Raw genomic sequence first — 57,671 nt, 5'->3', positions numbered from 1 at the left:
TGTCGCTGCTGGACAGCGGCATCCGTTTTTCGGCGTGCACCACGCTCACGGAATGCGAGATCGCGGTGCTCAGCGCCGAGGCGCTGGATGAGATGATGGCCCACGACCCGCAACTGGCCGCCAGCCTGGTGGCCCTGCTGGCGCGCAAGCTGTCGCAGCGCCTGCGCGTGGTGAGCGCGCGTCTGAGTGAAAATCAACGCTGAACAGCCCGGCACAACAACACAAGGCTGACGACCAAGGGGGTATGGGATGGAACGGGATCAGGCGAGTAAATTCATCAACGATCTGCTCAAGCTGATGGTCAGCCGCGGGGGGAGCGACCTTTTCATCACGGCGGAGTTTCCGCCGGCGATCAAGGTCGACGGCAAGGTCACCAAGGTCTCTCCCCAGCCTCTGACACCCAACCACACGCTCACGCTGGCGCGCGCCATCATGAGCGACAAGCAGGTGGCCGACTTCGAGCGCACCAAGGAGTGCAACTTTGCCATCTCGCCTGCGGGCGTGGGCCGGTTCCGCGTGAACGCCTTCATACAGCAGGGCCGCGTGGGCATGGTGCTGCGGACGATTCCGCTCACGCTGCCCACCATCGACGGCCTGGGCGTTCCGCAGGTGCTCAAGGAAGTCACCATGACCAAGCGCGGACTGTGCATCCTGGTCGGCGCGACGGGCTCGGGCAAGTCCACCACGCTGGCCGCCATGCTGGACTGGCGCAACGAGAACTCCTTCGGCCACATCGTCACGGTGGAAGACCCGGTGGAATTCGTGCATCCGCACAAAAACTGCGTGATCACGCAGCGCGAGGTGGGCCTGGACACCGACAGCTGGGAGGCGGCCCTCAAGAACACGCTGCGCCAGGCGCCGGACGTGATCCTGATGGGCGAAATCCGCGACCGCGAGACCATGGAGCACGCCGTGGCGTTTGCCGAAACCGGCCACCTGTGCCTGGCCACGCTGCACGCCAACAGCGCCAACCAGGCACTGGACCGGATCATCAACTTCTTCCCCGAGGAGCGGCGCGCCCAGCTGCTGATGGATCTGTCGCTGAACCTCAAGGCACTGATCTCGCAGCGCCTGATTCCCAAGCAGGACGGCAAGGGGCGCGCGGCCGCCGTCGAGGTGATGCTGAACACGCCGCTGATCGCCGACCTCATCTTCAAGGGCGAGGTGGCCGAGATCAAGGAAATCATGAAGAAAAGCCGCAACCTGGGCATGCAGACCTTCGACCAGGCACTGTTCGACCTGTTCGAGGCCAACGTGATCAGCTATGAGGATGCCCTGCGCAACGCCGACTCGGTGAACGACCTGCGCCTGCAGATCAAGCTCAGCAGCCAGCGTGCCAAGACGACGGACCTGGCCTCGGGCACCGAGCATTTCGCCATCGTCTGATACCCACACACTCGCCCCACCCGGCCCGCCCCTGCGGGCCTCTCTTTTTGACGGAGCCCAACCCATGAGCAGCATCAATCCCCGCACCTACGATCCGGTCCCCGCACGCCGTGTGGCCTTCCTGGGCTTGGGCGTCATGGGCTACCCGATGGCGGGGCACTTGGCATCGGCGGGCCATACCGTGACGGTGTACAACCGTACCGCTACGAAATCAGAAGCATGGTGCGCTGAATTCAAGGGCGTTGCAACCGTAAAACATGCCAAGACGCCGCGCGAGGCCGCACAAGGCGCGGACATCGTGTTTTGCTGCGTGGGCAATGACGACGACCTGCGCTCCGTGGTGCTCGGGGCCGATGGCGCGTTCGCCGGCATGCAGCAGGGTGCGGTCTTCGTGGACCACACCACGGCATCCGCGGCGGTGGCGCGCGAACTCTATGGCGCCGCCCGCACGCTGGGCCTGCAGTTCATCGACGCGCCGGTCTCCGGCGGGCAGGCCGGCGCGCAAAACGGGCAACTGACCGTGATGTGCGGCGGCGACGCTGCAGCTTTCGATGCCGTACGCCCCACGGCGATGGCCTTCTCGCGCGCGTTCACCCGCATTGGCGACAGCGGCGCCGGCCAACTGGCCAAGATGGTCAACCAGATCTGCATTGCCGGCCTGGTGCAAGGTCTGTCCGAGGCGATCGCCTTCGGCCAGCACGCGGGCCTGGACATGCCGCTGGTGCTCGACGTGATCGGCAAGGGCGCTGCCCAGAGCTGGCAGATGGACAACCGCGGCAAGACCATGGTGGAGGGCCGTTTTGACTTCGGCTTTGCCGTGGACTGGATGCGCAAGGACCTGGGGCTGGTGCTCGACGAAGCCAAGCGCAACGGTGCGCGTCTGCCGGTCACGGCGCTGGTGGACCAGTTCTATGCCGACGTGCAGCGCGCCGGCGGCAACCGCTGGGACACGTCCAGCCTGATCACCCGCCTGGCGCCCAAAAAAGACTGAGGTCCCAGACGCACTGCCCGCGCAGGGCGGGCAGTGGTTCAATCACCTGTCACAAGGCGCGGATGGTGCCGACTTGGTCGGCGCGAGCAGCCCGTGCTCAGGGCTTGACTGGCTGCGCCGCCGCGGCGGGGTCCTGCGAGACGGGCGCGGGCTGCTGGGCCGCGCCACCGCGGATCAGCTCCTCTTCGGAGATCACCTCGAACACGCGCACGACCTTGCGTACGCCATCCACGCCGCGCGCGATCTCCGCGGAGCGCTTGGCTTCGCGCTGCGTGACACGGCCCATCAGGTACACCACTTCGCGCTCGGTGACGACCTTGAACGCATTGGCAGACAGGTCCTTGGCGTCCACGAGGCTCGCGCGTACCTTGGTCGAAATGAAGGCGTCGCGCGAGCGCTGCGTCAGCGAGGACGCGGGCATCACGCCCAGGTCGTTGACCACCGAGCGCACGTTGTCCACGCCTTGCGCGATCTGCTCCACCTTCTGGCCGTCGGCGGCCGTGGGCACTTCGCCCGTCAGCAGCACCTGGCGGTTGTAGCTGGTCACGTTCACGTGCACGCGGTCGCCCAGGGTCTCACGGATGCGGCTGGCGGTGCGCATCTCGATGCCTTCGTCCTCCACCTGGGTGCCGGTGGTGCGCCGGTCGGTCGCCATCAGGGTGCCGACCACGGCACCGCCGCCGATGACCAGCGGCGCGCAGCCGGCGAGGCTGCCGGCCAGGGCCGCGGCCGCGAGCGCGGCGCTAGAAATTCGCAGCAGGGGAAATGTCATAGAGGAATCTCCTGTTCTCCAAGTAACTGGGCGTCCACGCCGTCGCACAGGCAGTGCAGCACCAGCGCATGCACCTCGCGCACACGGGCGGCTCGGTCGTGCGGCACGCAGATCTGGACATCGGTCTCGTGCAGCAACGCGCCCAACGCCCCGCCATCGCGGCCACACAGGGCGACCACGGTCATATCCCGCTCATGGGCGGCCTGCACGGCCTGCAGCAGGGCTGGCTCGTTGCCGCCGATGGTGATGACCAGCAGCAGATCTCCTGCCTGCCCCAGGGCGCGCACCTGGCGCGCCAGCACGGCGCTGTCCGCTACGGCGCTGGTGCCGGTGGCCAGGGCATCGGGCAGCAGGGCCAGCGCCGCCAGTTCCGGCCGGTCGCGCTCGAAACCGGCCACGCAAAAGGCCGCGAACTGCAGGGCCTGCGCGGACGAAGGGCCGCTACCGCAGGCCAGCACCTTGGCGCCGTTGGTCACGCAGGCCCAGATGGCCTGCACGGCTGCGCTGATGGGATGGCTGAGCGCCTGGGCCGACTGGTATTTCAGGTCGGCGCTGTCGATGAAATGCTGTTGGATGCGTTGCTCAAGCATGGGCCGTGAATGATACCTGCGGGTATCGCGGCGCCTGTAGCAAACGGTAGGCCGCGCGCTACGCGGCGTCGAATGCGCCGCGCAGCCACTGCAGCCGGTCGCCCTCGATGAGCACCGCATCGAAGCGGCACGGCGGCGGTGCGGGCCAGCGCAGCAGGTAGTGCTGCGCAGCAAAGACGATGCGCCGCTGCTTGGCCACGCCGATGCTGCCGCCTGCGCCGCCGTAGCCGCTGGCGCAGCGGCTGCGCACCTCCACGAACACCAGCGTGCCGTCGCGCTCGCGCAGGATCAGGTCGATCTCTCCGCCGCCGCGCCCCGGCGTCCGATAATTGCGCTCCACCAGCGCCAGGCCCGCCGCCGTGAGATGGGCCAGCGCGCGGTCTTCCGCCGCCTGTCCCGCGGCGCGCGTGGTGCGCGCGGGCGCACTGCCATTCACCTTCTTGCCGAGGAATCCCATTGAGCGCCTCTTTTGCCTCTGCCTTGAGCGCCGCGCGCGATGCGGCGGCCGCGCAGCATTATCCGCACGGCGCCCTGTACGTGGTCGCCACGCCCATCGGCAACCTGGCCGACATCACACTGCGTGCGCTGCACGTGCTGCAACTGGCCGACACGCTGGCGTGCGAGGACACGCGCCACACCCAGTCGCTGCTGCGCGCCTACGGCATCGACAAGCCCTCCGACCGCCTGCTGGCGCTGCACCAGCACAACGAGGCGCAGGCCGCGCAGATGGTGGTGCAGCAACTGCAGGCCGGCCAGCGCGTGGCATACGTGAGCGACGCCGGCACGCCCGGGGTGAGTGATCCCGGCGCGCGCCTGGTGGCGGCCGTGCAGGCCGCGGGGCTGCGCTGCATTCCCTTGCCGGGCGCCAGCAGCGTGACGAGCGCGCTGAGCGTCGCGGGCGCGGTGGCCCCCACCGCCGACAGCGGCGGCTTCCTGTTCGCGGGCTTTTTGCCGCCCAAGGGCGCCGAACGCACGGCCGCGGTGCAGCGCCTGGCGGCCGAGCCGCGCTGCGTGGTACTGCTGGAGGCGCCGCACCGCATCGCTGCGCTGGCCGACACGCTGGCGGACCTGGGCGAGCGGCCGGTGACGCTCGCGCGCGAACTCACCAAACAGTTCGAGGAAGTCTCCACGCATCCCGCGCGGGAGCTGGCCGCCTGGCTGGCCGGCGCTCCCCAGCGGGTCAAGGGCGAGTTCGTGGTGCTGCTGCACCCGCTGGCGGCCACGCAGGGCGACGGCGCGGAGGCCGAGCGCGTGCTGCGCCTGCTGCTGGACGAGCTGCCGACCAAGACCGCGGTGAAACTGGCGGCCGACATCGCGCACGCCTCGCGCAACACGCTGTACGAGCGCGCGCTGCAGATCAAGCGGGACGCAGAGGCCGCGGGCGAACACGGCTGAATCGCGTCGGCGCCCCGGTGCCAGCAGCGCCAGCGCCCCATCCGACCGGCATGCGCCAAGGGCACGGCGCCGCTGCATGGTCGGCGCGGGCACGCCCTTCATTTCAAGCCCAATTGACCTCCAGCGCTTATCCATCAAGCGCAAGGTGCTATCAATTTGATAAAAGTACGCCAATGATGGCCAGGCCATCGCGGGCCATCGCGGGCCAGCGCCCGGGCCTACCGCCCCGCGCTGCGCGGCAGGCCGAACGCCAGCGCCCCCAGCGCGCCCTGCGCCAGGCCGTAGACGCCATAGACCACGCCCACGCCCACGGCGGCGGACGCGGCCACGCCGAAGGGGGCCAGCGCTGCTACGGCGGCCGCCTCGCGCGTGCCCCAGCCGCCCACGCTCACCGGCAGCGCCGCCATCAGGAACACGGGCGCGATCGCCCAGGCCCACACGCTGGCCGGCAGCGCCACGCCCAGTGCCAGCCCGCCCCCCGCCAGCGCTGCGGCCGACAGCAGTTGCACCGCCGCCGATGCCCCGGCCTGCCAGACCAGTTGACGCGGGAAGTCGGGGCGCGTTGCGGCTTCACGCAGCGGCGCGAGCCAGCCGCCCGCAAACCGGCGGCTGCGCAGCAGCGCAGGCAGGCACCACGGCAGCGCCAGCCACAGCAGCGTGCCCCCAAGCATCAGCGCGATGAAAAGCCCCCTTGGCAACCGCAGCCAGGGCGCCAGCACGTCGGCACAGGCGGCAGCGCCCAGGCCGCCGATGGCGCACAGCATCCACAGGCCGCTCAGCCGGTCCAGCACCACCGACCAACTGGAGGCCGCCGTGTCCTGACCGGCACCACGCAGTACCACGGCGCGGTACACGTCGCCCCCCACCACGGCCCCCGGCAGCAGCGCATTCAGGCCGATGGCCTGGAAGTACCAGCGGCAGGCATCGTGCGCGCTCGCGTTGGCACCCAGCCACCGCGCCAATGCCCGCCAGCGCAGCGCCGAGACGAGGTTGGAAGCGATGCCCGCCAGCAGCCCCGCCAGCAGCCACCCCGGCTGGGCCTGGCGCAGTTGGCTCCACACGCGGGCCGGATCGGCCAGCGCCACCACTGCGCCCAGCAGGGCCAGGCCCACCAGGCCGCGCAGCAGGGCCTTGAACGGACGTTTCACGCTATGTTATTAGTAGCTTCTTGCGCTTGCTGGTCGGGCGCCGCAGGCATATTTACTCTTGAATCCGGCACATATTCCTGCGCATGGAACTGCGGTGCCCCGCCGGCCTCGTGGTAGATGCGCATCAGCAGCTCGCCGATCAGGCCCGCCACCACCATCTGCACGCCCATCAGCACCAGCATGACGCCGGCAAGCAGCAGCGGCCGGCCGCCGATGTCCTCGCCCAGCACTTTCTGCAACAGCAGCCAGGCCAGGATCAGCACGCCCGGCGCAGCCAGCCACAGCCCCAGCCCGCCGAAGGCATGCAGCGGGCGCTGGCGGTAGCGCATGAAGAAGACGATGAGGATCAGGTCCAGGATGACGCGGAAGGTGCGGTCGATGCCGTACTTGGACACGCCGCGCGTGCGCGCATGGTGGCGCACCGGCACTTCCGTGATGCGCGCACCCGCCTCCTTGGCCAGCGACGGGATGAAGCGGTGCAGCTCGCCGTAGAGGCGGATCCGGTCGATGATGGGCCGGCGATAGGCCTTGAGCGCGCAGCCGTAGTCGTGCAGGTGCACGCCCGTGGCGCTGGAGATCAGCCGGTTGGCGATGCGCGAGGGCAGCTTGCGCGACAGCTCGGCGTCCTGCCGGTCCTTGCGCCAGCCGCTGACCATGTCCACGCTGGAGTCGTTCTCCAGGCGCTCCAGCAGCAGCGGAATGTCGCCGGGTTCGTTCTGCAGGTCGGCATCCAGCGTCACCATATAGCGGCCGCGCACGCGATCGAAACCCGCCTGCAGGGCGCTCGACTGGCCGTAGTTGCGTGCCAGGAACACCGGGCGCAACCAGGGGCGCGTGGCCGCCAGTTCACGCAGCGTGTCGGCGCTGCCGTCGCGCGAGCCGTCGTCCACCGCCAGCAGTTCGAAGCTGAGCGGCTGCGCGGACATCGCCTGCGCGATGCGCTCCACGAGGTCGGGCAGGTTCTCGACCTTGTTGTAGATCGGCACCACGATGGAGACGTCGGGCGCTGGAGTAGGGGCGGTGTTCATCAAGGAAACAGTTGTAGCGGGATAATGGCTGCGATTGTGCCTCGCGCGCCCCGCGCGTTCGCGCCCGCCGGACGCACACAGTGCGCTACTTTCCCCTTGCCCCATGACCGCCTCCACCGCGCCCTGCGCGCTTTCGTCCCGCCTTCCCTGGACCCACCCGCTGTTCTGGTTCGCGGCCATCTCGCTGGCGCACGTGGCCATGCGCCTGCTCGCTTCGCCCGCGCTGAAGTGGGATGAGGCCGAGCAGATTCTGTGGACCCAGGAGCTGGCACTGGGCTACGGCCCGCAGCCGCCGCTGTACACCTGGCTGCAGTGGGCGATGAACCAGGTGTTCGGCCCCAGCGTACTGGCGCTGTCGCTGCTCAAGCATGGGCTGCTGGCGCTGACGTATTCGCTCATGTACCTGGCCGGGCGGGAAGTGCTGGACGAGCGGGGGGCCTTCTGGGCGTCGGCGAGCATGGTGCTGATGCCCGCGCTGGGCTGGTATTCGGTCCGCGACCAGACCCATACCATCCTCGTCACGGCGATGGCCTGTGGCGCGTGGTGGCTGCTGCTGCGCATCGTGCGGCGCCCCCGGCCGCTGGACTTTGCCTTGCTGGGGCTGGTGTGCGGCTTCGGCATGCTGGGCAAGTACAGCTTCGCGCTGGTGGCGGGCGCCATGCTGCTGGCGGCGCTGTCGGTACCCGAGGCGCGCCGCGCGCTGCTGTCGCGCGGCTGCTGGTGGGCGCCCCTGGTGGGCCTGCTGGTCGTGCTGCCGCATGCGGCATGGCTGCTGTCACACCTCACCGAGGCGACGTCCGGCACCATCAGCAAGATGAACATCCAGCCTGAAAACGGGCTGGTCAAGGGCCTGCTGAGGCTGCTGGAGGGTGTGGTCCCCAGCACGCTGCTGCTGTGGGCGCTGTTCGCGTTGTGGGCTTTCCGTTCGGCCTGGTGGCAGCGGCCGCTGGCGCCGGTGTCGCCGCCGATGCACCGCGTGTTCGTGCGCTACCTGGGCCTGGTGTTGCTGGCGCTGGCCGGCATGGTGGTGTTTGCAGGCGTGAGCAACTTCAAGGGCCGCTGGATACTTCCACTGCTGTGTATGGCACCCCTGGCCGCCTTCTCTGCGCGGCCCGAATTGCAACACCATCCGCGCGCACGGCGCTACACGATCGCCGTGGCCACGATGGCCGTCATCCTGCTGGTGGCTGCCGGCATACGCCCCTGGTTCAGCGGGCTGCGCGGCGAGGTGGATGAGCTGAACCACCCGTCCATCGAACTGGCGGACGCCCTGCGCGCCGCGGGCTATGACGGCACCAGCCCCATCGTCGCGTCCGACCATATGCTGGCCGGCATGCTGCGGGTGCGCTTTCCCGACGCGCTGGTGGACGCCTGTGCACCGGGCGAAGACGAGATCCCGACCTGTGTCGCCGACCACTTGCGCCGCAGCGTGCAGCGGGGGCAAGGCCTGCTGTTGATTTCACGCACCGACTACGTTCCGTCGAGCTGGTGGGATCAGGCCCAGGCCCGCATCGTGCCGCGTGCGCTGCAGTCCATCCACCTGCCCTTCCACATGGTGCGTGCGGGCACACCCCTGGCCCATTACGAATACATCTGGAGCCCACGCGGCACACAACCATGAGCGTCACCCTGGTCACCGGCTGCGCCGGCTTCATCGGCATGCATTGCGCGCAGCGGCTGCTGGAGCGCGGCGAACGGGTGGTGGGCATCGATAACCTCAATGCCTACTATGACGTCGGCCTGAAGCACGCGCGCCTGGGCCGCTTGCACGGTCAGGGCGACTTCACTTTCGAGCAGATCGATGTCGCCGACCGCGACGCCATGCATGCGCTGTTTGCGCGGGTGCGTCCCCATCGGGTGTTGCATCTGGCGGCACAGGCCGGCGTGCGCTACTCCATCGACCAACCCGACGATTACACCGACTCCAATCTCCTGGGCTTCGGCAACATCCTGCAGGGCTGCCGCGCACAGCAGGTGGAGCACCTGGTGTTTGCCAGCAGCTCCAGCGTGTACGGAGGCAACGCGAAGTTGCCGTTCTCCGAGCGCGACGCGGTGGACCATCCCGTCAGCTACTACGCGGCGACCAAGAAGGCCAATGAGGTCATGGCGCATGCCTACGCACACCTGTACGGCATTCCGACCACGGGCCTGCGGTTTTTCACGGTGTATGGACCATGGGGGCGGCCCGACATGGCGCTCTTCAAGTTCACCCGCGCCATGCTTGCGGGCGAGACGATCGACGTCTACGGCGAAGGTCAGTTGGTGCGTGACTTCACCTACATCGACGACATCGTCGAGGGCGTATTGCGCGTACTCGACAAGCCCGCCACACCCGACGCCGCATTCGATCCACTGTCGCCGTCGCCCGGCACGGGCCTCGCGCCCTACCGTATCTTCAATATCGGCAACAGCGCTCCTACGCTGCTCATGGACTACATCCATGCGCTGGAGGAGGCGTTGGGGATGGTCGCCCTCAAGCGCATGCTTCCACTACAGCCCGGCGACATGCACAGCACGGCGGCCGACATGTCGGCGCTGGCTTCCTGGGTCGGCTTTGCCCCCCATACGCCCGTGCGGGACGGCGTGGCGCGCTTCGTCCACTGGTACAAGGACTTCTACCCATCATGAAAGTTACGGTTTTTGGCACCGGCTATGTCGGCCTGGTGCAGGGTGCAGTGCTGGCCGACGTCGGCCACGATGTGATCTGCGTGGATGTCGATGCCGCCAAGGTGGCCGCGCTGCAGGCGGGCCATATCCCCATCCACGAGCCGGGGCTGGAGCCCCTGGTACAGGCCAACCAGGCGGCAGGCCGCCTGCGCTTCACTACTGACGCCGCTCAGGGCGTGGCCCATGGGGAGCTGATCTTTCTCGCCGTCGGCACCCCGCCCGATGAGGACGGCAGCGCTGATCTGCAGCATGTGTTGGCCGTCGCGCGCACCATCGCGGTGCACATGACCGAGCCGAAGACCATCGTCAATAAATCCACCGTCCCCGTGGGCACGGCCGACAAGGTCGCCGATACCGTACGCAAGGTGCTGCAGGCGCGGGGCGTGGCCTTGGCATTCGAGGTGGTGTCCAACCCCGAATTCCTCAAGGAAGGCGCTGCCGTCGCCGATTGCAAGCGGCCTGACCGTATCGTCATCGGTACACGCGCGCCCCAGGCCGAGCGCCAATTGCGCGAGCTGTATGCGCCTTTCAATCGGAACCACGACCGCATCGTGATGATGGATGTGCGCAGCGCCGAACTGACGAAGTACGCCGCCAACGCCATGCTGGCCACCAAGATCAGTTTCATCAATGAAATGGCCAACCTGGCCGAGCAACTGGGTGCGGACATCGAAGACGTGCGCCGCGGGCTCGGAAGTGACCCGCGCATTGGCTACCACTTCATCTATCCCGGCGTGGGTTATGGCGGGAGTTGCTTTCCTAAGGACGTCAAGGCCCTCATCCACACGGCCCAGTCCATTGGCTTCACCCCCGATCTGCTGCTGGCGGTCGAAAGCCGCAATGACGCGCAGCGGCAGTTGCTGGCGCGGCGCATCATTGCGCACTACGGCGGCAACCTGCGCGGCAAGACCATCGCGGTCTGGGGGCTGGCCTTCAAGCCGGAAACCGATGACATGCGCGAAGCGCCCAGCCGTTACCTCCTACAGAGCCTGTGGGCAGCAGGCGCCCAGGTGCGCGCCCACGACCCGGCCGCCATGGACGAGGCCCGGCGCATTTTTGGAGAACGTGACGACCTGGTGCTGTGCGGCAGTCCCACCGAGGCATTGGAAGGAGCGGACGCGTTGGCCATCGTGACGGAATGGAAAATCTTCCGCGTGCCCGACTTTGCGCAGATGGCCCATGCGCTCCACGACCGTATGGTCTTTGACGGACGCAACCTCTATGACCCCGAGACCATTACGCGCTTCGGCCTGGGGTACGTATCGATAGGACGCGCGCCAGTCGTCGGCATGTCCTGAAACACAACCACGTGGGGAGACCTAAGACAACAGAGGGCCGTTTCCGTCCGCCCTCGGGGCCCGCGCGCCGCAGATTCAAGAAGCGGAGCAGCCTGAACAAAAACAAAAAGGCCCACCGAAGTGCTAGCCGTTCCGTTAAGGTGTTGCTAAGCCCTTGATTCAAGCCCCTCTGCTTCGGCACGAGGGGCTTCGTTTCTTTGGTCGCTATAAGGGACATGCTGAATTTCAAGCCCCTTTCCCTAGGCGTCGCGCTCGTGTGTGCCGCCAGCTTCCTCACTGCCTGCAACGACGAGCCCGCTCCGGACTTCAGGGGCAGCACTCCCGTGGCATACGGCAATCGGACTGTCTCTCTGAGCGTTGAGGCTTGGCGAGACAATGGCAGCCAGCCTTGTCGTGTCCTTATCAGAGGCGCTGAAGTAACAAATTGGGTCAAACCAACCGGTATTCTGCCGCGGATGACCCTAGCCCCGGCAGTAGTGCTGGCCTGCACAGGGCGGAGCCCGTACCTTTCCTCGGTGAGCGGCGAGGGTGAAGGGGGTGTAGCCGAATGGGAAGAGTCCTCGGGGCCTGAATCGGGAGCCCCCCTCTCTGTCTACCAAGTGCGAGTGAGCTCCCTGACTGCGGACCAAGCTCACCTCGAACTACGGGTCCTACGCGGCAAGTGACTCGCTTGCGTGAGCCACGGGGCCGGAGGGCTTGAGCGACCGAGCGGCAGGCGCGCGGCGTCTTTCGGGCGGTTCGGGAGTGAAATAGATGATGTCTTCGGGCGCTATGGGTCCGCGCGCCAGCCCCAGCCGCATTGCCGGCGTTTTCCCGTCCCGGCCAACCTCGCAGTAGTTGAAGTACGTCCGGAAGATGCCGAGCACCTTCACCAGGACTTCGGGGTTGTAGGCGCTCTTCCCGAACCAGAGACGTCGGTCGGTGTTGGCGCTGGCCACCGCGCGTTCTGCCAGCGTGAGGCCTCGCCGGACCTGCATAAAGAAGCGGTCGACAGCGGTAAGGGTGGCTTTCAGGTGCAGTAGCGCCTGGTGGCTAAGGATTTATCCGTAAATAATATTGACAGGTAGACTGATCTTTCGCAAGGTGATGATGGCAGCGGCCAGATGGTTAAGCGCGAGAAACGTGTGCTCCAGCTTTTCGTAGCGCACGAGCAGCTTGCGGAATCTGTTGAACCACCCATGGCATGCCTCCACTACCCAGCGGCGCGCCTTCTTCTGCGGATTGCGTTTCTTGCGCTCTGCCTCGCTCTTGCGGCCCACTACATGCGGGATATAGCCGTGGGCCAGGATGATCTTCATGGCGTTCTTTCCCCGGTAGCCGGCATCAGCGCATAGGTGCTTGCTGCGTCGCTGCTTGGGTGTGGGGCGCTTGATCATGCAGGACGCCAGCACGGCCTCAAGTTGCGTCACGTCGTGCGCGTTGGCCCCGGTCACGACGAGTGACAACGGGACGCCACGCCCGTCCACCAGCAGGTGACGCTTGCTGCCTTTTTTTCCCCCGATCCGTCGGGTTGCGCCCCACAGCCTCTTGCGCCAGTGGCGCCTTGAACATGGCCCCATCAATGCTTTGCCAGCGCCAGGCAACGCCTTCGAAATCATCGTACTCAGCAAGACCTGCACGCCACAGGTTCTCAAAGAACCCGGCCTTGGACCACAGCATGAACTTCTGATGGATCGCGCTGGCGCTGCCGAAGCGCTCAGCAGGCAATGCCTTCCATTGGCAGCCAGTGCGCAGCACATACATGATGGCCTCGAACACCAGCCGTGGCGGTTTGCTCGGGCGGCCCGCTCCGGCTGCGCGCTTGTACTGCTTGTCAGGATCGCGCGCAGGCTGCGGCACCAGCGGCTCCACCCGGCTCCAGAACTCGTCCGTCACTTCCCACGAATTGGCATGCACCTTGGCCATCTACATCTCCTGCGCCGCATCACGGGCGACTCAGGAACATAGTTTAATTTGCGGATAGATCCTAAGCTGGAGCCGACGCTTGTCCGGTTCGGTTTCGACCGGGTCGATATCGGTCAGCCAGCAAACGGATTTCTCAGGCTCACGCATCTCCGATATGGGATGGCGGAACCAGCGGTCCCCCCACTTGCCGATGGCAACCATGCGCGCCAGTTCTTCCTCGGCAGCCAGAAGTTCTGCAGCCTCAGGGGTTACCCCGTATTTCTCCGCTAAGCGCGCCAGACGCCGCTTGGTTGCACCAACCAGCGCGCGCTTCATGTCCACTGACATATCTTTGAGCACCTTGACATAGAAAGCGTCAGCCGTCCGGTCCAGAACCCTTTTCGGCACGGCCGTCAGAATGGCCGCACGTATGCCCGACTCCTGGTCTGTGAAGAAGCGAATCTTCTTGGCACGGCAGAGCAGTCGAGTGACAAGCTGGATGTGGGCGTACATCACCACTTGCTCATGCAGCAGCATGCCCTTTACGGGGGCACGGGATGAGTTCGCGGGGCCTTCACCATCTTCTATATCGGGGCGACCTAAGGCTGCGTCGTACGTCTCTTCGATGACCGATTCCATAGGCTTTCGGGAGGTACCTCCGCGAGGCGCCGCCCTCTCAGCCGCAGCATTCCAATCAGCCGGTAGCCAGACTCTCGCGTAGCGGCGAAACGCTCTGGCAAGTGCATGGTCGCCAAAGCGAACCATGTCCTTCTCTACGTCAGCAGAGTCCAGCGCAGGGTCAAAGTTGACGTTGACCCCGAACACATAGCCCGTAGCCTGGTCGGCCGTTGCAATGGACAGCAAAAGTGTGTTCTTTCGCACCTTCTTAGAGTGCCAGTTCACCACCAGCTTTTGCCGGTCAACCGACAGATATCTTGAGCCTAGGTCGTCGCGTCCCATGAGGGTTCGCTCACGCTCGCCGGCGAACATCTGGGCCTGCTCATAGAGGAAGTCGATGCGGTCGTATAGCTGGCTGGGGGAGATATCGAGGACCTTGATGATGCGCCGCAGCGGCATGGCGTTCATCAGATGCACCAAGATATCGCGATTGGAGTGACTGCGACGTTGGCGCTTGGTTGACCGGCCGCCGAAGGAGAACGCCTTCTTGCAGCCGACACACTTGAACCGGGGAGTTCCGTGGGCGTTGGTGCCGAAGCGAGTCACATTCTCAAGGGATGGCGCCCCCTCCGATAGAGAGCAGGCCTCGTTCGGACACTGCGGGAGTACTGGTTCAAGGTACTCCGACATGCGCATAAGCTCCTCGGCAATCGCCAAGTTGCTCTGCATAGGGGTGATTTCCTCGCACAGGCGGCACTTCAGTGCCGGCTGGTCCTTACCGGTAGCGACCACGGTGTAGTCGCCTGGGCCAACGGAAGAAGCTGGAGTACCGGCCCCGCCTCGGGCAACCGCAAGCTTGGGCGGTACGCCGAAGTTACCGCACTTGGGGTTCTTGCAGTGATTGACTTGAATACCCGCCGCGGCCGGCGGAAATCTAGGCGGCCACTTAGTCGGCTTTACTGAAGTTGGATGAGATTTTTCCTTGGACAAAGAAACGCCCTAGTCGTTGACTAGGGCGGAATTTTGAGCCATTACAGCTTTCTTAGCAACACTTTAACAGAACGGCTAGCACCGAAGTGGGCCTTTTTTTTGACTGCCAAAATTTGGTTGCGCGAGAACTTTGGGTTATGAGGCCACAAACCATACGAGTAGGTCGTTCGGTTTCAATCGTGTGGGTGCGTGCTCCTCCTCTATAAATGGGGATGTCAGCTGTGACACAGTGCCCCCATTGACCCCTCTCTACATACAAAATTGTCACGCTGGGCTTCATGCGCTGCTTCACTGGCATCGGCCTACGCCCGACCATTGGGCATGCATTCAAGCCTTATCGCCGCCGCCTCATTAGTGGCCCGCCGCCCATCTTCACCATACTTGCCCCATCTAAAGACTCAGCGATCGGCATTCGGGCTTGCACTCGCTCGTTCTCTACCACTCAGCCTCTGCCAGAAAATCCATCCCGCACGGCGCCAAAAGACGGCGATCGGGGCCATTGGGAAGTAGTTTCTGCGAACTACGACAAATGCGGGTGTTTTTCGACCCAATTTGAAGGGATGTGCTCCCGAGAATTCCCTGTATGGATACATTCTCGGGTCACCCGTCAATTACCGCCGATGCGCAGGCACTATTGGCCGCAGTAGGCATCCCCGTATCACTCGAAGGTGCACGACCAGCCCTGGCAGTAGCCAGAGCTTGTTTGAGGGCCGCAGCTGTGAAGTGGCCAGACGCCCCGCTGCAGGAGTGGTTGCACGTTGCAGACGATTTAGCCAGTTCGCTCAGCAATATAGCTGCCAGCGATCAGAAATGGGCAGTCCGTCTATCGAACCATCCACTTGAAATATCTCAGCCTCTAAAGGGCTTTTTGGGCTGGGGGCCTTCGGCGACGGTGGGCGTTGAGTTCGCCCTCACAGCAATCATCGGCCGGGCCATTGCACAGCGAGCAGAACAACGATCAGTTCTCCACGCACAGCTAATTACAGGATTGCTTACCCTGCGGCGAGCTCATCAACAAAAAGGGCAACGCAGCCCAGACTGGAAAAAGCTGCTCGCTGTCGACCTTGGATCGAGGCAAGAACTCGAAGCGATTCGGGACAGTATGGAGCCGACCAGTCCCACTTTCGCATTTGTTTCCCACTTGCAGGAACTCGCGCGCGCCTCGTGTATTGGACCACAAACCAACCAACACCGTCTGTCAAAGAATGGCATTGCTGAGACAGCCACGACGGTCCTGACGCCGGCACGCGAATTCGCCGATGAGCCAGCCGATATAGCCCCTGCTGAATTTGCGAATGAGATCGAGGAAGACGAACCGTCGAGTGTTCCGGATATTTCAACTCGGATTGCCGCGGCCGACTTCTGTAGCTTCAGAGAAAAACTGGGCCTACATCACCGAGATCAGCTGCTGCCCGATGACCTTCGGCTGACTACACGGCGCTTGGTCCAGTACCTGAGCGCCGACGATGTCGGCCAGCAGAATTTTGCTCTCCTGGCACTGGTCAGTTTGGTCACCAGCTGCACAGACTCGGTCGCTCTCCAACTTCGGTTCGGGGCAAGCCACACGATCTGGTTGGACCTGGACCGCCACAGTTGGGCGTGGGACTTCGGCGCCTACCGTGGTCGCACTGGGGCGCCTTCGCACTTCGAGCCGATCTACTGCCCTCTGCCGGCGGTCGTTTCCGAAAAGCTCCGCGCCATGAAGTCCACAGTTACCGGATCCGCAGAAACTCTGGGCGAACTCCTTGTCGCACATCAGCGCACGACTGAGTTCGATTTGGAAAGCTTTCGCAGGTTCTTGCGTGGATGCGGCGATACGGCACACCCGGCGCATCGAGCACGCTTCGCTCGATCACTGACACACGTCGTTCTCCAGCTGTCGGGCTCGGACATGACCTCCGCCTTGATGACTGGTCGCGTCGCAGCCACAGCGCCGGCCGCGCTGTTCTACTTCGGCCCCGAGTGCGAAGTCCTCAGGGCGCGAATGAACCAAGTCTACGAGTGGCTCGGCCTGGGCCCCGCAGCGGAACAGGGCCTGCAGTCTGCACGTCAAGGCTGCACGAAAGTACTCAGCGATGAAGAATGCACTGGCGGATGGAACTGTCTGGTGGCCGCCATCCATATGGCTCGAACGGCAGCTCTTGCAGCGGCAGATGGCGCGGCCTGGACTCACCTGAATCAATGGCTGAGCTTGCTGTGCTTCGCCTTTGTCGTTCAGACTGGGCATCGTGGAACCCGCTTGGAGAGGCTGACCTTCGGCGCGCTTTTCTCTTCCAATCAGGTAATTTCGATCCACGACAAAGACGACACACTTGGACAGCGTGCTCAGCCACGCCTTATACCGGTGACCAAGGCTGTCCATGCCTTGCTGGCAAGTGCACTGGAATGTCATGCGGTAGCCGAAACCGCAGGGACAAGAGCTTCAACCAAGGCTAACGACTCCCTATTTGTGCAATGGACAGCAGATGGTATGGCCACGCCCGCGCGAACTGCCCAGATCACGGCACATGCGCACCACTTTTTCAACAGCGAAGTCAATTTCGGACGGAGCCAATGGGTTACCAGCCTGGATCGCGACGGCGCGGATCGCTGGCTCATCCGTTCGCTGACAGGTCATGCGCGGGACGTGAGCCGTACCGTAGGCGCGTACGTAGACGTGCCACCTCTGGTCGCGGCAGACCGACTACGTGAGGCCATGGAGACCACAGGTCTCAAGGTGTTCGGCCCCGCCACCGTTAAACACTCTCGACACACATGGACACCATGCTGGTTGGAGCCGGCCAGTTTCGATGTGCGCTCCGCGCGGCCCGGGGAAAAGGTTCCGGATCCCCGCACTGTATTGCAGCCGCTCACCGACGGCTGCCTGATGGGCTGGGCCATAGCCGAAAAAGTGCGGTCAGCGTTAGCACAGGGAACAGTCCAGGCCGCCCCCCCGGCACTTGCGCTGCTGCACCTGATTTTTGTCGATTTGATTAGCGACCCAGAGCTCGTGATCGAAACAGTGGATTCGTCCGACAGTGCCAAGAATGTGTATCGCGTGGGAAACCGCTGGGGTCTGATGTGGCGGCGCCCCCACTTTCTGGAGCCAACCTGGCTACCCATTCAGCCCTCCACTTGGTACCTGCGTATTCCACGCGATGGCGGACACGATTCCATGCTGATGGCGGACAGTGTTCCAGCGTGATGGCGGACAGTGTTCCACGCTGAAGGCGGACAGCATTCCAAACTGATGGCGGACACCTGCGGGGTGTTCTGAGTGACCCGAACGCGGCATACGCTGCCCGGTTTTTTGACCGGAACCAGCGATGCCCACACCCAGGGTCACCATGAGCAAACTACGACACACACTGCAACTGCTGCACCGCGGGGCCTTGAGCACCCGTCAAATCGGTGCCGCCCTCGGCATCTCCAAATCCACTGTCAGCGAGATAGCCAGCTACGCGCGCGTGGCCGGCGTGGACTGGGCACTGGCCCAGAGCCTGAACGACGACGAACTCCAGGCCCGGCTCTACAAGCCACCCGTGGCGCGCGAGTCCCGGCACCTTGAACCCGACCACGCCCACATCCACCGCGAACTGCGCCGACCTGGCGTGACGCTGCAGTTGCTTTGGGAGGAATACCAGCAACAGCACAGCGGGCAGGCGTACAAGTACAGCGCCTTCTGCGAGAAGTACAAGGCCTGGGCCCGGCGCCTGCAGCGCTCCATGCGCCAGACCCACACGGGCGGTGACAAGCTCTTTGTGGACTACGCCGGCCAGACCGTTCCCGTGGTGGATGCCGACACTGGCGAGATACGCCAGGCCCAGGTCTTCGTGGCCGTGCTGGGCGCATCGAACTACACCTACGCCTGCGCCACCGCCAGCCAGAAGACCACCGACTGGGTGGCCAGCATCATTAGCGCGCTGGAGTTCATCGGCGGCGTGCCCCGCCTGCTGGTGCCTGACCAGCCGCGCGCCCTCATGGCCCGACCCGACCGTTACGAGCCCACCGCGCACCGCCTGCTCGAAGAGCTCTGTGCGCACTACAGCCTGGCCGTGATGCCCGCGCGCCCGGCCAAGCCACGCGACAAACCCAAGGTGGAGGTCGCTGTGCAGGTGGTCGAGCGCTGGATTCTGGCCAGGCTGCGCCACCAGACCTTCTTCAGCCTGGCCGAGCTCAACCGGGCGATTGCCGCCTTGCTGGTGGACTTGAACCAGCGCGCGTTCAAGAAGCTGCCGGGCAACCGCACTAGCGCCTTCGCCGAACTCGACCGGCCAGCCCTGCGCCCCCTGCCGCCGGTGCGCATGCCCATCGCGCGCTTCAAACCCGCCCGCGTCAACATCGATTACCACGTTGAGCTCGATGGCCACTACTACTCGGTGCCCCACGCCCTGGTGGGTGAGCCGGTGGAGTTGCGCATCACGGCCGGCACGCTCGAAGTCCTGCACGGCAGCAAACGCGTGGCCGCCCACGCCCTCAATCCCCGACGGGGTGCACACACCACCACGCCCGAGCACATGCCGGCCTCGCACCGGGCGCACCTGCAGTGGACGCCGGCCAAGCTCATCGCCTGGGGTGAGCGCGTGGGCGCGGCCACCGCCGCCGTGGTGCGCTGGCAGATGGAGCACCGCCAGCATCCCGAGCAGGGTTACCGCTCCTGTCTGGGCCTCATGCGCCTGGGCCGTGAGTACGGGGCTGACCGGCTGGAGGCCGCCTGTGCGCGGGCGCAGTCGATTCGCTCACCGTCCTACAAGAGCATCGCCTCCATCCTGGGCTGCGGCCTGGACCAGCGGCCGCTGGATGCGCCGATGGCCGCACAGGCGAGCCTGCCGCTGCACGAGAACGTGCGCGGGCCGGGCTACTACCACTGAACTCCAACGTGCAAGCAAACCTAACAAGGAAGAACCATGCTCAACGAACAGACCTTGAACCAACTGCGCGCCCTGCGCCTGGACGGCATGGTGGCCGCCCTCAGCGACGCGGCCACCCACATCACGGCCAGCGAGCTGCCCTTTGAACAACGCCTGGCGCTGCTGGTGCAGCGCGAGGTGGACTGGCGTGACAGCAAGCGCCTGGAGCGCCTGTTGAAGGCGGCCCGCCTGAAGGTCTCCAGTGCCTGCCTGGAGGACATCGACTGGCGCGCCAGCCGGGGCCTGAGCCGAGAGGTCATCACCAGCCTGGCCGGCGGGGACTGGCTGCGCCATGGCCACAACGTGCTGCTCACCGGCGCCACCGGGTGCGGCAAGACGTGGCTCGCCTGCGCACTGGGGCAGCAGGCCGCGCGCCTGGGCTTCTCGGTGCTCTACACCCGCGCGCCACGGCTGCTGCAGGAGCTGCACGTGGCCCACGGCGATGGCAGCCTGGGCAAACGGCTGGCGCAACTGGCGCGGCTGGACCTGCTCATCCTGGACGACTTCGGCATCGCGCCGATTGCCGCGCACGAGCGAAACGACCTGCTGGAATTGCTGGACGACCGGGTGGGCACGCGCTCGACGCTCATCACCAGCCAGTTGCCGGTGACGGCCTGGCACGCCTGGCTGGACGAGCCCACGCTGGCCGACGCCATCCTGGACCGCATCGTGCACGGCTCGCACAAGATAGCCCTCAAGGGCGAGTCGATGCGCAAGCTCACCAAGGCCGTCTGAGCCGGCCGCGCCGACCGCCATTCCACGCTGATGGCGGACACTTCGGCTACGATTTGAGCGTCACTCAGGACACCCGCGCAACGTGTCCGCCATCGCCTGGAACGCTGTCCGCGATGGGAATGGAATCACTGTCCGCCATCAGTGGAATGCGCAGTACCTATTACTAAAGGCCGACGTCGATCGAACTACTCGGCAAGATGTAATGTGTGCCGCAACGGTCGCCGTTGCTCAAGTACTGCCCTTCGTCCGGTGGCCGAGGTCCGTTGAAGGTCGCTTTGCCTTCATCCTCGATTCAGCTCAGAACTACGCCCGGCTTCAACTGCCCCCATCACTTGTAGCTGTCAGCTCAATCAACGTCCCCGCTCCCGCGCTTTCCCTGCATTCGCTCAAAAGGCTCGCGGGGCAGGAAGTCGACGATCTCGCTTCAAGCGGACACCCCACAGGCTGGTATCGCCAGAGCCGCCAGAACTCAATGGACGAGGGCTTGGAGGCCATATCGAAGGCCCTGAATAAGTACTCAAATCAAACGCTGCGACTGGGTGAACGCCGACTCCGCGCGATTGAGAGCCGCCGCGAAATCTCCGCAGCCGCAGCCCGCTGGACGCCATTTTCAGGCTGGCTCCGTGACTGGATCTGCGAAGAGCTTGTGCGAACCCGAGACGACGTCCACGGTCGCTACCAGATCTCGTCCCTGGCAACCTACTACTCTACCCTCAGTCTTGCTCGGCGAAGGGTGCATCTTCTGGGAGAACCCGAAGACTGGACTCGAGACGAATGGATCTGTTTTCTTGAGTGGACCCACCAACTGGCAAGTCCATCGTCGATTCAGGAGACGCATGGGCTGTGTGAGCGCGTTCGCCACGCCGCCCTGGCGCTGGTTCAGAGTCTTCGCCGCCGTCAGATTCAGGTGCCAATGGAAGTGCTGGAGCTCCTTCATGAGCACGCTGATCCGCTCCCCGGAGGCTCCAGTTCTAGCGTGCTGGTGCGTCGTTCGGACGTGACACGGGCAGTACAAATAGCTCAGTCTTGGGTATCAGAATCCCCAGTGGACAACCTCTTGATTCAAATCAGGGCGGCACTTAGTCAAGAGCTTCCTTCCCGCGCAGGAGACCTCTCCAGTTTGGCGTGGAATTGCCTGACCCCGGGTGGTGGCATCGTCATCAGCAGGCAAGGTTACAACCAGCACAAAACCGAGAACGCAATCCGCGTCGTCCGCCTCGGCTCTGCTTGTGCAGCCCAGCTTCACGCACTACGCGCGAACCTGGCAAGTTACGTAGGGGCGCCCGACCTTTTGCTGCGCCTACCTGTCCGCTTGGTCTCTCATTCGCGCCCTGACTGTTGAATCACTGCTGCGTCACTTGCCGATCGGCCCCGGTTTCGTGCGTCAGGTTAGTCTAAACGCAGCTGCGGTGAGGAAAGCGCGGTCCCGCAATCGCAATGCATTTTCTGGAGCAGTGGCACATCAGCCGTTCGACGAGTGGTCATGGTTGCGGCAAGGCTTGGTGCGCCGCATGGTGAAGCATCCGCAAAAACCAACCAGAACAGTAGCGCCAACGACACTGCAGCACTCCCAATCACGGCGTGTGTCGCGCCTCGATTCCGTGCGATATCTGATCGTGCGAACGCTCGGACTGACCAAACATCGCGCCATCGAGAGCACGGGAATCCCTGTTTCGGCGGCGCTTGAACTGGAGGACGTCGTGCCCGATGACGATACGAAGGCCGAACTCGCCCGGCGTGTCCGGAACTCCGCGCGGCAGCGAGGGGTCGACGCAAACATCAATGTTGCTCGATCGGGCGATGGACTTCAGATCGTCGAGTGGGTCCTCGGTCTGGATCGAGACACCCTCGAGTTTTTTCGACTGTGCGTGTTGCGGGAGAGCGCAGCACCGACAAAGTTCTACCAATACCCCATTTGGCAGCCCATCCTGGAGTCGATGCCACTGAGCTTTTCACTTCTGCTCAGAAGGGGAAAGGCGCACCTGACTACTGAGGAATTTCGCTTCCTCCGCAGTTTCGATGATCAGTTAAAGCTGAAGGTCGATGAAAGCATTGGTGAACGCCCGGTTGTCTCTTTGGCTCCCCGAGCAAAAGAAAACCAGGTCCTCACCGCGAGGTTTACGGCGGTGCTGAGGGTCGCTCTATTTGTCATCTCCAACCTGAAAGAAGAAGAGTAGCTATGCGAACTGAAATCTGTCCTACCCACGGCGACTTCTGCACGTCGTTTGAAACCCAGATTCATATAACAAATTCAGATGTCGAGGTACTAGAGCAAAATTGCCTTGGACAGGGAAAACTTGCTCTCAAGGATGGCGCCACCCGTCTGCTTCCAATTGCGCACCTTATCCGGCTCCTCAAGGACGCAGAGAGCAAACTCCAAGGGGTGCATGCGCACCCGCGCGACCTGACCCTTGTCGGCGTGCGCACTGAAGATGCCCAGGGACTGACTTTGTTCGTGGCGCGCAAGGCGACTCGCCAGCGGCGTCTGGACGAAGACCTTGCAGAAGAAACTCATGCTGAGCGTGAATGCGCCAAGGGCCTGGTGTGTCGGATATCCCCATTGATCGATCGCCTCCACGAGAGGCAGCTGTCGACCGAACAACTGTGCACTGCGCTTTCTGCAGAGGCTGATCCGGCTCGTGCCCGGGCCGCGTTTGTTTCTTTGGCAAGCAGCTCAGACCCGATCACCGATGGGGCCAAGATCATCCACGAGGGAACGAACGACCAGCCCAAACGATCCGTTCAAGTTCAGGGTGCTGAAATTCATCGAGTGGTTGGGCGGGTGGTAAGTGTCGATCAGGGCACGCGATCATGCCGCGTACGGCTTGCGTCACTGCCCGAGCCCTCTTCAATCTTCACGGAGAAAGACATCGGCGTCAGGGTGTTTGACGTGGCGCTTGTCGAAGACGTGGGCTGGTTACTCGCATCCCTGGCAGCTTCGCTCAGTGAATCTCTCGAGATGAAATTGACCATCAACGCGAAATTCGACATCCGGGGCGGGGTCAACTTCTCGGCAACTCTGGTCGGTTTTCCGGACGCGAAGAAAGCGAGCAAGAGGCTCGAGGCGGCGCTCGCGGAAAGCATGGCTAGTCTATTTTAGTGACACCTCCGCCACAGTAACAGCAGACTATTCCTGCTCGAAGTTGGCGGAGCGGAATTTCAGCACCCCGCAGTTCTCTTTGATGGTCCGCTGCAAGCCTGCCTCAAACCCATCGCGCGTGCGCGCTTCGATTTCTACGGTGACGGTGACGTCGACCCCACTCTGAGCCGCAAAGTGCTGAATCACCTCGTTCACAATGGTCGAAAAGTCCATGGTTGCCGTCGTGGCATCCACCTCCACCAGTCCAAAGAACCGGTTGGGCAGTGCCACCGCAGCAGTCGACGCACCGGTAGCTTCTGACTTGGAAGCCACCGGACGCTGGCCGGACGAGGACGCGCCAGGCACACCGCTGCCGACATTGGAGGGCACCGCTTGCTGTGCTGCACGCTCGCGCTGCTCCGCATCCAGCTTCTGTTGGTACTCGATGGCCGCCGCCTGGCTAATGAGCACGGTGTCGGCATCCATGGTGACCAAAGCAGAGTGGCCGAAGGAAAACCCCAACCAACGGTCACCATCCTTGCCTGCCGCGTAGCCAAACCCGTCACGGGTGGCGCAACCTGCCGTCACTGCCTGCACAAACACATCAGAGTTCAGCAAGCGTGGCAGGTACAGGTACTGGCAACTGTCTTGCCACACCTTCAAAGCCGAGACATCGGTGACGCCCTCTTTGAAGTACCACTGGTTCAACACCCGGTTCAGGTGGACGGGCGACCACGCACTCACCAGCCATTCTTCTTCTTTGAGCTTGCTCTCAATCGCATCGACCACGCTCGGTGCAGACGCCGACAAGGCCACAGCCTCCCAGCGCAGCGTCAGCTTGCCCCGCACCATCTCTTCGGTGGGCACCATCAGCCAGCGATAGGTCTCGCGCACCATCTGCTTGACGCCATCCTCAGCACCGTCCATCGCGCGCTTGGCCTGATCGGCCTGGTAGGTGCCCAGGTCGATACGGCGGTTTTGCACGTCTTCCACGATGGACTTCCATGCCAGATAGGTTCGCACGGCATCGCGCAGGCGCTGCACGGCATCACCATCGGGCGCCAGGAATATCAGGCGGTTGCGTTTCAGCCGTGGCGCATCGCCCCGCTTTTCCAGCACCTCAGTGGCCGCCAGCAGAGCCAGCGATTCATCTTGCTTGCGGTAGCCCGCATTGGGCGGCAGCACCACCAGGCGCGGCCCCAAGCCAAAGTCATCGGGCACGTCGGCAGACGGCGTGAAAACGTGGATACCCGCAAAGTGGTTGCCCTTGGAAAACACCCGGCCCACGCGGTCGCGCAGCAGCGGCATCACGTCATCAGCGTCTTTCAGGTTGGCCTTGCGGCTTTCCATTTCGCGGCGCAGGTTGGGACGCGTGTCAAACCAGTAGCTGTCCTTTTCACCGTACAGGTAATGCAGCCGATCACGCAGGCGTTTGATGACATCCTCATACGTGCCCACGGCCTGCCCTGGCTGCACAGCACCCAGCAAAATGCCTTCTACCCGAATGCCCCGCACAGCCTGCGCAGCGTTAGACGGCGCACTGCCCAAGAAGATGGTGCGCGCCACGCGCCGCGCAGCCTGCAAGCTGCCAAACCGGGTGTCGTGCCCGTCAATGTCTGCCGCCGCAGAGCGCGGGCCATCCATCTCTCGCTCAATCACTGGCTCCCAGCCATTGGGCAGGTAGTGGATGCTCTTGTTGCGCACCAGCGCATCGTCCAGCGGCAACGAGCCCGGCATGATGAGCGGGTCTTTGTCACGGCTATCCCACAGCCTGTGGATGACGATGGCCATGTACTGCAACACCCCGCGCGTGCGCTGAAACTTGTCCAGCGTTGACCAGTCCTCGTACAGCCGGTCAAACACCTCGGGGTGAATCGGGTAGGCGTGCGCAATGCGCTCCTCGTAGCGCGCCTCCTGCGTCTCGCTGGGGAACTTGGTGGGGTTCTGGCGGTACAACTCGCCAAAAGCCCGCGCCGTGGCGTTCACCTGCGCGGGGTCGCCCACGGTGTCAAACAGCCGCCTGCGCACAATCTCGAAGGCCTCTTCCGCTGCCACCGGCTTCCAGACCGATTCAACGCGGCCAAAGTATTTTTCCAGTACATCCAGCGCGCGCTGGCCCTGCGTGCCTGCCGCCTCGGTTTCTGACTGCGGCAACGAAGCCAACAAGATGGCGTTGGGCACGCTCTTCATCGCCTCGGTCAGCGCCTGGATGAAGGTGATGTTGCTGTCAAACGTGCCGCCGGGGTAGCTCTTGCCCGGCTCCAACTGGCGCACATAGGCCACCAGCTCGTCCAACAGCACCACGCACGGCGCCGCGCGTTGCAGAAGCGTAGTCAGCACGTCTTTGCCGGGGGACGTACCCGCCTGATCGGCATCGTCCAGCAGCGCATAGCCCTCGGCCCCCAGCAGCTGCACCGCCAGGTCTCCCCACAGCGTGTTCACCGTGGTGCCCGCATGCGAGCGCGGCAGGCTGGGCGAGAACTTGATGCCATCAATCACCGCCACCCGCGCCTGCGGCAGCGATGTCACACCTGCGGCATCCAGAATCGGCGGGATGCCCGCCAGCTTCTCGGTCGGGCACTGGCGGCTGGCCAGGTGGTACACCGCCAGCAGCGTATGGGTCTTACCGCCACCAAAGGCCGTTTGCAGTTGGATCACCGGGTCGCCACCCCGGCCCGACAAACGCTCTGCCACGCTTTGCAGCAACAGGCGCATGCCCTCGGTGATGAAGGTGCGGGCGAAGAACTTCTCCGCATCCTGGTACTCAGGCTCCGCCGTGCCTGCATGCACCTGCGAGATGTCAGCCGCGAACTCGCTTTGCTTGAAAGTGCCTTCCAGCACGTCCTTGTGGGGGTGGGCGACTTCGCGCCAGGGTTTTATGGTCATGAGGTGCGTATTTCAAATGGCAACCGTATTCCACGGAAGCACGCTGTTGTGTTGTCCCAGGCTGCCAACGGCACAAACTGGTTTTGCATCCACTTGCTTGACCGCTCTGCGCAATTGGATATCGGCATCGGCGGACTCAACCACTTGCGGGAACAGCCGGTGGGGACGGGCTGATTGGGCTAGTTGCAGCGCCACGCGGATTTGCCTGGAACCCAGTGCCTGCTGCGCCAAAGTACGCTCTCGCTGCGCCTTCGCACTGACGCGCGCAACCGACAAACCTGCCAAGGTATCGCGTGCCTTATCCGCCACCTCCGCAAATACAGAACTGGGTTTGCGTCGCCTGTTCTGTCGGTAGTCTTTCACCTCGATCAGCCACAAGGTCTGTGCGGGGTCTAGCGCGATTGCATCCATGGCCTTGACGCCACCTGCAAAGTTCTGGAACTGCGTCTGGTGAAAGTCGGAGTCGTCGTACTTCCACACCCACCACCCCGCAGGCATGGTCAAGCGCATGCCATCCACATCTGCCGTCCGACTCATGGGTTCGCCTCCATGTACCTGTCGCTCTGCTGCAAGCTCTCGTCCAACAGAACCAAAGGCTCGATGTCGGCGATGTCCGTGCTTTGGGTCACGGAGACCGGACCATCTTTCTTCTGGCGACCCAAGCCAAAGTACTTGTTGGGAACCTGGTTGGCATATCCTTGAGTTGACCTCATCTGCAAGATCTCGAACTCGCGCAGCAAGAAGAGACTGTGCGTAGCCACCACCACCTGCACCCCGGCGTTACCCAGTGCATATAAAGCCTCGGCCAGCAGCTTCAACGCGGCGGGGTTCAGGTTGGCCTCTGGCTCGTCCCAGAACAAGGTAGAACCACGCTCCACCACGCTGTAACGCAGCAGATAAATGAGCATGGCCAGCTTACGATAGCCCTCTGCCATCAAAGAAATGTCCATCTGCGATCCGTCAGCGCGCTCGAAGACCAACTCCCCCTTTTCCAGCTTCAAGTCTCCGCCTAGTAGGCTCTGCATGCGCTGGGCCACAGCCGACATCAACGGCGGTCTGTCGCGTGGCTCCAATGTGGACATGGCGACGGCCAAATCGCGGTAGCTGATGTCCAACGGGAAATCACGGTACTTATCGAACAAGCCAATCAGTCCCTTAAACAGAGAGACCATTTCTTTGCTAGGCACCAATACCTGATGCGGGAACACAGCCCCTTGCTCTCGGGCGTAGTTCACATCGACGGAAAATACCGACGCATCGACTACTGCTTCATGGTTCTCGCGCTTAATCCCAATCTTCCAAGGCATTGGAATTTTTGTGGCTGCAACAAGCCATGAGGCGTGGACCTCAATGCTTGCCCCGCTCTTCGAACCACGCCTCAGCAATGCAGAGAGATCATTGACCTGGAAGAGGTCTGCGAGGCGCTTAGCCAAATAAGCTTGAACCCAGTCTTTGTTGACGGTCAGACGCTCGCTGGTAAGGTCAGGCCACGCCCGAGAGAACAAATACGCTAGTTTTAAAACATGGGTCTTGCCAGCACCGTTCTCGCCCAAGATGACGTTCAGGCCAGGAGAAAACGTGAACTTAGTGTCCTTGCCAAACACTGTGAAGTTGCTGATCGAGAGTGATTCAATCATGGCTATTCCTTCCTGTGTTTTTATGCCTCAAACCCCAACTGTTCCCCACGCGGCCCCTGCTCGCGGCTGGCTTCCAGCACGGCGTGCCAGGCGGTGATGAGTTCGTTGTAGGCGCGGGCGTCTTCGGCCCACTTCTTGCGCTCGCACAGGGTGTACAGGTGATACGCCAGTTGGCGAATGGGCTCGGCCTTGTCGGGCATGGCGGCCAGCAGGGCACCGGCTGCGGCTTCGCCCTGGGTGTTGAGGGCGCGAATCAGGTGGTGCGTGATGGTGTCGGCGCTGGCATCGCGCGGGCGGCAGACCAGCACGATGCTGGATGCCAGGGCGTTGGTGCCCGAGCCAATCATGCGGTTGCCCAGCTCGGTGCGCATGGGCCAGGTGCCAGTGAGGGTGAAGCCCGCGCGCAGCACGGCCTCCAAAAACGTCTCCCAGCCCGTGCTGTGCGTGCCGCTTTCTTCCTTGGTGTCGCTTTGCTTGAAGGCGTAGTAGATGGTGACTGGAAAGGCTGGGTGCGCCTGCGCGGCCAGGTTGTGCATCGCCGCTGTCATGCCATCCAGAAAGAACGTCTCGGCTGCTTGCTTGCTGCCGTGGCGGTACGGCGTGGCAATCAGCTCCTCCGCCTTGGGTACGGCCAGCGTGGCATAGAGATTCGGGAAGATGGGGCGCAGGCTGCGGCGCAACCAGACGTAGAAGAAGTCGGACAGGTCGGCGTAGCCAATGTTGTCGTAATAAGGCGGGTCGGTGGAGATGACTTTGTTTGCGCTGATGGTTTGGGATTGGGCATCGGCTTGGGAGGCTTCGCCGTGAGCGTGTTCCTTTGTCACAACAACGCCTTTTGAACTGTACTCAAGCGAGTTATCCCAACTCCCTGATTGACCGGAAAACGGGTTGGCTTCGGCAAAATCCCAGGACATAGGCAGCGCTTGACGTGCGAAAGTGTTTCGCATCTTGGTGCCCCAGGTAGCGCCACCTGCATCCCAAGTACACAGCGAACTCATCCTGTCGGTCAGGCTGCTTGCGATGAACCCCAAATACAGCCCCACCGCCTCCGCATACGCCGTAGCACCGCTGCCGCCAGCATCCAGCCCCCGGCCATCGTCGGGCATGCCGGCGGCCAGGGCGTCGGCGCGGACGCGGGTGATGGCTTCGGGCACCAGGTCGGAAAACGTGGTCAGCGCGACCAGTTGGCGGGGGGTGAACAGGTCGCCGAACTTGGTTAATCCATATAGTGGCGTGAACATTGAGCGCTTATCGGGCGGTATATCAGCTTCGGGACGCCATGTTGGCTGAGCCTGCTGGGCAATGGCTTCCTGCTCAGGCAAGGGCGACAGATAAATGCGGCCCCGCGCGCCCTCCGCCACGATGGCCATCAGCCTAGCCCCCATGCGGCCGGCCACACCTTCGGCCTTGATGTAGGCGGGCTCAATCGGCGCGTCTGACATCACGCAGCGGAAGTTGGCGCCGCGTGCCAGCTTAGTGCCGTTCTTCGCCCCCTCCGGCGGCGTGCCCGTGCGCACCTCGAAGCGGTAGCCGTCGCCCTCCACGACGGGCTGCACATACGCCTCCTTGCCCGCCTTGCTGCTCAAGATGAAGGTGCTGGCCAGCGGCACGTCCACATGGCTGAACGCGGGGTTGGGGCTTTTGACGGTGCGCGCCCACAGCCAGGCGATGACGGTGAGCTTTTGCCCCGGCTGCAGGCTGGCCAGCCCTTCATTTTTCAAGCTTTTTTGGCCACCAGCGCTTGCTGGATAAGCGCCACCAGCTATCAATTCAGGAGTCACCACCACCTGCGGGTACAGGTGGCCAACGCGCTGCTGCGCCTGCTCGCGCATCCAGGCGCCGTAGCGGCGTACATCTTCGGCCAGGCCGCGTGCGCCGCGCCAGTCGTCAAAGGCGTCCTTGGTCGCCTTTTTGGTGCCGCGCTCGGCCTCGATCTGCGGCCCCACCGGCGCGCGGCCCGCAAAGCGCGGCGGGATTTCGATCATGGCCTTGTTGATGGTGACGGCCACGGGGTTCAGGTCGCTGGCGTGGCTCTTCAGCCCCAGGCGCTGCGCTTCGAGCGGCAGCGCGCCGCCGCCGGCAAAGGGGTCGTGGAAGGCGGGCAGCACGTCGGGGTCGAAGCCGGGCTTGCCTTTGTTCAGCTCGCAGGTCTCGCGCCAGCCTTTGGCAATGGCAGCGCGGGCCCGGCCCAGCACCTCTTCGTTGTTGGTGTTTTCCCACTGCACCAGCTCGCGCAGGATCTGGAACAGCTCTTCACGCTCGGCATCGGCCTGGGCTTTGGTTTTGCCGGCGTAGTAACCGCGCTCGCCCCCCGGGTCGTTCACCATCTGCGCAAAGATGACGGCCCGCGCTGCGGCCAGTGGGCGGCGCGCCCACCACAGGTGCAGCGTGCTCGGGTGGCCGTGGCGGATGGACTTTTCGCGCGCACTGGCGACGTTGATGTCGTCCAGCGGCAGGGCGACTTCGATGAGTTTTTTGGGTGTGCGGATGGACATGGGTTCAGTTCAAGGCCAGGCCGGCATGGCCCGCAACTTTCTGCGCCAGGCGCAGGAAGTCGTCGTGACAGGCGCGCACGGCCTCGATGTGCGAGCCAATGGCGCCGTCCGCAGAGCGCAGGGCGAACATGGGTTTGCGCGCGTCCATGGCCATGGGCATGAGGCTGCGGTAGTGTTTGAGCAAGGCCAGTGCGTACGGGTCTAGCGACGGCCGAGGGGCCGAAGCGGAGGATTCGTTGAGTACGGCTTCTCGGTACGTGGCAGGAATGCGGTCTACCCAGCGCTGGTACGACTTGACGGGGCGGCTTTCGCGCACGCCGTGTTGGCTGACGACATAGCCAATTGGCTGCATTTGGCCAGAGGGGATGGCGAGGCCCGCAGGTGACTTGGGCACCAGTTCCTGCCAGGTTTGCCGCCACTCACGCAAGGTGGGGCCAAGGTTTTTCAGGCCTTGCAAGGAAAACAGGTCGGCGCCCAGCGGTACCACCACTTGGTCAGAGGCGATGAGGGCAGCGCGGTTGATGGCGCCGAGGTTGGGGCCTACGTCGATGAGGGCAATGTCTGCGCCCCCTTGCACACCAGACTGCGCGCCTTGGAGCACAACGCGGTGGAACGCCGTCATGGTGCGAAATGCGGCCTCGTCGCGGTTGTGGCAGCGCGGCCAGGCGTCAGAGAGTTTGTCCTCGAAGCGCGATAAGCCCAAATCACCAGGCACCAGGCCCAGCCGGGGCGTCATCATCTCAAGGTGAGGCTGTGCAATGTCGCCAATGCCGCGCAGGATGGGCGCGATGGCACCAAAAACGGTCAGGGGATGATCACCATCGGGCCACAGCGCTTCCAGGCGATCCTCGTCCAGGAACATGGAGGTGAGGTTGGCTTGGGGGTCCAGGTCTACCGCCAGCACCTTCAAGCCACGCTCGGCGAACATCCAGGCCAGGTGGTAAATCAGCGACGTCTTGCCGACGCCGCCCTTGTTGTTGAAGAAGGCAATGGTTTTCATGCGGCCCTCTTGTGGATGGTGACGAGGAAGACTTTGTCGTCGATGTCAAACGTGGCTGGCGGATTGCCGTTGGCGGCCAAAAGGTCTTGCGCCCGTTGGATGCCGTAGCCGTAGCGGTTGACGTAGTCCATGGATTTCATTGCTTCGGCCAGTACGGGATTGCGGTAGCTGTTGCGGCGGGTCAGTGTGGCGGCTGTGACTTCTCCGTAGAGGCCGCCAGGACTCTGGATTTCGATGCGGTCGTGGAACCAGTAGAAGCGCACCGGCGTGGTGGATTGGTAGTCGCGGTGAATGATGGCGTTGTGGAAGAGTTCGCGCAGCGCCCACTCGGGATAGTCGGGCCGGGGCTGATCGCGGAAGCCTTCACCTTGCGTGGATGCAACTAGGTTGTGCGCCACGATCTTCTGGTACATCGTTTCCACGATGAAACGCAGGTCGCCCGAGATTTCCTTTTCATCGTCGGGCCGGTCGGTCATGGTCGGGCCCGGGAACTTCAAGAACTGTACGTAGGCGCCCGGCAGGAAGTAGCGGGGGTTGGTGCCGAACAGCAATACGCCTGCAACCGTCGGTTTAGCCGCTGTGAGGTCGAAGCAACGCAACGAGGCCAACTTTTCCTCGGGGGTGCGGTGGTTGGCAGCGATGACTTCGGCATCAATGGTTTGCATGCGGTATTCATCGAACAAGCGCATGGTCAGATCGTGCAGACTAGCCTCTGGCACCGGGTGGGCGTCAAAGGTAGTCAGGAGGCTGGCACGGCGCTCGGACAGTACGCGTTCTTCTTGCTCGTTGGCAATGCCTTTGCGGGGACCAATGCGAATATAGACGCGCCCCTTGTAACGAATTGGGGGCACTGTGGAGGGCTGAACCTCGACCACTGCGACTTCCCCCTGTGGAAGTACGAGCTTTTCAACCGACATGGCAGGTGGAGGCAACACGTTGCCATCCGAGCGGATGGCCGCCAGATTGCGCAGCAATTCGTCCGTCACTTGCAGTCCCGAAAGACTCCCGTCGTCGTTGGCGCCGACGATGAGGTAACCAGGCTGTCTGTGGCCGGGATAATCGTTCCCGAAAGCGCAAATTGCCTGTGCGAACTTGTCGGTGTTGTTAGTCGATATGGTTCGTTCAATTCTGTCTGATTCCAAATCGGTGAGTAATTCTTGTACGAACTCTGGCGTCAACATAAATAGGCCTCTTGTCAAGAATAGAAGCTTAGTGGACAGTGCGCACGTTGCAGCAACAGCCATAAGTCAAGATTTTTGCTGGCCTCAGCCCAATCTGGCTCCTGGGTGAATGGCATGGGGATGTAGTTCACCGATTCGGCGCTGTCGCCGTCCACCACCACCACGGCCAACACGAACTTGTCTTTCTGGTTCAGCCCGTGGCGAATCTCGTTGCTGGTGACGGTAATGGTGTCCTGCCCCTTGGCGCGGCCTTTGACTTCAATGTGGTGCTCCAACGCCAGCCCCTCGGACTGCTCGACGTAGGCGGTGATGTCCCAGCCGCACTTTTCGGCGGATACGTCTTTGGTGCGATGGCCCAGGGCGTGTTCGGCGTCAAACACGGCTTGCATGGCAATGCGCTCGATGCGTGCACGGGCTGCGGCGTCGGCACTGAAACCAGGCACACCGCTGCGTTGGGCCAACAGCCCTGCGGGGATGACCAGCGCCCCGCCGATCACATTGGGCGTGCCAGACGCCACGCTGCGCATGGCTTGGAGTTCAGCGGTGCGCTGTTTGAGGCGCGCGCTCAACTCCTCGGCACGGCGGCGGGCGTTCTCGGGTTGCAGGCGGGGTTGCTTGCCTGCGCGCACGTCCATGTCCAGCCGGATGGCGCGGTCTGACCAGTGTTGGATTTCTTTGACCAGGCGCTCGCGCACGGCGGCCAGTTGCTTGTCGGCCTGGCGCTCACGGCGGCTGGCAACTTCTTGCGTGTGCTCGGGCACCAGGTTTTCCACAGCGTAGGCCAGTGCACGGGCTTCGATGTGGTGGGTCACCCAGTCGGCCTGCAACACGTCGGCCACCTGGGCGGCCTGTGCGGTGGTGATGGGTACCAGGTCAAGGTGGCGGGCAAACGGCGCGGGGTTGGCGGTGCCGTCTGCCGTCATTTCCACAAACTGCAAGCGGCGGGACACGTCACGCGGGGTGCTGCCGTTGGGCGCAGCGGTTTCGCGCACGCTGTGGTCCAGCATGAACAGCACGCGCGGCGCGGTGCTGTCGTCGTGGGGATCGACCAGGATGGCGCCGCGTTTGAGCAGGTTGCGGTGGCTGGACAGCACCAGGTCGGTGACGGCAGCCATGAGGGGGTGGCCTGGGTGCACCAGTTCTGCCGTGGGCTTGCCGTAGATGGTGCGGTGCTCGCGGTCGAAGCAAATGCGCTCGTACTTTTTCAGCACCGGGGTGCGGGTGTGGCCGATCACGCGGTCGCGCTCCATGACATCGGCAGGAACGTGGCGTACCTCGTAGCGGCCCGCCTCGCGGTCGCGCAGCTCGCCGCCCACCACCCGGAATGCTTCGCGGAAGAATGCACTGATGAAATGCGGTTGGAGCTTGCGGGCCTCGGCCTTGTCCATCTCCTCGCGGATGGCATAGAGGTCGTCCAGGCTCATATGGTTTTCGACCAGGGCATTGCGGGCCATCAGGTCTTTCAGGTGCTGGGTGTCCAGCGCCTGGCCGATCACCTGTTCCATGCGGGCGCGGGTTTCGGGCTTTTCGCCGTAGCGGATGGCGTCGATGAGTAGGTCTTTGAGCGAGATGTTGTCGAAGGCTTCACCCAGCACGTTGAACACCCGCCCACCCAAGGCCTCGCGTTCCACGGCCAGCTTTTCAAGCAGGCAGTTGAACACCTCGCCCTCACGGGTCTGGGCCGCCACCAGGTTCCACAGGTGGCACACCTCGCGCTGGCCAATGCGGTGGATACGGCCAAAGCGCTGCTCCATGCGGTTGGGGTTCCAGGGCAGGTCGTAATTGACCATGAGGTTGGCGTTTTGCAGGTTGACGCCCTCGCCCGCTGCGTCGGTGGCCAGCAACACCAACACGTCGGGGTCGTTGCGGAACGCCTCTTGCACCTTTCGCCGGTCATCGCGGTTGATGCCGCCGTGGATGGTGACCACAGCCTGTTCACTGCCCAGCGTGTCGCGGATGCGCAGCAGCAGGTAGTTGAGCGTGTCGCGGTGCTCGGTGAACACGATGATTTTGCGGCGGCGGCCATCGGCGGTGCACATTTCGGGCTCGTCTTGCAGCAGGCGCGAAAACTCTTCCCACTTGCGGTCACTGCGCGATTGCACGACGGATGCGGCGGCACTTTCCAGCTCCCGCAGGATCAGGATTTCGGCTTGCAGCTCAGGAATGGTCTCAGCGGCAGTGGCCTGGTCCACCACCTGGTCGGCCACTGCTTCGTATTCCTCGGCGCTGAGTTCGTCGGCTGCATCATCAAGGTCGTCGGGCAAGTCCACCTGCCGCTTGACGACGTATTCACCCAGGTTCTCGCGCAGCACGTCGGCGCGGGCTTTGAGTTGCAGCTCGTCAAGGCGCGCTTCGAGCTTCTTTCGTCGGCGCGAGAGCGATGTGTAGATGGCCTGCGGGCTGGATGCCAGGCGGCGCTGCAACTGGGTCAGGGCGAAGCCCACAGTGCCCTTGCGCTTACCATCCAGCCGGTCCGCGCGGTCCATTTCGTTGCGCACGTAGTCGGTGACCTGGTCGTACAGCAGCACCTCGGCATCTGACAGCGTGTAGTTGCCCGCCACGGCCAGGGACAAACGATGCTCGTCGTGGCGGAAGATGGTCTGCTCATCAAGCTTGCCTTGGGCGTTGCGGTAGGCCACAAGGCGGGCACTCGGGCCTATCTCTTCGACGTTGACAACCTTGACGACTTCATCTGGGACCAGCCCGGTGATTTGCGCGTCCTTAGCGATTTCTTCGAGTTTGAGCATGCGCGCCTGGGTGCGTTGAACGGTGGATACATCAGGCACTGACTCCTGGGTCGGAACGAACAAGGCACAAACCCAGTGCACTCCCCCAAGCGCCTGATCGGCGGGTCAGTCTAGCAGGCAGAACGCACGATTCAAGCGTGCCACGGTGCACCTCACCAGCGAGCTTCCAACTCACGAAAACAGGCTGGCCATAAGCACCGTGGCGCGGTTGCTTACCTCTTCATCGGCGGGCTGCGCCGCCGCCTGGAGACACACACCAAACTGGCGGCCAGTCGCGCCTTCTGCCTGGTGGCGTACTACAGCCAGGCGCACGAGATGCTGTTCGATGCGCACGCACGGGCGTCCGCCCTCTTCGGAGGCGTGCCCCGCCGGGGCATCTACAACATGAAGACGGCGGTGGACAAGGTCGGCCAGGGCAAGCAGTGCAGAATCAATGCGCGCTTTGAGGCGATGACCAGGCAGTACAAGCCGCCCTCCAACAGGCGTCACGGGTGCGTCCGAGATACGCGCGCATGCGCCTACCCAGCGATTCATAGTGCGGATTCTTCATGCGTGTATGGGTCGACGACTGTGGTACCTGCTGCTTGCAAGGCACTGCAAGGCCGTATCGCCTATCTCCAAAGGCACCACACTTACTCTGACTGACTCCTGGTGCGCGGCTCGGCGTCGTCCATAGCTTCACGCCCGCGCTCCCACTTCAGCCCCAACGCGCCAGCATTGACGAATATGGCTAAGAGGATCATCCCCACCAGGATGGGATCGGCGAGGACTTGGTGCACGACTTCAGGCATGCCGACCTTATAGGGCGAACCCACCACCAGGTCAAGAAATCCCAGTGACCAGTCAGCGAATTGGCAGGCTGGGCCAGCGGGCCCAGCGCGATCCTCAATGGCGCTACAAACCCACTTGTACCGGTCAGTGGACGACTCTCACGCCGCCCGGCGCTCGAACTCCCGCAGCTTCACCTCAAACGGCTCCAGGGCATCCTTGGGTGCCTGTGGCTGTGCCAGCCCCAACCAGTCCCGGATCTGCTGTGGCTCCAATTGCCCCTTGTTGACGAGCTCGTTGACCATCCGAAGATAGAGGGCCTTGTTTGCGATGAGCAGTCCCTGCGCACGCTCGTACTGCTTCTGCAGCCCTGCTTCAATCTCAGCATTGGTACTGGCCACATCCGTGTTGATGTTCTCCCCGGCCTCCGTGCTGACATCCACATGGCTGATGCGTTCGCCGAACGCGGCATGCCGGATGAAGGCCGCCATCTGCTGTGTGGCCAGCTTGAGATCCGTCTCGCTGCCTGAACTCAGGGACTCCTTGCCAAACACCATCTCCTCAGCAGCACGGCCCGCGAGTGCAACACACACCGCATCGAGCAGGTTGTTGCGGGTTTTGACCTTGAGCGCATTGAAGCTGTTGTAGCCCCCGGAGAAGGTCGCCATGTTGATGCGGATCTCCAGAGGTGCCAGTTGAAAGAGCAAGGCGTAGATCAGGCCATGCCCCGCTTCGTGCACCGCCAAAATCGCCCGCATGTCGGGATCGGTTCGTTGGCGCAGCCTGCTGATCTCCAACGCTACGGGCACGGTGTGCATCCAGTCGCCCCACCGCGAGACCAGCAGCCCGGCATCCGGGTCCACATCGATGGTCAGCACCTGGCCAGGCGTGGCGCCCTGCTCCAGCGCCCATAGCGTGAAGTCCACCAGCGGTGCACTCATCAGACTGTGCACGGAAGAGAACACTGGGCGGGTTCCTTGCGTCGGAAACACCGAATTGGCATAGATCTGCTCCCTGACCGCATCAGTCACTTCAAAGCGCAGCCCACTGGAGGCTTCGATTTCCTCAAGGTATCCATGCCATTGCCCTCGGAACTGGCAGAAGGACTTAGGATTTATCCGTAAATAATATTGACAGGTAGACTGATCTTTCGCAAGGTGATGATGGCAGCGGCCAGATGGTTAAGCGCGAGAAACGTGTGCTCCAGCTTTTCGTAGCGCACGAGCAGCTTGCGGAATCTGTTGAACCACCCATGGCATGCCTCCACTACCCAGCGGCGCGCCTTCTTCTGCGGATTGCGTTTCTTGCGCTCTGCCTCGCTCTTGCGGCCCACTACATGCGGGATATAGCCGTGGGCCAGGATGATCTTCATGGCGTTCTTTCCCCGGTAGCCGGCATCAGCGCATAGGTGCTTGCTGCGTCGCTGCTTGGGTGTGGGGCGCTTGATCATGCAGGACGCCAGCACGGCCTCAAGTTGCGTCACGTCGTGCGCGTTGGCCCCGGTCACGACGAGTGACAACGGGACGCCACGCCCGTCCACCAGCAGGTGACGCTTGCTGCCTTTTTTTCCCCCGATCCGTCGGGTTGCGCCCCACAGCCTCTTGCGCCAGTGGCGCCTTGAACATGGCCCCATCAATGCTTTGCCAGCGCCAGGCAACGCCTTCGAAATCATCGTACTCAGCAAGACCTGCACGCCACAGGTTCTCAAAGAACCCGGCCTTGGACCACAGCATGAACTTCTGATGGATCGCGCTGGCGCTGCCGAAGCGCTCAGCAGGCAATGCCTTCCATTGGCAGCCAGTGCGCAGCACATACATGATGGCCTCGAACACCAGCCGTGGCGGTTTGCTCGGGCGGCCCGCTCCGGCTGCGCGCTTGTACTGCTTGTCAGGATCGCGCGCAGGCTGCGGCACCAGCGGCTCCACCCGGCTCCAGAACTCGTCCGTCACTTCCCACGAATTGGCATGCACCTTGGCCATCTACATCTCCTGCGCCGCATCACGGGCGACTCAGGAACATAGTTTAATTTGCGGATAGATCCTTATGAAGCATTTGTGGCCAGAACCTGCCCAATGGCTCACTAGGTTTGATACCCAAAAGGGCATTGAACTCTCAACTGTCGATAAGGGGAGAGTCGAGCAGTTGATCAGCGCCGTGCGTCAATCCGGAAGCGATCGGAGGCAAGCGCTCACGCGGCTAAGCGCATTGCTGCGCCTTGGTCTGCTGACTCCCGAACAAAGCGCGGCCTTGGGCAATGCACTTTGGTCAGACCTAGACGAAGGTAGTCCTCCACTGCCTTCGGAGATGCCCTATAGGGGACACGTCCTCAGGAATCTGCCTGCACCTGAGTCCATCGACGTCATCGCTCTCGTTCGTCAGAGACTCTTCAGTGTTTCGAAGTACGGACGCCCGAACGATGATGCTATGGCCGAAATGATCGCCGCAGCTTCAGCCTCAGACCCGCTACTCCCATCATCGTCTTCCGCGACCGAGTTGTTAGACGACTACCTGCTACTCCATCCACGGCTGCGAATATGGCTTGAAGGCTCGTCGAATGAGTCACCGGATCAAGTCAGGCTCCGACGCAACTGGCTAGGAATGGTTGTCGGCCGGGCCTTGGTTCCAGCCATGGAAACCTCTCACTTGACGACCGAAAGACTGAACAAGCTACTTGAAATGATGGACGAGTTAAACAGTGAAAGTGCCGTAATTGCGCTACCGTATTTTGCTGTGGTGAATCCAAGCGAGGTGGGGCGACTGGTCTATCGGGTTCAGGCTGCGCTGCTCGGTGCAGCGCATGGAGATGTCGCCAGTGGTGCAGAAGCAGTTCGCATCTGGTTGTGCGAAGAAAATCTGCGGACTTGCCTTTCGGTTGACCAGATATCCCATCTCCAGGAGCTTCTCCTTACAGCCTTGATGGTCAGTTCCAATGAGTCAAAGCTTGCAGTGGTCAAAACCGCGCACGCGGTACTCGCGAAGAATCTTGATCCCGCAAAGGCCGACCGTTTAACCAAAGCGACTCAACTGCTTTTAAAACGGACACAACCTGACCAGGTCCGCTTCGGTACAGATGGCGAAGCCTTTTTCTCATTGGTTAGAGCCGAGGTGCTACGCATGGCGAAGACACTGCTGGACTCAGGACATGTGACGAGCGAAGAGTTGCAGGCCGCAGTGATCGAGTCCAGCTCTGACCCGCTTCCTGAAATAAGATTTGCGTTGGCCAATTGATCGATAGCAGGAGTCGCTAGAGGCCGAGGAAAAACGAGCGTGTAGGGACAGACCGCATGTGTAGAGCAGTCGTTCTGAACAACAGACGCCTATCCGTGTATGCGGTCACGGGATCACGTAAACCGGATGGCGGGTTGCAGGTCAAAATCGGCAGCAATTTTTCTTGAGAAGCCCGAGCATGACGATCAACTTGCTCTGGCGCACGCCTGGCAGCGCGACACCTGAAGGTTACTCGATCTCTTTGGTGTTGAGGCTTCGAGCAGCATCGTCAGCGCGCTGGCGATGCTGCTCGGCGAACCGTGCCGGCGGTATTCGTCCTTGTTGATTTCCACTCAGAAGTGACCCGAAAGATCCGTTCGAGGGAGCGGTTCAACAGAAATTGACAGGATGCACAGCGCGCTGGCATTCCCGAATGCAGCCTTGCCTATCGCGCTTGGCGTTGCGCCTTCACTGGATGCAGTTGACGGGGTCGGGTGCAGGAGAGAGCAACGCGCTGAGATCTTCACTGGTAAAGCCCTTTTCATCCTCGGTCAGAAGGTGGAGGAGCTCGCTGATATGCAGCATCCTACCCGCATCTTGCAGCTCTAGTAGATGTTGTGCCAGCCGGCTGGAGCGATGCACGAGAACGCGGTAGCGACCTAGGAACTGGTATGGCTTGCCGGTTGGGGTGCTGAAACTGCGGATGTAGACGGTTCCAGTCCAGCGACCCTGAATGCCGATAATGACGCCCTTAGGCTCCTCAGCGAAGCGCATACGCTCGAGTCTCATAGACTGGATGCAGATATTGCCAAACGATTGGAAGGCGACGTACTTCAAAGAGCCGTCAGGGTCGGCGTCGAAGAGCATTGACCCAAGTCGGTTTGTTTCTATGACGTAGGCCGGCTGCGCTACCTCGCCGCGTTGCATCCAAGCTTGCACCGCAGCATATGTCACTGCCAAGACATCCGGCCCTTCTGTATCGAAGGAGAGATACCGTCCACCCTGAACAGGAACGTCTACCCTAGTCTGCAGAGTGAAGACCGTACCGCGCAGTTGCTTCAAAGCAGTCAAGTCAACGTGGAGCGGCTCGATACTGCTTAGAGGCTTGCCAGGCTCTACCGGGTACAGCCGCAGGCACATGAGATCCGGATAGCGTGCTGCTGCATCGGATAGCTCGCTCGCGGTGAAAGAGTCGAAGACGTTTCCGCCATGCATTTGCGCATGGTCGCGCAAGGAGGCGATCGTTGCTGCGTCCCCTGAGTTGGTCTCCGCCAGAAATCGACGATAGCCCGTGTGGAAGAGGTCGACGATGTTTTGAATGAACCTGCGCGAGGCCGCGTTGGGCAAGAGCTGCTGTCGGTCCAAGGAGAACTCAAAACCTCTTGGTGAGCGATGATTCGCACGGAGGTTTCCTACTCGTAAGAGATCGATGCAGAGAGGGCCCGGCTGAATTGGGACCGAGAAGCCGCAAATGCTGGCCTTCGGGCTGCGGATGTGCCCCATCTTTGTTTGCAAAGACGCGCCTCGTTCGGCGAGAAACGTGGCTTTGCCATCAACGATTCTGTATGCTAGGCCCAGCGACACCTCCGTGTCATCGAGTTCTCCGCGCCACCTGAATATCTTCACGCCGAGGTCGTCCAGTATGCGACTACGGCCACCCAAGATGTCGGCGTCCGAGACATCCGGGACCTCCACTGGCAGCACTGTCTCCTCGCCATCAAGTACGAGGGTTATCGGAACTGGGGCGCAATGCAGCGCAACCTTTGCTTGGGAGAAGACGTCATCTAGCGCGGCCAAGTCATTGAGGGTCAGCGCTATGCGTGTGCCGGCAGGCCTGGTGATCGGCTCGAAGACGGTGTAGTCCCTCAACTCCTCAAGTGACACGTCGAAGGCAACGCCACGCGCTCGGGTCGCACTTTCTGGACGGCCCCAGTAGGGCTCGAATTCCGCGGTCTCAATCCGAGCCGCGCTTGCGACGGTGAAGACAGACCAGAAGCCAATGCCGAAGCGAGCGATTGGGGCGTAGGCCTCATCTGCGTAGCCTGCCTCTTTCGACCGACTGCTCCCGACGGTGAGAAGGTTGTTGAGGACCGTGCGCTCAGACATGCCGCAGCCGTTGTCGGTCACCGTCACGGTCCGGTGCTCGCGGTCGAACTCGACTGTCACTTGAGGGCGGTAGCGGTCTGCGGCGCCCGAACGGTGTGCGCGATAGCGACACGCCTCAACCGCGTTCTGAACCAGTTCGCGAATTGCGATGCCAGCGTTCAACCTCCAGACCGCATTTGAGGCGATGAGGTCGATGACGCTTCTCTTGTTCAAACGCACGCCGAGCCGCTCAAACCGACCGCTTGGATAGGCGAGGTTTCGTAACATCGGTTCCGGGCGAACCTTCAGCCGCTGGTGCCTGGACCGGCGGTCAATGTCACAGTAGCCCTGTACCCATCCTTCTATGTCGTCGAGGGCTTGATGGGCCAGTGCGAGCACCTCTGGCTCCGAAAAGGTGCCAGATGCAATGACTCGCCCGTCAGGATTGACCGCAAGACTGTCTCCCAGGCAGACATGTTTCATGTTTTCGAGATAGGACCGCCTCGCTGCTGCGCTGAAGTCCCTCCCGATACGATCAAGCACCCCCTCCATGACACGCGTGTCGCTGTACTCAAGGGCATCGCCGATGCATACGATGGCAGCAAGCTGTCGAACGTCGAGCTCACGCTCCTGAGCAGCGTATGGCTCCCTGGCTTCTTCGAGTTCGGGGATGGCCATGTTGTGAGCTCTCATCATCATGTCCAGCGCGCCAGTCAGGTTCGTCGGGACCCTGAGCGCATCAGCGTTCTCTCGGATGTATTCACCGCCCCGCTTGGAGTGCTCTTGCCTCAGTTGGCGTTGAAGCCGCTCGTCCGTCTCCCATCCCGGGGCTTGTGTCAGGCCCATTGACCCAAGCAAACGTTCTGTTTCGCCGGGGAAGATAGTCATACCTAGATCGTGGGCGTATGCAGCGCCGATGAGCAGAAAGATCTCTGCCGGCGCGAGCGCTTCGGGCGTTCCAGCTTCTAGACATGCAGGCTTGATGACCTGTTCAATCCGACGCACGACACGGAATCCATGGTGGGCATCGTGCCTCGTGTAGTAAGGGAAGTGCTGCTGCGTCGTCGCGAGGATCGGCGCGATCGCAGCCACAAATGTCGTGATGCGTTCCGCATACTCTGCGTCGATGGCGGATAGGGCTATGTAAAGCTGCGTATCGTGCAGTTCGTCGATCGGATCCCTTGGTTGCACCGTTCCCTCCTGATTGCGATGGTTCGCCCAGTCTTTTTTTCAGTGACGACGGATATCAGCCCCACTGTCCCAAAATTGTAGGTGGACGTACTGGCCGGTCACACTCTGACAGCCTATAGAGCCGATGCGGTCTGGGAGAAAGACTATGTGGCAAGCTCCCTTTTGGGAACGCGTCGTCGATGTGCGGTTGCGCCGTCCGCGGCCCATTGGATTTGCTGACAAGTACGGGAACGCCGCAAAGCGGACGGCGGTGAACTTCAGCTATCAGCCTAAAGCTCTTCGTCTTCGTCCCCCAAAACAAAACCGCCACAGGCCTGAGCCCATGGCGGTTGTTCAAAAGAGGTTCGTCCCTGGGCGTTACTGGTGCAATTCAATCGTATCAAATTGATTGCGATACCAGTAGGATAGAACAATGGGCTTCAGTCCCTTCTTTGTTGTCTGGTGCTCATCCACTAGGCGCCTATAGCTATATTTATTGAACAGCGCCAATGCAGATCCTCAAGCCCAGCCGCTTTGCAGTCTTCTCACGTCAGTGGCGTGCACTCCTCTTGTTCACATTGCTAGGGTTCGGCGTAGTGCATCCCAGCTGGGCTATTTCCTCCGGTTGCGCAGCCATCCAGGCCTACTGGAGTGGCGGAATCACCTTATCGGCAACCAACGAGGTTTATCACGACGGCCACGCTGTGACGGCCGGAGAACAGATCACCTATCAAGTGACGACCTCCGGCAGCACGAACGCCAGCAACGATCCATACAACGGCGCTGGCTTCGCCCTCTACAAGAATGGTGGTGTCGCTCCTCCAGCTGACGTCATCCTGGAGCAGTATGCCCACATAGGCAACGAACTAAATTTGATCGGCACCCACACGGTACCTGCCAACGACGCAAATTACGTGGTTTACCTTTGGTCGGGGTACAGTAACGCAACGGCCACCGCCACGGTGACCTGCCAAGCTGCTACTCCCCCCGCCGTAACCGATGCTCGAATCGCCATCAGCGGTGCCAGTGGCGTTGGCGGTGCCTACAAGATCGGCGACACAGTCACCGCCACTTGGAACAACACGGCGGGCGGGGACAACAACAGTGGTGTCACCGGCGTCACGGTCAATTTCAGCCAGTTTGGTGGCGGCGCTGCGGTGGCTGCCACCAACAGCAGCGGAACCTGGACTGCAACCTACACCATCGTCGCTGGCGCTATCAGCGACATCAGTCGCAACGTCAGCGTTACCGCGACCAGTGCCGGGGGCAGTACTACGGTGGCCGACACCACCAACGCTACGGTCGACAACATCATGCCCGCCATGAGCAGTATCACGGTGAGCGGAAGCCCGGCCGCCAGCGCCACCAGCATGGCCTTTACGGTCAACTTCAACGAGCTGGTGGGCAACATTTCCACGGACGATTTCACGCTGGTCTCTACCGGCACTGCTGCGGGCAATATTGCGAGTGTTTCAGCGGCGTCCGGCTCGTCGGTGGACGTGACCGTGTCCGGGATTTCCGGCAACGGCACCCTCCGGCTCAACCTCAACGCCGGTACCAACATACAAGATGTAGCGGGCAACATCAGCCCTGCGGCGTATTCCAGCGGTGCAACGCACACAGTATTCATCCCTACTGCGCCCAGTGCCCCCACCATCGGCACAGCCACCGCGGGCGACGGTCAAGCAAGCGTGACCTTCACCGCGCCAGCGACCGACGGTGGCTCAGCCATTACCAGCTATACCGCTACGGCCAACGCAGGCGGAGCTTCTGGCTCTTGCGCCGGGCCTGCGGCCTGCACCGTGACAGTGACAGGGCTGAGCAACGGCACGGCCTACACGTTCACAGTGACCGCCACCAATGGGGTCGGTACCAGTACGGCTTCTGCGGCGTCCAACGCAGTCACGCCCAAGGGTTCCCAGGTCATTACCTTCGCCAACCCCGGCGCGCAAAATTTTGGAACTACCCCCACGCTGTCGGCCACCGCTACATCCACGCTGACCCCCACGTTTTCATCGTCCACCACCGGGGTGTGCACGATCACCAGCGGCGGCGCGCTCACCTTTGTGACTGCAGGCAGCTGCACGATTGATGCCGACCAGAGCGGCAACGTCGCCTGGAATGCGGCACCCACAGTGGCCCAAACCTTCACCGTGAACGCAGTCGTGCCCGGTGCGCCCACCATCGGCACCGCCACTGCGGGTGATACCCAGGCCTCGGTAACTTTTACTGCACCGGCAACCACGGGCGGCGCTCCCATCCTCGCTGGCGGCTACACCGTGACCTCGAACCCGTTGGGGGCTACCGGCACCGGTTCCGGCTCGCCGATCACGGTGACCGGGCTGGCGAACGGGGTTGCGTACACATTCACCGTCACTGCGACCAACAGTGCGGGTACAGGCCCCGCATCGGCGGCCTCCAACTCGGTCACACCAGCTTCACCCCAGACCATCACCTTCGCCAATCCCGGGGCGCAGAACTTTGGGACTGCACCCACGCTTACGGCATCCTCGTCGGCTGGGGGCGGATACACGGTGTCCTTCACCAGCTCAACCCCTGGTGTTTGCACCATTACCACCGGCGGCGCACTGACTTTTGTGACGGCAGGCACTTGCACCATCAATGCGGACCAGGCGGGCGATTCCTCCTTTCTGCCTGCGCCGCAGATCAGCCGGAGTTTCACGGTCAATGCCGTGGTACCTGGCGCTCCTACCAGCCCGGTCGCAACGGCAGGTGATACCCAGGCGAGCATTGCGTTTGTGGCCCCATCGAATATCGGGGGCTCAGCGATTACCAGCTATACCGTGACGGCCAACCCGGCGGATGTACTTCCCGTGATGGGAGCGAGTTCCCCGATTGTCGTGTCGGGGCTGACCAACGGGATGTCATACACCTTCACGGTGACGGCAGACAACGTGGCAGGTACAGGGCCGGCATCGGTCGCGTCCAACTCCATCACGCCCAAAGCGGCGCAGACCATCACCTTCGCCAACCCCGGCGCGCAGAACTTCGGCACAACTCCGACGCTGACGGCCACGACCGATGCACCTGGTTTGACGCCGGTGTTCACATCTTCCACCTCTGGGGTGTGCAGCATCACGACTGGAGGGGCGCTGACCTTCTTGACAGTGGGCACCTGCACGATCAACGCAGACCAACCCGGGAATGGCAACTATTTGGCCGCGACCCAGGTGAGCCGCAGCTTCACCGTGAACGCCGTGGTGCCGGGCGCGCCGACCATCGGCACGGCGAGCGCCGGGGATGCACAGGCCACATTGGCATTTACCCCGCCGGTCTTCACAGGGGGAAGCGCAATCACCGGATACACCGTTACCGCCAGCCCCGGGGGTGCGACGGCAACGGGCGCCGCCTCGCCGATTACCTTTACGGGCCTCACCAACGGCACGACATATACGTTCACGGTGACAGCGAGCAATTCCGCCGGTACTGGCGCGCCATCGGCCGCATCCAACGCGGTAGTGCCGCGCCTGCTCACCGTGGCGGGGACGCCACCAGGCATGTCAGGTCCTGCAACGGCAACGCTTTCTGGTGGTGGCGCCACGTGCACGCTGGAGGCCACCAGCGGTTTTGCCGGCTTGTCCAACCCTGCCCCGGCAGGAGCGACGATGCCTTATGGAGAGTACGCGTTCCAGTCCACGGGCTGTACCGGAGCGGTGACGATGGCGATCACCTATCCCCAGCCGCTGCCTGCAGGTATCCAGTTCTGGAAGTACGGCCCTGCCACTCCCGTCGTTGGGGGGGTAGCCGCGGCATCCACCTGGTTTCAGCTCGGTGGCGCCACGCTCAGCGCAGACCGCCTGACGGTGACCTACACCATCACCGACAACGGTGTGGGGGACTCGGATGCAACACCGGGGCGCATCAGTGACCCCTTTGCGTTGGCAGCGGGCCCTGCGGGCGCTGGCGCTGTGGCCATCCCCGTGGATGCGCCGTGGGCACTGGGGCTGTTGTCGGCCGTTCTGGGTTTTCTGGGCTGGCGCAGGCAGCGGGCCTTGGTGAAGAAGTAGTGCCCAACTTTGAATGCGTTAGCACCATGACCAACGCACCCTCTGCAGCGATGGCCGTCATTCAGCAGCTGTCGCTGAGCGACCGCTACCTCCGTCACCCCGCTGGCGATCAACGCCTTGTAGCCGCTGAAGTCGTCACAGGTCAGGCTGCCTCTCCATTCCCCCAGGAATGCCCGGGCGTGCTCGCCGGCACGCGACTCACAGAAGTCGTAGACCACGGCTTTCATGTTCTCGAACGCCCCTGGAGCGTAGGCCCACAGGTTGCCGGTCAAGAAGACTTCCTGCCGTGAATCGACTCAGCCTACGGAATTGGTAGGACGCGTCATCACGCCGCTTGCGTCGTAGTCGAAAGGCAGGGTCCGAGAGCTAAGCAGTAGGCCAAGGGCCGGGATTGACAATGACCGGTTCATGCGGGCGCGGTCATCTACGAGCTGACATGTGAATGGCTGAGATCAGCCTAAAGCCGAGACCCGACATGAGTGCCATGCTCCGCACATTGCCCACAACAGTGTTGCACGTGGGGTGCTTTCCTCCTGTTCCTATATTTCTTGCCCAAATCCTAGATCTGCCTAAAGTTATGGTTCGGGAGGAGAGACATGCAAGGCACAGACCACACCAAAATTCGCCATCGCCAGTCTTCACTGCAGCTGGCATTCAATGGCGTTCGCGCATTGGCTTTGGGCGCAGGTATCTTGACCCTCTGCAGTGCAGCCGCCGCTTTTCAAATCGCCCCCATGGGCTCAGCATTTGAATCCAAACTCACCAACGAGACTGAAGACTCGCTAGCTACGGTCGCAGGTCGTTTGGGAGTCCTGATCAAAGGGCGTGTGCACGAGGAGATCACCCAGATTGCCATGGGTTGCCCGGTGGAGCCGGCTGGCCTCGCTCAAGACCCTGTCTGTAGCGCTCGTGATCTTCCATTCGCAACACCCTATGTTATCTACGGGGTCCGATGGAACGACTTGCCGCCCTTCAAGCTGGCCCCTGAGGAAGGCAATTGCACCTATCTCGGCAAGTCCTGCAAGGTGTCAGAAACCATCCGCTTCTCGACACAACCCCTGTGCTGGTACTGTCTCTTCAAGGATGCAGAAAAGAAAGCCCAGACCAAGCCCATCGTGGGCTGCAGAAAAGTTGCTGGCACCCAGCGCGGTAACTTGATGACCCGCTCGCATTTTGGTGATCTGCAGTTTTTGCATGCCATGGCCAGCGAGGAGGGCGTACATCCCGGTGCCACCCGTGCCAAGGTATTGGATTGGTTGGAGTTCGCATGGAAGGTTGCGTCGAGAGAAATTAAACCCGATACCTTCCTGCGCGATCTGGACAACCCAACGCTCCAGGAGCACTTTGGCTGCACACAGTGGCGTGTCTCAGATCTCTACATCCTTGGACGACAGGACAAGCTGCTGCCTTACCTGCACCATGTTGCTTTTGGCTCGGTCTTGCATACCGTCCAAGACTCCTTCGCGGCAGCCCATGCTACCCGCGAGGCCTCGCCACCCGGCGGTACTTGCCAAGACGCCGCGTGGCCTCGGCCCCGGCGCATCGTGGAATTTCACACCTACGGAGCTCAGGACGGTCACCTGCATGACGACCAAGATAGCCGCGAAGCGATGACCCACGTGAGCGTTGCTGAGAAATGGCCCGATGCCGTAGAAGCCACGCGGATGCTGTCCCAACTCTATGATGACAGAGCGCTCTGGGCGGAAGTGCAGCCTTATATGCAGTGCCTATTTGAGATCGCCGATGAGCGTCACAACTCATCACCAGGAGAGCCGTTCCGTCGCCGCTAGTGAAAGTGAGGCTGGGCGTCGACCTGGACTTGCCGCGCGGCCTGCTCTTGCAGGCTCAGTCCGGCACATTCTCGTAAGCGCTGGCACTTTTTCATTCGGCGAACCAGTCATGCCCTCCGAGCACCACCCAATCTACGTTCCGGCATCTACGCCCCGCAGTGCCGACGTGATCCTCTACCTGGACCTCGATGGCGTGGTCCACCACGAGAAAGTGCTCTGGCATCCCCGCAAGGGCATCTACATGAGCCCTTACGAAGCCGCAGGGCGCACCTTGTTCGAATGGCTTCCCATCCTGGAACAGGCCCTGGAACCCTACCCGGCGGTGGCCCTGGTGCTCAGCAGCACTTGGTGTATCCGCCCCGGGTACAGCGCCACACTCAAACGCCTACCGACATCCTTGCGCTCGCGCTTCATAGGCGGGACGTACCACAAGCGGGTGCATGGCGTAGATCCCTGGAATCAAGCCATGTTTCGTGGGACACCCCGGGGGGTACAAATCCAGCAGGATGCCCAGCGCAGAAAGCCGCGCCACTGGATCGCGCTCGATGACGACCTCGAAGGCTGGCCAGCGGCGTATCAGCACCACCTGATCGCCTGCGACGGCACGAAGGGTCTGTCCGATCCCAGTATCCAGCGGGAGCTCAAAGAACAGCTGCTGCGCAGCCATTCAACCCCAACCACCCCTGGGTAATCTCCACATGAGACTACCCATGCTTTCCGCTCCATCGTGCTGACGAACCATTCGGAAAAATCGCACAAGGACAGATATGCCTCTGAATCAAAAAGCTGTCAAACGCCGTTGTGGACCCAGTGGAACGACCGTCATAGATCGCCACTACCGATTCGCTTTGCCGAAGGAGATGGACTGGAAGGTCGGAACCCGGGTGTACTTCTCCCTCATCAAGAGTGTCGCCGCCCGAGGCAAGCCAAAAGGGGTCGTCGTCAGCAAGACGCCGGGGCCCGTGTGGAAGGGGCGGCTGTTCTCGGGGCGAGTGCGGCGCAACGGCTTTGCGCCATTGGCCAGGGGGCACAAACCAATCGGCTGGCGCCGCCCCAAAGGGCCAACAGTCCCCTGAAGAGAGTATGCCCTGCAGCAGCTCGACGTGGGCATTGGGATCTTAGAGGGTGCAACAGTCAATATGGAGCCGATATGACGATGGACCGAACCAACTATCCAGGGGTGCCAGAAGACTTCCCTGTGATAGCAACCGTGTCAGCTGTTTCTGGCGCCCAGCCCAAGATGAACCTGGTCGAGGAAGGTGGCAGGTTCTATGCACCGGGCACGTCGCCGGGCGAGGTTCTGGCGGCCTTCCAGATGTGTGACGACCTGGTGTCGCAGATGGTCCCGTACTGCCAGAGAAAGCTGGCGACCTACGAAGGTAATCAAGACGCGACTGTCAAGGCTACGTTGAAAGGCTTGCTGGCCAAGCGATGGTGCACCGATGCGCAGTGTGTGTGGATCATGCGCAGGGCGGTGGATGAGCTGCAGTGGACAGTGGGTGATGGCACCCTGCAATCCGACCAACCCGATACCGTCTGAAATCGCCAAGGAGAAGTGTCCGATTTCCTTTCGGATGATTGAGCCCGGGCTATACCTGTCGTGCGACATCCCGCCACAACGTACGGCCTATCCCACCCCCCACATGAAATACCCGTGACTGACCTACTCGTGCTGCCACCACCTAAACGATCTCGCTCCCGGCGCCTTCGCAAGAAGCTGCACATCGGCGAGTTCCAAGTGCTGGGATTCGACTACGAGCTGACTTGGCGCGTGGCACCGTCGATCGATGTGCAGGATCAGTTCATCGATCAGTTACTCGAGAACCTCGTCGCGCCCCGAGCGCTGAGTCTAGGCGGAGGGGTCAATTGCGGCTTCGTGGCCGCGCGTCGCGGGAGCGTCACGGACGCTGATCGCGCCGCCTTCGAGAGCTGGCTCGGGCGATGGCCGGATCTCGCCGAGATCAAGGTCGGCCCACTGCGGGACGCCTGGTACGACGAGGCACCTTGAGTGCCCGCTCTTCGACCACGAACTTCAGGGGGCCCCCATGAACGACCGGCCCCAGAAACGAGACATGGGATATTCAAAAATCTCATGGCGAATACATCCGGGTCAACACGACGTTCGCGTGCACCACGTTCCGGCACCCTCGGCAGCAACTGCTCACGACGCTGGGCTCGCAAAGAGGGCAGCCCCATGCTGAGCATCAGCCGCTTTACCATGCAGTGGGTTATGGTGACAGCCACCACTCGGCCTTGTATTGCGGGGTAGGTGCGGTGGGTACGCCGCTGCGCATAACGCGGTGTCTGAGGGGCTTTGAGCATGGTGTCCACGGCTATGTTGCGTGCAAACGATGCTCCTGCCCCACGTGCGCAAGGGCTGGAAGCACAGGGGGGCTGATCTCTATTGAGGCTTCGTAGCCCTTGTAGAGCCCAAACACCGGCGTTTTTCTGACGAGGGCACCATGAGTTCACGGTGACTGCGCACGCGAATTTTTGTGGGATAGTTCCAAGCTACGATAAATGCAACATTTGGTTGCGCTATCGAGCCAATTTTGCATGGAACTGCCGTGAACGTCTTCGAATTTCGCCAAACCCTGGCCGTCGGCGCGCTCGAACTGCCAGGGTATGTGCTTGCCAGTGCCCCAGTAGGGTTAGACGTACAACTGCGCCGGGATGATGCAGCGCTGCCCCTTGCGCCAGGGGCCGCCGTAGGTCCATGACTTAGCCATGCCTTCGCGCCGGGCGTTGACGGTGCTCAGGCGTTTGCCATCCTTGCCTGTAGGGATGTGTGTCTTGGAGTGCGGCGGGATCATGCCCCACTGGCCCACCACCAGCTCGCGCCCGGCTTCGCCCTTGGCCCGCAGGAACGGCCCCCGGTACAGCGGGCTCATCTTGTCGCGCCACTCTTCCTCGGGCACGTCATCGAAGTGCAGCACCAGCTGCTCACGGCCCGGGACCTCGTAGTAGGTACACATGGCAACATTCTGGCAGCAGGGAGCTATACTGTAAATATGTACAGTTTTTGGAACTCCCCGCTACCGGTGCCGTACGACACAGCGGCGCAGTCGCTGGCCTTGCCCCTGTGTGGGGTGAGCGTGTGCGCGGGGTTTCCATCGCCAGCTGACGACTTCGTGGTGGAGCGACTGGACATCATGAAGCTGCTGGTGAAGCACCCCCAGGCCACCTACTTCTGGCGCGTGCGGGGCGACTCGATGAGGGACGCTGGCATTGAGGACGGCAGCATCATCGCGGTGGACCGGGCGATCAAGCCCAAGCACAACAGCATCGTCGTGGCCATTGTGGACGGCGAATGCACCGTGAAGTATCTGCACCAGCGTGCCGGCCGGATCAAGCTGCGCGCGGCCAATCCCACCTATCCCGACATCATCCCCCGCGACAGCCTGACCATTGAGGTCTGGGGCGTGGTGAGTGGGTGCGTGAAGCTGTTTCTCACCTGATCTGATGGACGGAGGCCAGCATGTATGCGCTGGTGGATGGCAACAACTTTTACGTGAGCTGCGAGCGGGTGTTCCGCCCCAGCCTGAACGGCCGCCCGGTGGTGGTGTTGAGCAACAACGATGGCTGCGCGATTGCCCGCAGCAATGAGGCCAAGGCCCTGGGCATCAAGATGGGGGCGCCGTGGTTCCAGATCCGGCACATGGAAGAGACCCACGGCCTGGTGGCCTTGAGCGCCAACTTCACCCTGTACGGTGACATGAGCAACCGGATGATGAGCCTGGCGGCGGGCCTGGGCCCCTCGCAGGAGATCTACAGCATCGATGAGTCGTTCATCAGCCTGCAGGGGCTGCGGGGCGATCTGATCACACGCAGCCACGCCATCCGTGCGCGCATCCACCAGTGGGTGGGCATCCCCTGTGGCATCGGGATCGGTCATACGAAGACACTGGCAAAGCTGGCCAACCACATCGCCAAGACGGCCGAGCGCAAACCGGGGAGCTACCCGGCCGAGCTGGCCCAGGTGTGCAACCTGACCACCTTGCCGGCCCAGGACCTGGACGATGTGTTGGCCAGCACGCTGGTAGAGGAAGTCTGGGGCGTGGGCCGCAAGATCGGCGCGCAGCTGCATCAGTGCGGAGTGCATACGGTCCTGGACCTGGCCCGGCTGGACCCAGCCATGGTGCGCAGGCGCTGGAGCGTGGTGCTGGAGCGCACCGTGCGGGAGCTGCAGGGGATGCAGTGTATTGAGCTGGATGACGCACCAGAGCCCAAGAGAGAGATCGCCTGCACCCGGTCATTCGGTCAGGCGGTGACCGAGCTGCCGCCGCTGGTGGAGGCCGTGAGCGAGTTCGCCAGCCGCGCGGCCGAGAAGCTACGCAAGCAAGGCAGTCTGGCCAGCCAGTTGCTGGTGTTCTGCCACACCTCGCCGTTCCGCCCCGGCCCGCGCTTCAACAAGTCGGTGGTGGTGCCCCTGCGCCGGCCTACGGCCGACACCGGCAAGCTGGTGTGGGCGGCCACAGCGGGCATGCGCCGGATGTACGAGCCTGGCTACAAGATGGCCAAGGCCGGGGTGATGCTGCTGGACCTAGTGCCGGGCAACGTGCTGCAGGGTGAGCTGGATCTGGAGGATGAAGACCGCCGGGATCGCACCCAGCTGATGGTGGCTTTGGATGCGCTCAACCAGCGCTACGGCAAGGGCACTGTGCATTCAGGTGCCACGGGCGGCACCAACAGGGGCAAGGACTGGGGGATGAAGCAGGAGAGGCGCACGCCGCAGTACACGACGCGGTGGGAGGATGTTCCGGTGGCAAGGGCCTAAGAGTGGGGGAGCTCCCATGCTCGAGGTCGGCTCTGCAGCGATTGCAGTCGCTCGCGTGTGAGCGCCGAGTTCACGGGCTTGGCGCAATTGCGGTCATTGAGCCACCGCGCCCCATAGATGGAAAAATGCCAGCGAGGGGCCAAAAAACTCCCGTCGTCCGCAGGTGACTCTTTTGTGACGCAGCGGCCCAACACGCAGAGCGGTGCGCTTTGCGTCCGAGATTTTGTCGGCAGAGCCGATCCTTGAGCGAACGAAATTCGGAGGTGCGAACGCAGCGGAGCTGCTGTCGAGGTGACCCAGCGTGTACACCTCGCTTTCGCTATACCTGCTTAGCATCGCGTCTGAACGTCAACGACCCCGAAGGCACGGGTCCACAAATGAACAGCGCCGGGCAATTGGGGCAGCTGAAAGCTGAAGGCTTGGCTTGGAATGCACCTGCTCGAATGGTTCGCAGGTGTGACTCCATGTTCCTTCGCCGCGTGTCCATTTCCTTGGACTTGAGAGCGAGCGCAGTCGAACTCCTGTCAGCCAAGTAGACCAGTTCGACCGTCGCGCCCGGGAAAGCCTCACCGGCAGCTGCCAGAAATGCGGCCGCGCTGATGGACTTGGCGTCTTCACCGCGGCTGTGGCCGGTCGAGACCCGGCGCAGCGTGATCCTGCCGTCCGCTGCAACAAGCACGTCGTCCGGCGTCACCACAATCTCTTCCCCAGCATAGCTGACGTGCAATGCCTGCGGCTCTCGCGCCTCATAGCCCCTGCGCGTCGACGCGAAGTACTCGATCATGGCGACGGCGAACTGCGTGTAGTGCTCGAAGTACCCATGTTCACCGAGGCCTTCTTCCGTCAGGGCCTGGCAGACGTCCTCTCGCAGATGGGTACCGGTGGAGGTGAGTTCGCCCTTCACGACCTTCTTGAACAACTTCCGGACACATTCATGCATCTGCATGAAGGCCGTGACGGCGCGCTTCCCGCCGGTCTGCAGGATGTGCGTGTAGAAGAATCGCCGCGGGCAGCGTATGAACAATTCGACCTGGTGCACATCGAACCGCAGCGGTCCCTCGACTTGAAGCGGTACAGTGGCGTCTTCAGGCGCGTCAGGAAGTTGCCGCTCTGGCGTGATCGGACGCCGAACAAGCCCTTCACCCAAGCGGCCCAGGTACTCCGATTCCTTGCGTGCGTTCCCGCTCTTGTTCGCCGCTGCGGCATACAGGACCAGGCGGTCCTTCGCACGTGAAAGCGCAACGTAGAGCAGGCACTCTTTCTCTTCGAGGCGACTGGTTTCACGAAACTCTTCGTAGGTGCCGCTTGCCCCCTCGATCATCTTGTTGGGTGGAGGGCACGCAGGCGCAGCCTGCCTGTTGCCGGGGAGCGTGTCCTGGTTCAAGCCAGGCACGTGAACCGCCCGGAACTCGAGCCCCTTCGCACCGTGGATCGTCATGAGCCGGACTGCGTCGATGCCTTGCGCAGCCGCCGGTAGCTGAGTGCCGAACACGTGCTCAACGTGCTCTCGCGCTTGCAGGAGCGGCGCGTTCCCGAGCCACCGGTGGCAACGATGCTCACGCTCAACACGCCGCCACTGGCCAACCTGCACCGCTACGACGCACTGCGCAACGCCCAGCCTCACGAGGCCTCACCGGAGTCCGACCATGCATGACCTCATGGATGCCTTCAAGGCGCTGGGCTTGTACGGCATGGCCAGTGCCTGGCCGGAGGTGCTGGGCACTGCACGCATGAAGTCGCTGGATCACGAGGCCGTGCTGCACCAGCTCATCAAGGCCGAGACCGCGCAGCGCGAGGTGCGCTCCATGGCTTACCAGATGCGCGTGGCGCGGTTCCCGTCGCATCGCGATCTCGCCGGCTTCGACTTCGCCCACACGCCCATTGATGAGGCCTTGGTGCGTATTCCACGCGATGGCGGACACGATTCCATGCTGATGGCGGACAGTGTTCCAGCGTGATGGCGGACAGTGTTCCACGCTGAAGGCGGACAGCATTCCAAACTGATGGCGGACACCTGCGGGGTGTTCTGAGTGACCCGAACGCGGCATACGCTGCCCGGTTTTTTGACCGGAACCAGCGATGCCCACACCCAGGGTCACCATGAGCAAACTACGACACACACTGCAACTGCTGCACCGCGGGGCCTTGAGCACCCGTCAAATCGGTGCCGCCCTCGGCATCTCCAAATCCACTGTCAGCGAGATAGCCAGCTACGCGCGCGTGGCCGGCGTGGACTGGGCACTGGCCCAGAGCCTGAACGACGACGAACTCCAGGCCCGGCTCTACAAGCCACCCGTGGCGCGCGAGTCCCGGCACCTTGAACCCGACCACGCCCACATCCACCGCGAACTGCGCCGACCTGGCGTGACGCTGCAGTTGCTTTGGGAGGAATACCAGCAACAGCACAGCGGGCAGGCGTACAAGTACAGCGCCTTCTGCGAGAAGTACAAGGCCTGGGCCCGGCGCCTGCAGCGCTCCATGCGCCAGACCCACACGGGCGGTGACAAGCTCTTTGTGGACTACGCCGGCCAGACCGTTCCCGTGGTGGATGCCGACACTGGCGAGATACGCCAGGCCCAGGTCTTCGTGGCCGTGCTGGGCGCATCGAACTACACCTACGCCTGCGCCACCGCCAGCCAGAAGACCACCGACTGGGTGGCCAGCATCATTAGCGCGCTGGAGTTCATCGGCGGCGTGCCCCGCCTGCTGGTGCCTGACCAGCCGCGCGCCCTCATGGCCCGACCCGACCGTTACGAGCCCACCGCGCACCGCCTGCTCGAAGAGCTCTGTGCGCACTACAGCCTGGCCGTGATGCCCGCGCGCCCGGCCAAGCCACGCGACAAACCCAAGGTGGAGGTCGCTGTGCAGGTGGTCGAGCGCTGGATTCTGGCCAGGCTGCGCCACCAGACCTTCTTCAGCCTGGCCGAGCTCAACCGGGCGATTGCCGCCTTGCTGGTGGACTTGAACCAGCGCGCGTTCAAGAAGCTGCCGGGCAACCGCACTAGCGCCTTCGCCGAACTCGACCGGCCAGCCCTGCGCCCCCTGCCGCCGGTGCGCATGCCCATCGCGCGCTTCAAACCCGCCCGCGTCAACATCGATTACCACGTTGAGCTCGATGGCCACTACTACTCGGTGCCCCACGCCCTGGTGGGTGAGCCGGTGGAGTTGCGCATCACGGCCGGCACGCTCGAAGTCCTGCACGGCAGCAAACGCGTGGCCGCCCACGCCCTCAATCCCCGACGGGGTGCACACACCACCACGCCCGAGCACATGCCGGCCTCGCACCGGGCGCACCTGCAGTGGACGCCGGCCAAGCTCATCGCCTGGGGTGAGCGCGTGGGCGCGGCCACCGCCGCCGTGGTGCGCTGGCAGATGGAGCACCGCCAGCATCCCGAGCAGGGTTACCGCTCCTGTCTGGGCCTCATGCGCCTGGGCCGTGAGTACGGGGCTGACCGGCTGGAGGCCGCCTGTGCGCGGGCGCAGTCGATTCGCTCACCGTCCTACAAGAGCATCGCCTCCATCCTGGGCTGCGGCCTGGACCAGCGGCCGCTGGATGCGCCGATGGCCGCACAGGCGAGCCTGCCGCTGCACGAGAACGTGCGCGGGCCGGGCTACTACCACTGAACTCCAACGTGCAAGCAAACCTAACAAGGAAGAACCATGCTCAACGAACAGACCTTGAACCAACTGCGCGCCCTGCGCCTGGACGGCATGGTGGCCGCCCTCAGCGACGCGGCCACCCACATCACGGCCAGCGAGCTGCCCTTTGAACAACGCCTGGCGCTGCTGGTGCAGCGCGAGGTGGACTGGCGTGACAGCAAGCGCCTGGAGCGCCTGTTGAAGGCGGCCCGCCTGAAGGTCTCCAGTGCCTGCCTGGAGGACATCGACTGGCGCGCCAGCCGGGGCCTGAGCCGAGAGGTCATCACCAGCCTGGCCGGCGGGGACTGGCTGCGCCATGGCCACAACGTGCTGCTCACCGGCGCCACCGGGTGCGGCAAGACGTGGCTCGCCTGCGCACTGGGGCAGCAGGCCGCGCGCCTGGGCTTCTCGGTGCTCTACACCCGCGCGCCACGGCTGCTGCAGGAGCTGCACGTGGCCCACGGCGATGGCAGCCTGGGCAAACGGCTGGCGCAACTGGCGCGGCTGGACCTGCTCATCCTGGACGACTTCGGCATCGCGCCGATTGCCGCGCACGAGCGAAACGACCTGCTGGAATTGCTGGACGACCGGGTGGGCACGCGCTCGACGCTCATCACCAGCCAGTTGCCGGTGACGGCCTGGCACGCCTGGCTGGACGAGCCCACGCTGGCCGACGCCATCCTGGACCGCATCGTGCACGGCTCGCACAAGATAGCCCTCAAGGGCGAGTCGATGCGCAAGCTCACCAAGGCCGTCTGAGCCGGCCGCGCCGACCGCCATTCCACGCTGAT

General features: G+C 62.8%; 46 protein-coding genes and 2 pseudogenes (1 of these 48 only partly in view). 26 read left to right on the top strand and 22 right to left on the bottom strand.

Features of this window, described 5'->3' with window-relative positions; genetic code table 11:
- The 3 genes from MRB47_RS02670 to MRB47_RS02660 all read left to right on the top strand — a co-directional run.
- On the top strand, positions 1 to 203 hold the 3' end of the coding sequence (locus MRB47_RS02670) for a Crp/Fnr family transcriptional regulator (protein ID WP_047350275.1). Its footprint begins 427 nt before the window's first position; the window shows 203 of its 630 coding nt (coding positions 428-630); its start codon lies beyond the left edge, outside the window; the stop codon is at positions 201 to 203.
- A gap of 46 nt (positions 204 to 249) precedes the next feature.
- Positions 250 to 1,386 carry a PilT/PilU family type 4a pilus ATPase gene (locus MRB47_RS02665; RefSeq protein ID WP_252101828.1) on the top strand — a complete coding sequence of 379 codons (1,137 nt, stop codon included), beginning with the start codon at positions 250 to 252 and terminating at the stop codon, positions 1,384 to 1,386.
- Positions 1,387 to 1,450: 64 nt separating this feature from the next.
- Positions 1,451 to 2,377 (top strand): NAD(P)-dependent oxidoreductase, encoded by a 927-nt coding sequence (locus tag MRB47_RS02660; protein WP_252101827.1) that lies wholly within the window; start codon positions 1,451 to 1,453, stop codon positions 2,375 to 2,377.
- A 97-nt stretch (positions 2,378 to 2,474) separates the two neighbouring features.
- Here MRB47_RS02660 and MRB47_RS02655 read toward each other — a convergent pair whose 3' ends face one another.
- The 3 genes from MRB47_RS02655 to MRB47_RS02645 are packed head-to-tail and all read right to left on the bottom strand — an operon-like array spanning position 2,475 to position 4,196.
- A complete protein-coding gene (locus MRB47_RS02655; protein ID WP_252101826.1) occupies positions 2,475 to 3,149 on the bottom strand; it encodes a BON domain-containing protein in 675 nt (224 codons plus the stop codon).
- Positions 3,146 to 3,739: an SIS domain-containing protein gene (locus tag MRB47_RS02650; protein WP_011803876.1), complete on the bottom strand. Its 594-nt coding sequence runs from the start codon at positions 3,737 to 3,739 to the stop codon at positions 3,146 to 3,148. Before MRB47_RS02650 ends, MRB47_RS02655 begins: the two co-directional genes overlap by 4 nt.
- A gap of 58 nt (positions 3,740 to 3,797) precedes the next feature.
- The gene (locus tag MRB47_RS02645; protein ID WP_252101825.1) at positions 3,798 to 4,196 is read right to left on the bottom strand and encodes a YraN family protein; all 399 of its coding nucleotides are present in this window, start codon (positions 4,194 to 4,196) and stop codon (positions 3,798 to 3,800) included.
- Here MRB47_RS02645 and rsmI point away from each other — a divergent pair.
- Positions 4,196 to 5,134 carry a 16S rRNA (cytidine(1402)-2'-O)-methyltransferase gene (rsmI, locus tag MRB47_RS02640; RefSeq protein WP_252101824.1) on the top strand — a complete coding sequence of 313 codons (939 nt, stop codon included), beginning with the start codon at positions 4,196 to 4,198 and terminating at the stop codon, positions 5,132 to 5,134. The two genes, MRB47_RS02645 and rsmI, sit on opposite strands and share 1 nt — an antisense overlap.
- Positions 5,135 to 5,352: 218 nt before the next feature.
- On the opposite strand, the gene MRB47_RS02635 is transcribed toward rsmI, so the two are convergent.
- Both MRB47_RS02635 and MRB47_RS02630 read right to left on the bottom strand, forming a co-directional pair.
- Positions 5,353 to 6,282: a lysylphosphatidylglycerol synthase transmembrane domain-containing protein gene (locus MRB47_RS02635; RefSeq protein ID WP_252101823.1), complete on the bottom strand. Its 930-nt coding sequence runs from the start codon at positions 6,280 to 6,282 to the stop codon at positions 5,353 to 5,355.
- Positions 6,279 to 7,310: a glycosyltransferase family 2 protein gene (locus MRB47_RS02630; protein ID WP_252102577.1), complete on the bottom strand. Its 1,032-nt coding sequence runs from the start codon at positions 7,308 to 7,310 to the stop codon at positions 6,279 to 6,281. The genes MRB47_RS02635 and MRB47_RS02630 overlap by 4 nt, the downstream gene beginning before the upstream one ends.
- A 103-nt stretch (positions 7,311 to 7,413) precedes the next feature.
- Here MRB47_RS02630 and MRB47_RS02625 point away from each other — a divergent pair, with 103 nt between their 5' ends.
- Genes MRB47_RS02625 through MRB47_RS02615 form a run of 3 tightly spaced genes read left to right on the top strand, consistent with a single transcriptional unit; the run spans position 7,414 to position 11,275 of the window.
- Positions 7,414 to 8,931 (top strand): glycosyltransferase family 39 protein, encoded by a 1,518-nt coding sequence (locus MRB47_RS02625; protein WP_252101822.1) that lies wholly within the window; start codon positions 7,414 to 7,416, stop codon positions 8,929 to 8,931.
- The gene (locus tag MRB47_RS02620) at positions 8,928 to 9,938 is read left to right on the top strand and encodes an NAD-dependent epimerase (protein ID WP_059400546.1); all 1,011 of its coding nucleotides are present in this window, start codon (positions 8,928 to 8,930) and stop codon (positions 9,936 to 9,938) included. The genes MRB47_RS02625 and MRB47_RS02620 overlap by 4 nt, the downstream gene beginning before the upstream one ends.
- Positions 9,935 to 11,275: a UDP-glucose dehydrogenase family protein gene (locus MRB47_RS02615; protein WP_252101821.1), complete on the top strand. Its 1,341-nt coding sequence runs from the start codon at positions 9,935 to 9,937 to the stop codon at positions 11,273 to 11,275. Before MRB47_RS02620 ends, MRB47_RS02615 begins: the two co-directional genes overlap by 4 nt.
- A 650-nt stretch (positions 11,276 to 11,925) precedes the next feature.
- Here the strand turns inward: MRB47_RS02615 and MRB47_RS02610 are convergent.
- The 3 genes from MRB47_RS02610 to MRB47_RS02600 form a co-directional block, all read right to left on the bottom strand.
- Positions 11,926 to 12,252: a hypothetical protein gene (locus MRB47_RS02610; RefSeq protein ID WP_252100766.1), complete on the bottom strand. Its 327-nt coding sequence runs from the start codon at positions 12,250 to 12,252 to the stop codon at positions 11,926 to 11,928.
- A 63-nt stretch (positions 12,253 to 12,315) separates the two neighbouring features.
- Positions 12,316 to 13,180, bottom strand: a protein-coding gene (locus MRB47_RS02605; protein WP_252100767.1) for an IS5 family transposase whose coding sequence is annotated in 2 segments (ribosomal slippage) — positions 12,316 to 12,763 and positions 12,762 to 13,180 — 867 coding nt in all. Because the reading frame shifts where the segments join, the coding sequence is not laid out codon by codon here.
- A 30-nt stretch (positions 13,181 to 13,210) separates the two neighbouring features.
- Complete coding sequence (locus tag MRB47_RS02600; protein ID WP_252100768.1) at positions 13,211 to 14,767, bottom strand: hypothetical protein; 1,557 nt, start codon at positions 14,765 to 14,767, stop codon at positions 13,211 to 13,213.
- Positions 14,768 to 15,350: 583 nt separating this feature from the next.
- On the opposite strand from MRB47_RS02600, the gene MRB47_RS02595 reads away from it, so the two are divergent.
- The 6 genes from MRB47_RS02595 (at position 15,351) to MRB47_RS02570 (ending at position 23,491) form a co-directional block, all read left to right on the top strand.
- A complete protein-coding gene (locus MRB47_RS02595; RefSeq protein WP_252101820.1) occupies positions 15,351 to 17,951 on the top strand; it encodes a hypothetical protein in 2,601 nt (866 codons plus the stop codon).
- A gap of 121 nt (positions 17,952 to 18,072) precedes the next feature.
- Positions 18,073 to 19,617 carry an IS21 family transposase gene (gene istA / locus MRB47_RS02590; protein ID WP_252100662.1) on the top strand — a complete coding sequence of 515 codons (1,545 nt, stop codon included), beginning with the start codon at positions 18,073 to 18,075 and terminating at the stop codon, positions 19,615 to 19,617.
- A 36-nt stretch (positions 19,618 to 19,653) separates the two neighbouring features.
- On the top strand, positions 19,654 to 20,391 hold the full coding sequence (istB, locus tag MRB47_RS02585) for an IS21-like element helper ATPase IstB (protein WP_011805003.1): 738 nt from the start codon (positions 19,654 to 19,656) through the stop codon (positions 20,389 to 20,391).
- A gap of 82 nt (positions 20,392 to 20,473) precedes the next feature.
- The gene (locus MRB47_RS02580; RefSeq protein WP_252101819.1) at positions 20,474 to 21,733 is read left to right on the top strand and encodes a hypothetical protein; all 1,260 of its coding nucleotides are present in this window, start codon (positions 20,474 to 20,476) and stop codon (positions 21,731 to 21,733) included.
- A gap of 16 nt (positions 21,734 to 21,749) precedes the next feature.
- A complete protein-coding gene (locus MRB47_RS02575; protein ID WP_252101818.1) occupies positions 21,750 to 22,568 on the top strand; it encodes a hypothetical protein in 819 nt (272 codons plus the stop codon).
- 2 nt (positions 22,569 to 22,570) lie between these two features.
- Positions 22,571 to 23,491, top strand: coding sequence for a hypothetical protein (locus MRB47_RS02570; protein ID WP_252101817.1), 921 nt, complete (start codon positions 22,571 to 22,573; stop codon positions 23,489 to 23,491).
- 27 nt (positions 23,492 to 23,518) lie between these two features.
- On the opposite strand, the gene MRB47_RS02565 is transcribed toward MRB47_RS02570, so the two are convergent.
- Genes MRB47_RS02565 through MRB47_RS02535 form a run of 7 tightly spaced genes read right to left on the bottom strand, consistent with a single transcriptional unit; the run spans position 23,519 to position 35,416 of the window.
- A complete protein-coding gene (locus MRB47_RS02565; protein ID WP_252101816.1) occupies positions 23,519 to 26,356 on the bottom strand; it encodes an ATP-binding protein in 2,838 nt (945 codons plus the stop codon).
- 12 nt (positions 26,357 to 26,368) lie between these two features.
- The gene (locus MRB47_RS02560; RefSeq protein ID WP_252101815.1) at positions 26,369 to 26,893 is read right to left on the bottom strand and encodes a hypothetical protein; all 525 of its coding nucleotides are present in this window, start codon (positions 26,891 to 26,893) and stop codon (positions 26,369 to 26,371) included.
- A complete protein-coding gene (locus MRB47_RS02555; protein WP_252101814.1) occupies positions 26,890 to 27,993 on the bottom strand; it encodes an AAA family ATPase in 1,104 nt (367 codons plus the stop codon). The genes MRB47_RS02560 and MRB47_RS02555 overlap by 4 nt, the downstream gene beginning before the upstream one ends.
- A gap of 20 nt (positions 27,994 to 28,013) precedes the next feature.
- Entirely contained in the window at positions 28,014 to 30,488 is a 2,475-nt protein-coding gene (locus MRB47_RS02550; RefSeq protein ID WP_252101813.1) for a DUF1156 domain-containing protein, read from the bottom strand.
- A 4-nt stretch (positions 30,489 to 30,492) separates the two neighbouring features.
- Positions 30,493 to 31,488, bottom strand: a complete 996-nt coding sequence (locus MRB47_RS02545) for a ParA family protein (protein WP_252101812.1) — start codon at positions 31,486 to 31,488, stop codon at positions 30,493 to 30,495.
- The gene (locus tag MRB47_RS02540) at positions 31,485 to 32,669 is read right to left on the bottom strand and encodes an ATP-binding protein (protein WP_252101811.1); all 1,185 of its coding nucleotides are present in this window, start codon (positions 32,667 to 32,669) and stop codon (positions 31,485 to 31,487) included. The genes MRB47_RS02545 and MRB47_RS02540 overlap by 4 nt, the downstream gene beginning before the upstream one ends.
- A 14-nt stretch (positions 32,670 to 32,683) precedes the next feature.
- Entirely contained in the window at positions 32,684 to 35,416 is a 2,733-nt protein-coding gene (locus MRB47_RS02535; RefSeq protein ID WP_252101810.1) for a helicase-related protein, read from the bottom strand.
- A 213-nt stretch (positions 35,417 to 35,629) separates the two neighbouring features.
- On the opposite strand from MRB47_RS02535, the pseudogene MRB47_RS02530 reads away from it, so the two are divergent.
- Positions 35,630 to 35,881: pseudogene (locus tag MRB47_RS02530) on the top strand (IS21 family transposase); the annotation flags it as partial.
- 167 nt (positions 35,882 to 36,048) lie between these two features.
- Here the strand turns inward: MRB47_RS02530 and MRB47_RS02525 are convergent.
- The 3 genes from MRB47_RS02525 to MRB47_RS02515 all read right to left on the bottom strand — a co-directional run bounded on the left by MRB47_RS02525 (position 36,049) and on the right by MRB47_RS02515 (position 38,163).
- Positions 36,049 to 36,207 (bottom strand): hypothetical protein, encoded by a 159-nt coding sequence (locus MRB47_RS02525; RefSeq protein WP_252101809.1) that lies wholly within the window; start codon positions 36,205 to 36,207, stop codon positions 36,049 to 36,051.
- A 138-nt stretch (positions 36,208 to 36,345) separates the two neighbouring features.
- Entirely contained in the window at positions 36,346 to 37,125 is a 780-nt protein-coding gene (locus tag MRB47_RS02520; protein ID WP_252101808.1) for a hypothetical protein, read from the bottom strand.
- Positions 37,126 to 37,298: 173 nt separating this feature from the next.
- A protein-coding gene (locus MRB47_RS02515) for an IS5 family transposase (protein WP_252100767.1) occupies positions 37,299 to 38,163 on the bottom strand; the annotation gives its coding sequence in 2 pieces (ribosomal slippage) (positions 37,299 to 37,746 and positions 37,745 to 38,163; 867 coding nt in all).
- Positions 38,164 to 38,812: 649 nt separating this feature from the next.
- Here MRB47_RS02515 and MRB47_RS02510 point away from each other — a divergent pair.
- Positions 38,813 to 39,412 carry a hypothetical protein gene (locus MRB47_RS02510; protein WP_252101807.1) on the top strand — a complete coding sequence of 200 codons (600 nt, stop codon included), beginning with the start codon at positions 38,813 to 38,815 and terminating at the stop codon, positions 39,410 to 39,412.
- A gap of 447 nt (positions 39,413 to 39,859) precedes the next feature.
- Here the strand turns inward: MRB47_RS02510 and MRB47_RS02505 are convergent, their stop codons facing one another.
- Positions 39,860 to 42,667: an ATP-binding protein gene (locus MRB47_RS02505; RefSeq protein ID WP_252101806.1), complete on the bottom strand. Its 2,808-nt coding sequence runs from the start codon at positions 42,665 to 42,667 to the stop codon at positions 39,860 to 39,862.
- Positions 42,668 to 43,155: 488 nt separating this feature from the next.
- On the opposite strand from MRB47_RS02505, the gene MRB47_RS02500 reads away from it, so the two are divergent.
- On the top strand, positions 43,156 to 46,674 hold the full coding sequence (locus MRB47_RS02500) for a fibronectin type III domain-containing protein (protein WP_252101805.1): 3,519 nt from the start codon (positions 43,156 to 43,158) through the stop codon (positions 46,672 to 46,674).
- An 11-nt stretch (positions 46,675 to 46,685) separates the two neighbouring features.
- Here MRB47_RS02500 and MRB47_RS19925 read toward each other — a convergent pair.
- Positions 46,686 to 46,934 (bottom strand): annotated as a pseudogene (locus MRB47_RS19925) (IS66 family transposase); the annotation flags it as partial.
- Between the two features lie 336 nt (positions 46,935 to 47,270).
- Here MRB47_RS19925 and MRB47_RS02490 point away from each other — a divergent pair.
- The 4 genes from MRB47_RS02490 to MRB47_RS02475 all read left to right on the top strand — a co-directional run bounded on the left by MRB47_RS02490 (position 47,271) and on the right by MRB47_RS02475 (position 50,472).
- Positions 47,271 to 48,464, top strand: a complete 1,194-nt coding sequence (locus MRB47_RS02490) for a hypothetical protein (protein WP_024001382.1) — start codon at positions 47,271 to 47,273, stop codon at positions 48,462 to 48,464.
- A 109-nt stretch (positions 48,465 to 48,573) separates the two neighbouring features.
- A complete protein-coding gene (locus MRB47_RS02485; RefSeq protein ID WP_252101804.1) occupies positions 48,574 to 49,155 on the top strand; it encodes an HAD domain-containing protein in 582 nt (193 codons plus the stop codon).
- A 459-nt stretch (positions 49,156 to 49,614) separates the two neighbouring features.
- Entirely contained in the window at positions 49,615 to 50,004 is a 390-nt protein-coding gene (locus MRB47_RS02480) for a hypothetical protein (RefSeq protein ID WP_252101803.1), read from the top strand.
- A 114-nt stretch (positions 50,005 to 50,118) separates the two neighbouring features.
- Positions 50,119 to 50,472, top strand: a complete 354-nt coding sequence (locus MRB47_RS02475) for a 50S ribosome-binding protein YggL (protein WP_024001387.1) — start codon at positions 50,119 to 50,121, stop codon at positions 50,470 to 50,472.
- A 643-nt stretch (positions 50,473 to 51,115) separates the two neighbouring features.
- Here MRB47_RS02475 and MRB47_RS02470 read toward each other — a convergent pair.
- Positions 51,116 to 51,439, bottom strand: coding sequence for an SOS response-associated peptidase family protein (locus MRB47_RS02470; RefSeq protein WP_252101802.1), 324 nt, complete (start codon positions 51,437 to 51,439; stop codon positions 51,116 to 51,118).
- A gap of 36 nt (positions 51,440 to 51,475) precedes the next feature.
- Here MRB47_RS02470 and MRB47_RS02465 point away from each other — a divergent pair, with 36 nt between their 5' ends.
- Positions 51,476 to 51,922, top strand: coding sequence for a LexA family protein (locus MRB47_RS02465; RefSeq protein WP_049696900.1), 447 nt, complete (start codon positions 51,476 to 51,478; stop codon positions 51,920 to 51,922).
- 20 nt (positions 51,923 to 51,942) lie between these two features.
- Positions 51,943 to 53,241, top strand: coding sequence for a Y-family DNA polymerase (locus MRB47_RS02460; RefSeq protein ID WP_020228515.1), 1,299 nt, complete (start codon positions 51,943 to 51,945; stop codon positions 53,239 to 53,241).
- Positions 53,242 to 53,560: 319 nt separating this feature from the next.
- Here the strand turns inward: MRB47_RS02460 and MRB47_RS02455 are convergent, their stop codons facing one another.
- The gene (locus MRB47_RS02455) at positions 53,561 to 54,679 is read right to left on the bottom strand and encodes a 3'-5' exonuclease (protein ID WP_252101801.1); all 1,119 of its coding nucleotides are present in this window, start codon (positions 54,677 to 54,679) and stop codon (positions 53,561 to 53,563) included.
- 54 nt (positions 54,680 to 54,733) lie between these two features.
- On the opposite strand from MRB47_RS02455, the gene MRB47_RS02450 reads away from it, so the two are divergent.
- The 4 genes from MRB47_RS02450 to istB (MRB47_RS02435) all read left to right on the top strand — a co-directional run bounded on the left by MRB47_RS02450 (position 54,734) and on the right by istB (MRB47_RS02435) (position 57,639).
- Entirely contained in the window at positions 54,734 to 54,895 is a 162-nt protein-coding gene (locus tag MRB47_RS02450) for a hypothetical protein (RefSeq protein WP_376748849.1), read from the top strand.
- Entirely contained in the window at positions 54,888 to 55,199 is a 312-nt protein-coding gene (locus tag MRB47_RS02445) for an ATP-binding protein (protein ID WP_411275723.1), read from the top strand. Before MRB47_RS02450 ends, MRB47_RS02445 begins: the two co-directional genes overlap by 8 nt.
- Before the next feature lie 121 nt (positions 55,200 to 55,320).
- On the top strand, positions 55,321 to 56,865 hold the full coding sequence (gene istA / locus MRB47_RS02440; RefSeq protein ID WP_252100662.1) for an IS21 family transposase: 1,545 nt from the start codon (positions 55,321 to 55,323) through the stop codon (positions 56,863 to 56,865).
- Positions 56,866 to 56,901: 36 nt separating this feature from the next.
- Positions 56,902 to 57,639 (top strand): IS21-like element helper ATPase IstB, encoded by a 738-nt coding sequence (istB, locus tag MRB47_RS02435; RefSeq protein WP_011805003.1) that lies wholly within the window; start codon positions 56,902 to 56,904, stop codon positions 57,637 to 57,639.
- The last annotated feature ends 32 nt before the right edge of the window (positions 57,640 to 57,671 follow it).

This window comes from Diaphorobacter sp. LI3 (assembly GCF_022807955.1).
GTDB classification, from domain to species: domain Bacteria; phylum Pseudomonadota; class Gammaproteobacteria; order Burkholderiales; family Burkholderiaceae_C; genus Diaphorobacter; species Diaphorobacter nitroreducens.
This window is presented reverse-complemented; position numbering and strand designations above follow the sequence as displayed.

Excerpts from the sequence above, each read along its gene's own strand:
- MRB47_RS02665 (WP_252101828.1), top strand. The coding sequence starts at position 250 with ATGGAACGGGATCAGGCGAGTAAATTCATCAACGATCTGCTCAAGCTG.
- MRB47_RS02660 (WP_252101827.1), top strand. The coding sequence starts at position 1,451 with ATGAGCAGCATCAATCCCCGCACCTACGATCCGGTCCCCGCACGCCGT.
- MRB47_RS02655 (WP_252101826.1), bottom strand. The coding sequence starts at position 3,149 with ATGACATTTCCCCTGCTGCGAATTTCTAGCGCCGCGCTCGCGGCCGCG.
- MRB47_RS02650 (WP_011803876.1), bottom strand. The coding sequence starts at position 3,739 with ATGCTTGAGCAACGCATCCAACAGCATTTCATCGACAGCGCCGACCTG.
- MRB47_RS02645 (WP_252101825.1), bottom strand. The coding sequence starts at position 4,196 with ATGGGATTCCTCGGCAAGAAGGTGAATGGCAGTGCGCCCGCGCGCACC.
- MRB47_RS02630 (WP_252102577.1), bottom strand. The coding sequence starts at position 7,310 with ATGAACACCGCCCCTACTCCAGCGCCCGACGTCTCCATCGTGGTGCCG.
- MRB47_RS02625 (WP_252101822.1), top strand. The coding sequence starts at position 7,414 with ATGACCGCCTCCACCGCGCCCTGCGCGCTTTCGTCCCGCCTTCCCTGG.
- MRB47_RS02620 (WP_059400546.1), top strand. The coding sequence starts at position 8,928 with ATGAGCGTCACCCTGGTCACCGGCTGCGCCGGCTTCATCGGCATGCAT.
- MRB47_RS02615 (WP_252101821.1), top strand. The coding sequence starts at position 9,935 with ATGAAAGTTACGGTTTTTGGCACCGGCTATGTCGGCCTGGTGCAGGGT.
- MRB47_RS02610 (WP_252100766.1), bottom strand. The coding sequence starts at position 12,252 with ATGCAGGTCCGGCGAGGCCTCACGCTGGCAGAACGCGCGGTGGCCAGC.
- MRB47_RS02595 (WP_252101820.1), top strand. The coding sequence starts at position 15,351 with ATGGATACATTCTCGGGTCACCCGTCAATTACCGCCGATGCGCAGGCA.
- istA (WP_252100662.1), top strand. The coding sequence starts at position 18,073 with ATGCCCACACCCAGGGTCACCATGAGCAAACTACGACACACACTGCAA.
- istB (WP_011805003.1), top strand. The coding sequence starts at position 19,654 with ATGCTCAACGAACAGACCTTGAACCAACTGCGCGCCCTGCGCCTGGAC.
- MRB47_RS02570 (WP_252101817.1), top strand. The coding sequence starts at position 22,571 with ATGCGAACTGAAATCTGTCCTACCCACGGCGACTTCTGCACGTCGTTT.
- MRB47_RS02565 (WP_252101816.1), bottom strand. The coding sequence starts at position 26,356 with ATGACCATAAAACCCTGGCGCGAAGTCGCCCACCCCCACAAGGACGTG.
- MRB47_RS02560 (WP_252101815.1), bottom strand. The coding sequence starts at position 26,893 with ATGAGTCGGACGGCAGATGTGGATGGCATGCGCTTGACCATGCCTGCG.
- MRB47_RS02555 (WP_252101814.1), bottom strand. The coding sequence starts at position 27,993 with ATGATTGAATCACTCTCGATCAGCAACTTCACAGTGTTTGGCAAGGAC.
- MRB47_RS02550 (WP_252101813.1), bottom strand. The coding sequence starts at position 30,488 with ATGTCCATCCGCACACCCAAAAAACTCATCGAAGTCGCCCTGCCGCTG.
- MRB47_RS02545 (WP_252101812.1), bottom strand. The coding sequence starts at position 31,488 with ATGAAAACCATTGCCTTCTTCAACAACAAGGGCGGCGTCGGCAAGACG.
- MRB47_RS02540 (WP_252101811.1), bottom strand. The coding sequence starts at position 32,669 with ATGTTGACGCCAGAGTTCGTACAAGAATTACTCACCGATTTGGAATCA.
- MRB47_RS02535 (WP_252101810.1), bottom strand. The coding sequence starts at position 35,416 with ATGCTCAAACTCGAAGAAATCGCTAAGGACGCGCAAATCACCGGGCTG.
- MRB47_RS02525 (WP_252101809.1), bottom strand. The coding sequence starts at position 36,207 with ATGCCTGAAGTCGTGCACCAAGTCCTCGCCGATCCCATCCTGGTGGGG.
- MRB47_RS02520 (WP_252101808.1), bottom strand. The coding sequence starts at position 37,125 with ATGAGTGCACCGCTGGTGGACTTCACGCTATGGGCGCTGGAGCAGGGC.
- MRB47_RS02510 (WP_252101807.1), top strand. The coding sequence starts at position 38,813 with ATGGAAACCTCTCACTTGACGACCGAAAGACTGAACAAGCTACTTGAA.
- MRB47_RS02500 (WP_252101805.1), top strand. The coding sequence starts at position 43,156 with ATGCAGATCCTCAAGCCCAGCCGCTTTGCAGTCTTCTCACGTCAGTGG.
- MRB47_RS02490 (WP_024001382.1), top strand. The coding sequence starts at position 47,271 with ATGCAAGGCACAGACCACACCAAAATTCGCCATCGCCAGTCTTCACTG.
- MRB47_RS02485 (WP_252101804.1), top strand. The coding sequence starts at position 48,574 with ATGCCCTCCGAGCACCACCCAATCTACGTTCCGGCATCTACGCCCCGC.
- MRB47_RS02480 (WP_252101803.1), top strand. The coding sequence starts at position 49,615 with ATGACGATGGACCGAACCAACTATCCAGGGGTGCCAGAAGACTTCCCT.
- MRB47_RS02470 (WP_252101802.1), bottom strand. The coding sequence starts at position 51,439 with ATGTGTACCTACTACGAGGTCCCGGGCCGTGAGCAGCTGGTGCTGCAC.
- MRB47_RS02465 (WP_049696900.1), top strand. The coding sequence starts at position 51,476 with ATGTACAGTTTTTGGAACTCCCCGCTACCGGTGCCGTACGACACAGCG.
- MRB47_RS02460 (WP_020228515.1), top strand. The coding sequence starts at position 51,943 with ATGTATGCGCTGGTGGATGGCAACAACTTTTACGTGAGCTGCGAGCGG.
- MRB47_RS02455 (WP_252101801.1), bottom strand. The coding sequence starts at position 54,679 with ATGACGATCCACGGTGCGAAGGGGCTCGAGTTCCGGGCGGTTCACGTG.
- MRB47_RS02445 (WP_411275723.1), top strand. The coding sequence starts at position 54,888 with ATGCATGACCTCATGGATGCCTTCAAGGCGCTGGGCTTGTACGGCATG.
- istA (WP_252100662.1), top strand. The coding sequence starts at position 55,321 with ATGCCCACACCCAGGGTCACCATGAGCAAACTACGACACACACTGCAA.
- istB (WP_011805003.1), top strand. The coding sequence starts at position 56,902 with ATGCTCAACGAACAGACCTTGAACCAACTGCGCGCCCTGCGCCTGGAC.